Here is a 48,979-nt window from a genome sequence, read left to right as displayed (position 1 = left end):
AGCACCAGACCGATGCCGAATCCGGCGGAAAACAGCATCCCGACCCAGGTGTAGAAGCGAAACTCGGGACGCTCATCCTCCCGGCCCAGGCGGATGTTGCCGTAGCGACTCAGAGCCAGACCGACCAGAAAGATGACAAAGCAGAAAACGGAAATGAGGTAGAGCCAGCCGAAGTGCTCGGTGGTGAAGATGTACAGTCGTCCGGCCACGTGACCAAAACGCTCCGGTATCAGGGCACCGGTCAGTGCCAGGATGGCGATCAGGGTGGCGGAGAGGGTAAAAACAGGGTTCTTGAGCAGATCCAAAAAACGCGGGTTTTCCATGCTTGCTTGGGTTCCAGGCGGCATCCGGGGCTGGATAGTTCATAAAACTATGTATGATCATCATGAACTTGTCGAGTCCGGCCATGGCACCCGGGCCTGAAACCACAGCGCCCGTTCCGTGGTCGACAACACTGTTCACCCATCACGATGGAGCATCATCCCATGGCCTTTGATACCGAGCATGAACCCGGCATGACGGCCGCTCCCGCGCCCCGGACCGAGGGGTTTCGTCTCAACCACTGCATGTTGCGCATCAAGGCGCCGGAACGGTCCCTGGACTTCTACAGCCGGGTATTCGGCATGCGTCTGCTGCGCAAGCTGGACTTCCCCGAACTGGAATTCTCCCTCTATTTCCTGGCCCGCCTGGCCCCGGACGAAGTCGTTCCCGAAGACCGGGACGAACGCACCCGATGGACCTTCAGCCAGCGCGGCATCCTGGAACTGACCCACAACTGGGGTACCGAAGACCAGCCCGATTTCAGCTACCACGACGGCAATGAAGAACCCCGGGGATTCGGCCACATCTGTTTTGCCGTGCCGGACCTGGATGACGCCGTCCGCTGGCTGGACGAAAACCGGGTTCCCTTCGTCAAGCGGCCCGAGGAAGGGGCCCTCAAGGACGTGGCCTTCGTCACCGACCCGGACGGCTACTGGATCGAAATCCTGGAACCGGGCCGTCTGGGCAAGCTGGGCAACGACGCATGAGCGAGACCTGGCCCGCCCGGGGTCCCTTCCTGCGGGACCGACCGCTGATCGTGGAAGCCAGCGGTCGTCCTTCCGCCATGGACAAGCAGGCGACCGATACCCCGACCTGGCTGGACCGGGACGGGTTCAAGGGGGATCGGGTGGTCAATGTACAGCATCACGGCGGCCCCGACCGGACCGTGTGTCACTACCCGGCCCAGCACTATGCCCTGTGGATCCGGCACTACCCTTTTCTGGAGGGTGAACTGGCGCCGGGCGCCTTCGGCGAGAATCTCAGCACCGAAGGCCTGTCGGAAAGGGAGGTCTGCATCGGTGACTGCTTTCGCTGGGGCGAGGCAGTGATCCAGGTGAGCCAACCCCGCTCCCCCTGCAGCACCCTGGAGGCCCGGCATGAAGCACCGAGACTGAGCCGGCGCATGTCCCACAGCGGCGCCATCGGCTGGCTCTACCGCACCCTGGAGCCGGGATGGGTGGCGCCGAATGCACCACTGGAACGCATCGAGCCCCATCCCGCCCGGGTGAGTGTTGCCCGGGTCTGGGTGGTCCACATGGACACCGAGGCCGACAATGCCGGCCTCCAGGCCCTGGCCGAGCTGGCGCCGCTGGCGAAGGTGTACCGGGACCGGTTCCGCCAGCGACTGGATTATCGGCGCCGGCAGGCGGACCAGGGTCGCCTGTTCCCCTGATCCGCCCTCTCGCCGGCGGGGATGCGCATCACCGCCGTATCCCCGCCAGCGAGATCTCCCCCGCCTCCTCCAGGGTCAGGAACCGGCTCAGTCCCCCCGTGTCCATCCGGGCCTTCAGGGTGTAACGGAAGGTATCACGCTGGGTCTGGCCGAGCAGGTCATTGAACAACCGCAGCCCATTGATGAGATCGATCCCCGCCTGCACCTCGATGAGCTGCTCCCCGTAGGCGGGCACCGTCTTCAGGTCACTGGCCACGCCGGTAATCAGCCGCCGCCCCTCCAGCTCCACGTGGTAGCTCATGCCCCGCAGGGGCAGCGGCGTCGGATTGGGATTGACCACCCGCAGCCCGATGAGAAACCGGGGCGAGAGGGAATCGGAAGGCAGGGTCCGGAAGGAGTCCAGCAGCAGGGACGGCGTCTCGTAGCCGGGCCGCATGCCGGCACAGCCGGATACCAGCAAGGCGCCGGCGGAGAGAAGAAAAAGACGACGACGGGGGGAGAACAGGTGTTTGTTCATGAAGTGGGCCTGTGCATCTGCACTTTAAGACATGAGCGGGTAGAATAATCCACCCACTCCCATCGCCCAAATCCCGGAATTGCCATGGCCAACCCCTTTCAAGAACAGCTCCTCAAAGCGGGGCTGGTGGACGAGAAGCGTGTCAAGAAGGTGCGGCACGACGAGGCCCGCAAGCGCAAGGGCAAGGCCGGCCAACAGGCAGCCCCCCCCCGGACCCGGCACTGAAGGCGGCGGAAGAGGCCCGTCGCCTTGAAGCGGAAAGATCCCGGGAACTGAATCGTCGGCAAAAGGAAGCGGCCGAGCGCCGCGCCCTGGAAGCCCAGGTCCGTCAGCTGGTGGACACCCATCGGCAGTCCCGGGAAGGCGCGGAACTGCCCTACCACTTCCAGCACGGCACCACCGTCCGGCGCATCCTGGTGACCCGGGAACAGCGGGACCGACTGGGCAACGGCCGCCTGGGCATCGTCACCCTGGATGATGAACACTACGACATCGTACCCAGGGACGCGGCGGAAAAGATCCGCGAACGGGATGCCTCGCGGCTGGTGCTGCTCAACGAGCCGGCGCAAAAAACGCAGAAGGACGAGGATGACCCCTACGCCGGGTATGAGGTGCCGGACGACCTGATGTGGTAACGGCGCCGGGCACGCCTTACACGCACTGCCCCGCCGCGTGGCCCGATGACCAGGCCCACTGAAAGTTGTAGCCGCCCAGATGCCCCGTCACGTCCATCACCTCGCCGATGAAATACAACCCCGGCCGATCCCGGCAGGCCATGGTCTTCGACGACAGGGCCTCCGTGTCGACCCCGCCCACGGTCACCTCCGCGGTCCGGTAGCCCTCCGTGCCGGAGGGCCACACGGTCCAGCGCTTGCAGGCGGCCTCCACCGCCTCGATATCCCCGGTGGTGAGTTGCTCCAGCGTCTTGTCCTCCACCCAGCACTCGCACCAGCGCTGGGCCACCCGCCGGGTCAGATGCTGCCCCAGCCAGGTCTTGAGGGCCATTTTGGGTCGCTCCCGACGCAGACGTTGAAGATGGGCGGCCAGATCCAGCTCCGGCAACAGATTGATCTCCACCGGCAGACCCGGTTCCCAGTAGGAAGAAGCTTGCAGCACGGCGGGACCACTGAGTCCGCGGTGGGTGAACAGGAGATTTTCCTTGAAGCCGTGGCCCGCCACGGTCACCCGCGCCTCCAGGGCGATGCCGGAGAGATCGCGCACCCGTTCCAGGGTGCGTCCGGACAGGGTCAGGGGCACCAGGGCGGGCCGGGGCGGATGCACCGTCATGCCCAGAGCGCGCGCCAGCGCCATGCCGAAATCGGTGGCCCCAAGGGTGGGGATGGAACATCCGCCGGTGGCGATCACCAGGGACTCGCAGCTCACCGGCCCCTGGGGGCAGAACAATTGATGGGGTTCGCCGATCCGCAGGTCGCTGACCGGACTGCGGGTCTCGATACGCACACCGCCGGCCCGGCATTCATCCAGCAGCATGCGGAGAATATCCTTGGCGGAATGGTCGCAGAACAGCTGGCCGTGGCTGCGCTCGTGATAGGCGATGCCGTGACGCTCCACCAGATCAATGAAGTCGGCCGGGGTATAGCGGCTCAGGGCGGATTTGACGAAATGGGGGTTACGGCACAGATAGTTATCCGGTCCCACATAACGATTGGTGAAGTTGCAGCGCCCGCCGCCGGACATGAGGATCTTCTTGCCCACCTTGTTGGCATGGTCCAGCACCAGCACTCGGCGGCCGCGGGCGCCGGCGACGGCGGCGCACATGAGCCCGGAGGCACCGGCGCCGATAATGACCACATCGAAGTGGCGAGCCATAGGGGAATGATTCATGGGGGGCGATTCTAGATCAGACAGGCGGAAAAATGATAAGCCCCCCTCACCCAGGTGTCATTCCCGCGCAGGCGGGAATCCAGGAGCGAACCCGAAAACCCCTGGGCTCCCGCTTTCGTGGGAGTGACAAAGGGGCATTAGAGCGACCAAAGGAGAACAACGTGGAACTTATAATCTGGAATAAGTCCAATTATCATAAAGCCAAGCCACCCAAAAGGATTGCCCCATGTTCCGCGCCAGCCTGCTCACCCTACTCGTACTTCTGATCACCTGGACCGCCCCCGTCGGGGCACGGGAGGGCCGGGTGGTGGCCACCTTTTCCATACTGGGCGACCTGGTCAGGGAAGTCGCCGGTGAAGACATCACCGTTGACGTGCTGACCCCGGTGGGCGCCGAGGTCCACGACTGGGAACTCACGCCACGCAACTTCATGAGCCTGGAACGGGCGGATATCGTCTTCTACAACGGTTTGGATCTGGAACAGTGGATGCCTCAGGTGAAAGGCACCGTGCGCAACCGGACTCCCGTGATCGCTGTCGCCGAAGCCTCCGGATTCGAGACCCGGCCCATCATCACCGGTGAATTTGCGGGCGTGCCCGATCCCCACCTGTGGATGGACCCGCGGGCGGCAGCCGCCTACGGCCATGCCATCGCCGCCGCCCTGGCCGGAGAGTGGCCGGAGCGGGCCCGGGATTTCCAGCAACGGGCCAACCGGCTGGAACAACGCCTGCTGACCCTGCATGAAGAACTCAAGCAGACCCTGGCCGACATCCCCCCGGATCAGCGCCTGCTGATCACCAGCGAGGCCGCCTTCGTCTACTTTGCCGCCGCCTATGGTTTCGAGCATGACGGGGTCTGGGGGACCAATGCGGAAACCGAGGGCTCCCCCAGACAAATCATGCGCATCGTGGATCGGGTCCGCGAAAGCCGGCCCCGGACCCTGTTCTGGGAAAGCACGATTTCGGACCGGCATGTGCGTAGCGTGGCCGCCGACACCGGCGTGGCCGTGGCCGGACCGCTCTATGTGGACTCCCTGGGAGAACCCGGTAGCGGTGCCGAGGATTATGCCGCCATGATGCGCCATAATGCCGCCTTGCTGCGCCGGCATCTGGGCACACCATGAGGAAACCCGACGTGGTCCTGAGACTGACACCCAAACCCATGGCCGTCGAGGTGAAGCGCCTGAGCGCCGCCTATGACGGCCAGCCCGTGCTGGAGGATGTGGACATCGCCCTGCCCGCGGGCAAGTGGACCGCCATCATCGGCCCCAATGGTGCCGGCAAGTCCACCCTGTTCCGCATCCTGCTGGGGGTGATGAAACCGCTGCGCGGGGAGGTCACGGTGCACGGAGAGGACCCGGCCCGGCAGCGCCGCCTGGGGCATATCGCCTACATGGCCCAGCAGGAAGCGGTGGAATGGGACTTCCCCATTTCAGTACAGGACACGGTGCTGACGGGACGTTTCGGCCACATGCGCACAGATCCCTGGTGGCGCCGGCTGCTGCCGCCCCGCTGGGCCGAATCCCGTCACTGGGACGTGGTGCACCGGTGCCTTGAGGCGGTGAACATGCGGGATTTCGCCAGCCGCCCCATCGGCGCCCTCTCCGGGGGACAGAAAAAGCGCGTGCTGCTGGCCCGGGCCCTGGCTCAGGAAGCCCGGCTGCTGCTGCTGGATGAGCCCCTGGCCGGGGTGGATGCCGCCAGTGAACGGCTGATCCTGGACCTGCTGGCCCGGCAGCGGGCCGCCGGCCGCACGGTGGTGATGGTCACCCATGACATGGACAGTGCCAGACGCTATGCCGATCAGGTACTGCTGATCAATCGCACCATCGTGGGCATGGGTGCGCCCGACAACATGCTGGTGGACGAGATGCTGGCACGCACGGCGGTGGCCGGATGGCGCCCGGTGGCCCGGCGCGACCCACCCCTGGAGGCCTTTCCATGATGGAGATCCTGGAATCCCTGGGCATCGGGCTGATCGACGCCCTGCTGTGGGTACTGATGCTGGGGGTGAGCCTGCTACCCGATGCCCTGGCGGAACCCTTCAGTTACAGCTTCATGCAGCGGGCCCTGCTCACCGCCATCCTGGTGGGCGCCATCTGCGGCCTGCTGTCCTGCTTTGTGGTGCTCAAGCGCTGGTCGCTGCTGGGAGATGCCATCTCCCATGCGGTCCTGCCCGGCGTGGCCATTGCCTATCTGCTGGGCTGGCCCTTTTTCATCGGCGCCTTCATCGCCGGCGCCCTCACCTCGGTGGGCATCGGCGCCCTGGAGAGACACACCCGGCTCAAGGCGGATGCCGCCATGGGGCTCATGTTCACGGCGGCCTTTGCCCTGGGCGTGGTCATCATCGGCAAGATCGCCACCAACACCCACCTCATGCACATCCTGTTCGGCAACGTGTTGGGCGTCCAGTACCCGGCCCTGCTGCTGACTCTGTTCGCGGGACTGCTGGCATTGCTGGCGGTATGGGCCTTCTACCGGCCGCTGCTGCTGTACACCTTCGACCCCATGCAGGCCCAGGCCCTGGGCTTCAACACCGGGCTGATCCATTACGGGTTGATCCTGCTGCTGACCCTGACCATCGTCGCCAGCCTGGAAACGGTGGGAATCATCCTGGTGGTGGCCATGCTCATCACGCCGGGGGCCACCGCCCACCTGCTGACGGAACGGCTGACCACCATGATGATGCTGTCGGTGGCCGTCGGCGTGACCGCATCGGTGGTGGGACTTTACCTGTCCTTCCGGCTGGACGTGGCATCGGGGGGCGCCATCGTGCTGGTGGCGGCGGCACTGTTCCTGATCACCCTGCTGCTGGCACCCCGCCATGGACTGTTGGCGCGGTGGTGGCGTGCCCGACGTCTGCGGGCACCCTCCCCGACCGCCGGCTAGGCCTGCCGCAGCACCAGGGTGACCCGCTCCACGTCCTCCTGGGTGTCCACCCCCGCCGGCGGGGTTTCCAGGGCCACGTCCACATGGATCCTGGCGCCATGATAGAGGGCCCGCAACTGCTCCAGGCTCTCAAGCCGTTCCAGGGCACAGCTCTCCATGCAGGTGAAGCGCTTCAGATACCCCACCCGGTAGGCGTAGAGGCCGATGTGGCGCTTGCAGACCTGCAGGGCCGGTGACACTTCCATATCCAGGGCATCCCGTTCCCAGGGAATCGGGGCACGGCTGAAATAGAGGGCGAAATCCCGGGCATCCCGCACCACCTTGACCGTGTGAGGATCATACAGTTGGGCAGCCCGGGTGATGGGGGTGCACAAGGTGGCGATCATGGCTTCCGGACGGGCGGCCAGATTCTCCGCCACCTGGCGCACGATGCAGGGCGGAGTCAGGGGCTCGTCCCCCTGCAGGTTCACCACGATGGCATCGTCCGGCCAGTCCATTCGCGCCGCCACCTCCGCGATTCGGTCGCTGCCGGAGGCGTGATGCACCGAGGTCAGGCAGACCCGGGCGCCGAAGGCCCGGGCGGCCGCCTCGATCCTGGCATCGTCCGTGGCCAGGACCACGTCCTCGGCTCCGCTGGCCTGGGCCCGCTCCCAGACATGTTGCACCATGGGCTTGCCCGCCAGGTCCACCAGGGGCTTGCCGGGCAGGCGCGTGGAACCGTAACGGGCCGGGATGACCACCTTGAAGGACATTCAGTACCTCTCCGTGACTGCAACCATGGATGATCCCCGACGGATCACTTGTCCTTCCACTTCGATAGTTCCTCTTCCGTCAGCCGGCGGGCCTCGTCTTCCAGCATCACCGGAATGTCGTCACGGATGGGATAGGCCAGCCGGGCGCCGCGGGAGACGAGTTCGCTCCGTTCCTTGTCATGGATCAGGGGACCCTTGGTGACCGGGCAGACCAGAATATCGAGCAAGCGTTTGTCCATCGTTCCATTACCTCAAGCTGTGAAGGCGGTCCAGGGCCTGGACCGCGCGCAGTATTGCCGATGCCAGGGCCGGCTCGGGCACGGCGCTGACGGGTACGAACCAGTGTTCGGGGCCGGCCATGCCCCGGCATTTTACGGCATCCTTCTCGGTCATCAGTACCGGAAGACCGTCGTCAAAGCGTATCTCATCCACCGTGTAGGGATGATGATCCGGAAAAGCATGGGGAATCACTTCCAGACCGGCCGCCGTGAGCATGTCGAAGAAACGGGGTGGGTGCCCGATCCCCGCCAGGGCATGGACCCGCCGGCCGCACAGCGCCTCCAGGGCCATGACCTGTTCCGGCCGTTGCACCGACAGGGCCAGGGTGCCGGTGAGCTGCATGGCCCGCTCCCCGGGTCGGGGCGGACCGTTGACCACCACGAAGTCCACCTCGTCCAGTCGTCCCGGCGGCTCGCGCAACGGACCCGCCGGCAGGCACAGACCGTTGCCGAAGCGTCTTTGGCCATCCACCATGACGATCTCCAGATCCCGCCGCAGGGCATGGTGCTGCAGGCCGTCATCGGCGACGATGATGTCGCAGTCGTGGGCCGCCAGCAGCGCCCGCGCCGCCCGATTGCGATCCGGGTCCACGTAGACCGGACAACCACCGCGGATGGCGATCAGCACCGGCTCGTCCCCCACCTGAGCCGGATCGCTCTCCGGCGTCACCGGCTGGGGCCAGTGCCGGGCCTGCCCCCCGTACCCCCGGCTGACCACGCCGGGCCGGTAGCCGTGGTCCTTGAGCAGGCCACAGAGCCAGACCACCATGGGGGTCTTGCCGGTCCCCCCCACGGTCAGGTTGCCCACCACGATCACCGCCCGCACCGGCAGCCGGGGACGATAGCGGTTGCGGTGACGATGCCGGGCCCGGTTGAGCAGGACCACGGCGGTATACAGCAGCGACAGCGGATAGAGGGCCAGGGCGACCGGGTTACGGTCGTTCCAGTATTGATCCAGGGATTTCACCGGCCGCACGCCCCCTGTATCAAGCCTGGTCCATCCCGTCGTCATTGAACTGCAGGCGATGCAGGTGAGCATACATGCCGTCCCGGGCCAGCAGGTCCCGATGGGTACCGGTCTCCAGGATGCGTCCTTCCTGCATCACCACGATGCGATCGGCCTTTTCCACCGTGGACAGACGGTGGGCGATGACCAGGGTGGTACGATTTTGCAGCAGGTGATCCAACGCCTTCTGAATATGCCGTTCAGCCTCCGTGTCCAGGGCCGAGGTGGCCTCGTCCAGGATCAGGATGGGGGCATCCTTGAGCAGGGCCCGGGCGATGGCCAGGCGCTGACGCTGACCACCGGAGAGCAGGACCCCGTTATCCCCCACCAGGGTGTTGAGTCCTTCGGGCAGACGACGGATGAACTCCATGGCCTGGGCCGCCTCCGCCGCTTCCAGGATCCGGCGTTCATCGGAGGGGTCCACCTGGCTGCCGTAGGCGATGTTGTTGGCGATGGTGTCGTTGAACAGGGTCACGTGCTGCCCCACATAGGCGATCTGGCGACGCAGATCCGCCAGGCGGTACCGGCGAATGTCCACCCCGTCCAGCAGCACCTCGCCCCGCTGGGGTTCATAGAAGCGGGGCAGCAGATTGACCAGGGTGGTCTTGCCGCTGCCGGAACGGCCCACCAGGGCCACGGTTTCTCCCGGGGCCACGTCAAGGTCGATCTGCCGCAGCACATCCCCCTTGGCGGCATCGTAGCTGAAGCTCACGCCCCGCAGCCGGATCTCGCCCCTGGCCCGATCCAGGGACAGGGTGCCCTGGTCCCGCTCCAGGGGCTCATCCAGCAGACCGAAGATGTTCTGTCCGGCGGCGATGCCCTTCTGCAGCATGGCGTTGACGTTCACCAGGCGGCGAATGGGTGTCAGCAGGAGCAGCATGGCGGTGATGAAGGACACGAAGGTCCCCACCGACACATCCTGGAGCAGGGATTCGTGGGTGGCGATCCACACGATCAGGGCCAGGGCGATGGCGACGAAGAACTGGATGATGGGCAGATTGCTGGCCTGGGTGGCCACCATCTTCATGTGCAGGCGACGGTTGCGTTCGTTGATCTCGTCGAAGCGGGACTGTTCGTAGTCCTCACCGCCGAAAATCTTGACCACCCGGTTGCCGTCCATCACCTCGCCCGCCACGTGGGTCACATCCCCCATGGAGGCCTGGATGCGACGGCTGATCTTGCGGAACCGGCGGGTCACCCGGTCCACCGCAAAGGCCACCGCCGGGGCCACGATGAGTACCGCCAGGGTGAGCTTCCAGTTCAGGTACAGCATCCACCCGAGCAGACCCAGGACCGTGACCGTATCCCGGATCAGGATGGTGATGCTGTCGGTGGAGGCCGCCGCCACCTGCTCCACATTGTAGGTCAGACGGGAGATGAGCTGACCGCCGGCATTGCGGTCGAAATAGGACACGGGCATCTGCAACAGATGCCGGAACATGCGCCCGCGCAGTTCCTTCACCACCTGCCGCCCCACCCACTTCATGGTGTAGTTGGACAGGAATTCCGCCACGCCGCGGATGAAGAAGATGCCGATGATGGCCAGAGGAATCCAGCGGATGGCATCCGGGTCCCGGTCCACGAAACTGCCGTCCATCAGGGGCCGCATGAGGGCGGCAAAGCCGGTCTCGGTGGCGGCGGTGATGAGCATGGCCACCAGGGCCATCAGCAGGTAGGGCCAGTATTTCAGGGAATGGGACAGCAGCCGGCGATAGACCTCCACGCCGGGGATCTGATACTGGGTCTGTCCTGGAAGTGATGAAGGGCGTCTCATTCCGGCTCACCGCCCAAGGTGGCGATGGACAGGCGGGACACGCCGAGGCGCCCGGCCACGTCCATGGCGGTGACCACGGACTGGTGCGGGGTGCGGGCATCGGCCCGGATCACCAGGGGAATGTCCTCCCGACCGCCAAGGAACTCCGTCAGTGCCGCCCGCAGGGTCTCGGGGCGGGTATTGATCAGCTCGGCGCCGTCGAGGAAATAGCGTCCCTGGGCATTGATCACCAGATCCAGGGCACGGGGCGGACTCTCCTGCTCCAGGGAGTCGGCCCGGGGCAGTTCCAGCTGCAGCACGGAATGACGGTCAAAGGTGGTGGACACCATGAAGAAAATCAGCAGCAGGAACACCACGTCGATCAAGGGCGTGAGATTGACCCCGATCTCCTCGGTCTGTCGACGACGGAAATTCAAGACGGCTTCACCCCGGGGGCGGCCACCCGTTCACCCTTGAGCACTTCCACCAGCTTGATGGCCTCTTGCTCCATGTCCAGCACCAGCTCGTCCACCCGGCCGCGGAAATAGCGGTGAAAGATCATGGCGGGAATGGCCACGGAGATCCCCGCCGCCGTGGTGATCAGGGCCTGGGAGATACCGGCGGCCAGCTCGCCGGGGCTGCCCACGCCCACTGCCGTGATGACGGAAAACACCTGTATCATGCCGACGACGGTACCCAGCAGTCCCAGCAGGGGGGTGATGGCGGCAATGGTGCCCAGGGTATTGAGAAAGCGTTCCAGCTCATGGGCCACGCGACGGCCGGTTTCCTCGATGGTTTCCTTCATGACCTCCCGGGAACTGCGCCGATTCACCAGCCCGGTGGCCAGGATTCGCCCCAGGGGAGAACTTTCCCGCAAAACACGGATACGGGCATCATCCAGTTCACCGGCCTGAATCCATTGCCAGATCTGCACCACCAGCTGGGGTGGGACGACCCTACGGCGGCGCAAGGTCCAGAAGCGTTCGATCACGATGGCGAGCGTAATCACCGAACATGCGATGATGGGCAGCATCAGCCAGCCACCGGCCTTGACCAGTTCAAACACGTCTTGCGTCACTCCGGGTTGATTCGACTGGAGGGCATGATACTTGAAACAGGGGCTTGAAGGAAAAATGGAAAAACAGCAGAAGACCCTCACCATGAGCGTGCTGATGACCCCGGACATGGCCAACTTTTCCGGGCATGTCCATGGCGGCGCCACGCTCCGGCTATTGGACCAGGTAGCCTATGCCTGCGCCGCCCGTTACTCCAATAACTATGTGGTCACCCTGTCGGTGGACCAGGTCTTTTTCCGCGAACCGCTCAGAGTCGGCGAGCTGGTGACCTGCCTGGCCTCGGTCAATTACACCGGCAAGACCTCCATGGAAGTGGGCATCCGGGTGATCGCCGAAGACATCATCAAGCACCAGAGCCGCCATGCCATGACCTCCTACTTCACCATGGTTGCGGTAGACGAGGACGGGCGCCCGGTCCGGGTGCCTTCACTTGACATCGAAACACCGACCGAGCGACGCCGCTACGAGAATGCCGCCATGCGCCGGGAACTGCGCCAGGAGATCGAACGCCGGCACGAGCAGATTCGCCAGCAGTACCGGCCGACACCGGCATCATGAAGCGGCGCTGATCAGTTCCCAGCCCTCGTGGAGCAGCAGCAGGGCCAGCACCAGCAGCATCCCGCCCAGGGCGCGCATGGTGTGGATGTAGGGTCTGCCGGAGAGCAACCGTCTTGATCGGCCCACCAGCACGGCGATGCCGATCTTGGCCCCCACCAGCAGCAGATAAAAGCTGCCGATGAAGGCCGCCGCGGCAAACCAGGTCTGCTCCAGCGCCCTGACCGTCAGGGGGCCTCCCACGGTCAGCCAGAACAGGTAAGGATGGGGACTCAGGACATTGACCAGCACCGCCTTTTGCAGCGACCGCTCCCGGAGCGCCGCCTCCGCCCCCATGGGGCTGCCGGAAAACGTCAGTCCCTGCCAGGCCAGATAGCACAGGAACACCCCGCCGCCCAGGGAGATCAGGCCCAGCAGGGTATCCAGTCCGGAAAGCCGGCTGAGTACGAAGAGGGTCAGCAGAATGATGGGAAGATCCGTCAGTACCGGCGCCAGGGCCACCTTGATCCCGGCGCGGGCACCATGTTGCAGGGTTTCGGAGATCACCAGGGCCAGCAGAGGACCCGGCGCCATGCCGGCGGAAAATCCCAGGATCATCCCGGTGCTCAGGCTGGTGATCATCGATGTGACCTTTTTGTTCCTGTATTCGATCAATGGATTCCCGCTTGCGCGGGAATGACGTATTCAAAACAACCTCAGCGGTGCCAGTGGCGGCGGGCCGCGTGACGATGCCCCGACTGCACGATGACCCCCTCCCCCGGCACAAAGTCCACCCGCAGGGCGCCTTCATGGGCGGGGTCCAGCAGCGGAATGCCACGGACCCGAAGCCGTTCCAGGGTTTCTTCATGGGGATGCCCCAGGCGGTTTTCAAAACCGGTGCTCACCAGGGCCAGCCGGGGTGAAACCCGGTCCAGCAGGGCCTCCGACGAGGACGTGCGCGAACCATGGTGAGGCAACAGCAGCACGTCCGCGGACAGTCCCTCCCCTTCACCGCGCACCAGTACGGCCTCTCCCAGTCGCTCCACATCCCCGGGCAACAGCACCGACCCCCCGGGGCCGCTCACATGGAGCACACAGGAAGACTCGTTGTCATCCCCCCAGCCCGGCGGTGGATGCAGCATGCGGAACGTCACCCCGTCCCATTGCCAGGTCTCACCCCGCAGACACTCCCGGCTCAGGGCATGGGGCAACCGCTCCGGAGACCGGCTCAGCACCTCGCCCACCCGAAGACTGTCCAGGATGGCCGGGGCGCCGCCGATATGATCGTTGTCGCCGTGGCTGACCACCAACCGATCCACCCGCCCCCGTCCCTCGTGCCGCAGATAGGGCACCACCGCCGCCGATCCGGCATCAAAGCTTGGGCTGAAGCGCGGGCCCGTATCGTAGACCAGGGTATGGTCCTGGGTCTGCACCACCGTGGCCAGCCCCTGCCCCACGTCCAGCACGGTGAGCCGGAACTCCCCCGGCTGCAGTGATGGCCTGGCCGGCCAGAGCATGGGCAGCAGCAACAGCACTCCCAGCCAGCGGGCAGGCAGGGCTCGGGGCGCCAGGATCAGGGCCAGCCCCAGCAGGGCCGGCCACAGGGTCCAGAACGGGGGCGCCGCCCGCCACAGGGACCAGGGCCATGATCCCATGTGCTCCAGCAGCGGCCACAGGAGGCTGACGGCCAGATGGGCCGCCAGCCAGCACCACTGGGCGGCCCAGGGGATCAGCGGGGCCAGCAACACACCGCCCAGGGTGAGGGGAACGACCACCACGCTGACCCAGGGCACGGCCACCAGGTTGGCCAGCGGGGAAACCAGCGAGCCATGCTGGAACATCACCAGGGTCAGGGGCAGTAGCCCGACCCCCGCCACCCACTGGATACGCAGCACCGCCCTGATCCCGCCGGGTCTTTGCAATCGACCCGTCATGGCATACAGGATCACCCCCACGGCGGCAAAGGAGAGCCAGAATCCGGCATCCAGCACCGCACGCGGGTCCAGCCCCAGCACCACCAGCAGCGCCAGCGCCAGGGTCCGGCCCGGCCGGGCCACGCGCCCGAGCCAAAGGGCACCCAGGGCCACCACCAGCATGGCCAGGGCCCGCTGGGTGGGGACGGCAAATCCGGCCAGGGCCGCATAACCGGCGGCGCAGATCAAGGCCCCGATCACCGCCGCCCGCTGGGCGGGCAGCCGCAGTGCCAGCGCCGGCACCCGTCGCCAGCCCCAGAGCATCAAGCCGTATCCCATCCCCGCCATCAAGCCCACATGCAGGCCGGAGATGGCCATCAGGTGATTGGTGCCGGTATCGATCAGGGTGGTCCACTGCTCCGGCGCGATACCGGAACGGTCCCCGACCGCCAGTGCCCGCAGGATCCCGGCGTAGGGGCGCCCGTCCAGCCCCTGCCCCATCCGCTCGACCAGATCGGCCCGCAGGCGATGCAGCCGATGGATCGGGCGGTCATCCATGCCGAGCCGTAGTGCCGAGTCCGGCTCACGCACATAGGCGGTGGCACCGTAACCCTGGCGAAACAGCCAGCCCTCATAATCGAAACCACCGGGATTGCGAAACCCCGTGGGCCGGCGCAGGCGCAGGGTCAGCTGCCAGCGCTCCCCAGGTACCATGTCGGGAGACTGCCCGTACCAGGCCACCCGTACCCGTCGGGGCAGCCGCTCATCCGGGTCGTACATGCCGTCCGCCCGGCCTTCGACCCGAAAACCGAAGCGAACCCCGCGGTCCAGTGCTTCCGGCAGGGAGTCCACCACCCCGATCAGGGTCATGTCCTGTCCGGAGAGTCCCGCTGGCAGCCACGGACCGGCCACCAGATGGGTGTGCAACAAAGCCCATGAAAAGCCTAACAGGGCGATGGCCGGCCATCGCGCTAAAGGCATGAATCTGTAGAATAGGGGCACGGCCAGGCAGACAACGACCCACGCAAGCGTGGGCAGATGGGGAAGGCTGTGGAGGGCCACCACCCCGAGAAGAAACGCCAAGGCCTGGCTTTGCATCTTCCGCTCCCTGGAAAAGCATCCATAATGGGCGGCCCGCCCGAGGTATCCGCCGCGGGACCGTGGCCCCCCGAACCGTGCAAGAATCCATGGCAAAAAAGCTCATCAAGAGCCTGTTTCCAACCTACCACAAAGTACGGGAGCATGAATCCCTGCGCTTCTTCGGCGCGGTACTCAACGATCCCAACCTGTGGCACCTGAACCGACGGTCCGTGGCCGGGGCGTTCGGCGTCGGCCTGTTCGTAGCTTTTCTGCCCATCCCGGCCCAGATGCTCACCGCGGCTGCCCTGGCGATCATCGTGCGGGTGAATCTGCCTATTTCCGTGCTGCTGGTCTGGATCAGCAACCCCCTCACCATGGCCCCCATCTACTACGTCGCCTACACCATCGGGCGTTTCCTGATGGGCGAGCCGCGGCGGGGGTTCTCCTTTGAACTGAACCTGTCCTGGTTCACCGGGGAACTGGTGGTGATCTGGAAACCGCTGCTGCTGGGCAGTCTGGTGATGAGCGTGGTCGCCGGGCTGGCGGGGTACATCGCCATACGGTTGCTATGGCGACTGCACATCGTGCGCCGTCTGGACCTCAAGCGGCGGCGCCTTCCCCGGCTCGGACGCCGCGGAGGACCGGCGAAGGGGCCTTAGCCGCCCTTCTTCCAGCATCATGACCCGGTCCATGCGCTCCGCCAGTTGCATGTCGTGGGTCACCACCACAAAGGCGGTGCGCAACTGGCGATTCAGACGCAGCATCAGCTGGAAGATCTCCTCCGCCCGCCCTCGATCCAGATTGCCGGTGGGTTCATCCGCCAGCACCGCGTGGGGCTCGGTGATCAAGGCGCGAGCAATGGCGGCCCGCTGACGCTCCCCGCCGGAGAGTTCACCCGGCTTGTGGGCCACGCGGTTGGTCAACCCTACCCACTCCAGCAGGCTGCGGGCACGGTCCGCCGCCACCCCCGGATTCTCACCACGGATCAGCAGCGGCATGGCCACGTTTTCCAGCGCCGTGAATTCCGGCAACAGATGATGAAACTGATAAATGAACCCCAGATGCCGATTGCGCAGTTTGCCGCGTCTGGCGTCGGAAAGGCGGGCCACGTCCTGGCCACAGATGCTCACCGTGCCCTGGGTGGGCAGATCCAACCCTCCCAGGAGGTGCAGCAGAGTACTCTTGCCGCTGCCCGAAGCACCGACGATGGCCACTTTCTCCCCCGGCTGCACCTCCAGGTCGATGGCGCTCAGGACATCCACCTTGAGTCCGCCTTCATCGAAGGTCTTGCCAAGACCCCGGCACTGGATCACCGGGCCTCGGGTATCGATCTGCCAATCCACCATGAACGTTCTCCCGCTACTCGTATCGAAGGGCATCGGCCGGCTGGGTGCGGGAGGCCCGCCAGGCCGGATACAGGGTGGCGATCACCGTCAGACCAAAGGCCAGCAGGCCCACCCGCGTGACATCGTGCAGCTTCAGGTCGGACGGCAGGTCGGAGATGTAGTACACATCCGGCGACAGGAACTTCAGGCCCAGCAGGGATTCGATGGCGGGGACGATGGTTTCCACGTTCAGGGCCAGCGTGACTCCGCCGATCACCCCGAGCACCGCGCCGACCACGCCGATCAGCGTCCCCTGGACCATGAAGACCAGCATCACCGAGAACGGCGTCATCCCCAGGGTACGCAGGATGGCGATATCCGACTGCTTGTCGATCACCACCATCACCAGGGTGGAGACGATGTTGAAGGCCGCCACCGCCACGATCAGGGACAGGATGATGAACATGACGGTCTTTTCCGTCTGTACGGCGCGGAAGAAGTTGGCGTGCTGGCGGGTCCAGTCATTGACCCAGAAGCGCCCCTCCAGCTCCGACGCTACCTGCCGTGCGATCAGCGGTGCCCGCATCATGTCATCCAGCTTCAGGCGCAGGCCGGTGACGGCATCATCCATCCGGTAGATCTGTTGGGCATCGTCCAGATGGATGAAGGCACTGCTGCGGTCATATTCGAACATGCCCACCTCGAACACCCCCACCACGTCCAGACGACGCATGCGCGGCAGCACGCCCACGGGGGTCACCGCCGCCTGGGGAGTGATCAGCGTCACCTTGTCGCCCACGCCCACGCCCAGCGCCAGCGCCAACTCCCGTCCCAGCACTACGCCGAAGCGTCCCGGCTGCAATCCATCCATGCTGCCGAGGATGATGTGTTCACCCACCTGGGAGACACGGGCCTCCAGATCGGGCACCACGCCGCGGATCATCGCCCCGCTGACCTGCCGACCGCTGGAAAACATCCCTTCCGCCTCCACGAAAGGCGCCACGCCCACGACACGGTCGGCCCCTTCCACCTGGGCCATCACCTCGGGCCAGTGGCGCAGGCGGCCATCGAATTCGGCAATGGTGGCGTGGGACGCCATGCCCAGGATGCGTTCCCGCAGTTCCGTTTCAAACCCGTTCATCACCGAGAGCACCGTGATCAGCGCGGTGACGCCCAGCGCAATCCCCAACATGGAGATGAGGGAGATGAAGGAAATGAAGTGGTTGCGGCGCTTGGCACGGGTGTAGCGAAGGCCGACGAAGATCTCAAGGGGTCGAAACATGGGCGGATTAAATCACAGGCCAAGGTGAATTCATATGTGGGCCGACAGGTCCACCGGCAGAGGACGCATGAGTTCAATCCCGCAAGGCGAGACCCGGGCACCCAGTGCCAGCACCTCCACCCCGGCCGCATGGGCCCGGCGCAGCCAGATCCCGTATTCCGGATCGATGGCATCCGCCGGACGGACACCGTGGACATCCTCTCGCTGGACGCAGAAGATCAGGGCTGCCCGATGCCCCGCCTCCACCATGGCGATCAGCTCCCGCAGGTGCTTGCTGCCACGACTGGATACGGCATCGGGAAACAGGGCCACGCCCCCCTCCTGTACGGCCGCCGTCACGTTCTTCACTTCCACGTAGCAGTCCACGCCGTCCAGATCCAGCAACAGATCGATGCGGCTGTTGTGCAGACCGTACTTCACCTCCCGTCTCAGGCCGGTGAAGTGTGCCAACTCCGGCACCCTGCCGGCACGGATCGCCTCCTCCACCAGCGTATTGGCGCGACCGGTATGGATGCCCACAATGGCCCCGTCGGCCTCCACCAGTTCCCAGGTATGGGGGTATTTCCGCTTCGGATCCTCGGAACGGCTGAGCCAGACCCGGGACCCCGGCGTCATGCAGCCCAGCATGGAACCGGTATTGGGGCAATGGGCGGTGATCGTCTCGCCGTCGTCCATAAGCACATCGGCCAGAAAACGCTTGTAACGCCGCTGCAGGATGCCGGAAGCCAGGGGCTGGGAAAAGATCATCGGACGAAGGGTCTCCATGGTGGAACGGGCGGGAACGGGCAGTATTTCCTCACCCTGGGTGCGGTGCTATATTCAGACACATCAAGCCAGTCCGGAGACCATGATGCCAAGAATGCCCGCCTTCTGTGCAGTCCTTGCCGGGGCCCTGTTCATGGTATCCACCGCGACCGCCGACATCCTCGTCATGCCCGACGGCACCCCCCGGGTGGTACAGCAACCGGAACAGCCCGTTCGTGGCATGCACAAGAACACGGTACTCCATCGCCATGGCGAACCCGAAGTCCGTCATCCCACGGTGGGCCGGCCTCCCATCACCCGTTGGGACTACCACGACTTTTCCGTGGTTTTCGAAGGCCGTTACGTGATTCACACCGTGGTGCGCGGCAGCCGAGCCCCGCATCCCTGATCCCCGCATAACCCCCGAAGATACGTCCATGTCCCGCACCCTGCTCCCCGAGTGGGCGCCTCAGAGCGCCGTGATGCTCACCTGGCCCCATGAAGACACCGACTGGGCACCGATCATGGAGGAAGCCGAAACGGTCTTCTGCCGGATCGCCCATGAAGTCACCCTGCGCCAGGGCCTGGTGGTCACCTGTCAGGATGAGACCCACGAGGCCCATGTCTGTCGGCGTCTGACCGAGGCGGGCGTGGACATGACCCGGGTGATCACCGGGCTGGCGCCCGCCAACGATACCTGGGCGCGGGATCATGGCCCGATCACCGTGCTGGCCGACGGCGCCCCGTTGATGCTGGACTTCACCTTCAACGGCTGGGGCGGCAAGTACCCGGCGGAGGCGGACAACGCCGTCACCCGTCGACTGCACCAACAGGGAGCCTTCGGCAATCTGCCCCTGACCCCGGTGGACTTCGTGCTGGAAGGCGGTTCCATCGAGTCGGATGGTCTGGGCACCCTGCTCACCACCCGCCAGTGCCTGCTGACGCCCACCCGCAATCCCGATCTGGACGAAGCCGGCATCGAGGCCGTGCTGCGGCGGGAACTGGGCGTGGAGCGGATACTGTGGCTGAGCGAAGGTCATCTGGCGGGGGATGATACCGATAGCCATGTGGACACCCTGGCACGGCTGTGCAGCCCCGACACCATTGCCCATGTGGTCTGCGATGACCCCGAAGATCCCCACCATGCCCCCCTGGCGGCGATGACGACGGAGCTGGAGGCCTTCAGAACCCCGGAGGGCAAGCCCTATCGGCTGATCCCCCTGCCCCTGCCGGCCCCGATTCATGACGAGGAAGGGCGGCGACTGCCGGCGACCCATGCCAATTTCCTGATCATCAACGGGGCGGTGCTGGTGCCGACCTATGGGGATCCAACCGATGCGGTGTCCCTCACCCGCCTGGCGGAAGCCTTCCCGGAGCGGGAGATCGTGGGCATCGACTGCCGCCCCCTGATCCATCAGTTCGGCAGTCTGCATTGCGTGACCATGCAACTGCCGGCCGCCATCGACTGACCAAAAGATGGCTTATTGAGTCCCTGTGGGAGCCTGTCCGCCGGCGAACGGGGCTATGGCATCATCCCGCAGGGGGAATACTCCCGGGGGGCCGAGCCACGGATGAACGGCATCCAGCGCGCGGTCTCGCACTGCTCCAATGCCCGCAGACCGTAGGCCGGGTCCACCAGCAACCACTCGATCTCCTCCGGCGGGGTCTGCGACAGCCCCCGCCGGGCCACCCGGGCCATCACCTCGCCCCAGACCGGCAGGGCGCCGCTGGCACCGGTCAGCCCGGTGGGCTGGTTGTCATCCCGCCCCACCCAGACCACGGACAGGACATCCCCGCTGTAGCCGGCAAACCAGGCATCCCGCAGCTCATCCGTGGTGCCCGTCTTGCCCGCCACCGGCAGATCCGCCGACAGCCGCCGCTGCAGGGCGCGACCGGTACCGCTGCGGGTCACCTCATGCAACGCCGCCGTCACCAGATAGACCGCCTCGGGATCCGCCGCCAGGCGCAGGGACAGGGGGTAACGCTGCAACAGTTGACCCTCCCGATCCACCACTTCCCGGATCGCCCGCAGGGGGACCTGGTAGCCACCGGAGGCCAGCCCCTGATAGAGGGCCGTCACTTCCAGCGGCGTCATCTCCACCGCCCCCAGCACCAGCGAGGGGAACGGCGGCACCCGACGTTCCAGCCCCAGGGCGTTGAGCTGATCCACCACGTTGGCGATGCCCAGATTCAGACCCAGCCGGGTCGTGGAGATGTTGTAGGACTGGACCAGGGACTCCTGGACGGTGACCCAGCCATGGTACTGACGATTGGCGTTGCGCGGGGTCCAGGTATCGCCGTTCTCCAGACGCACGGTCAGGGCCTCGTCATCCAGCAGGGTGGCCAGGGTGAAACGTTCCGGCCGGGACAGGGCGGCCAGGTAGACCATCGGCTTGATCACCGAACCCACCGGCCGACGGGCCTGCAGGGCCCGATTGAAGGCGGCCTGACGCATCTGCCGATCCCCCACCAGGGCCAGAACCTCGCCATTGTCCGCGCTGGTGACCACCACCGCCCCCTGCAGACTCCCCGCCTCCAGACGCCGCTCCCGCTCCAGCCGATCCAGTTCCCGGGTCAGGGCCTGCTCGGCCGCCAGCTGGGCCATCGGATCCAGGGTGGTGAAAATCAGCAGCCCCTCTTCCCGCAGGTCTTCATCCCGATAATCCCGACGCAGCTGCTCCCGCACCAGCTGGATATAGGCCGGGAACGGGCTGACACCGGACGGGGCCTGGGCGCTGACATTCAGCGGCCGGGCCTGGGCCCCGGCCAGTTCATCCGCACTCAGATATCCCGCCTGTCCCATCAGTCCCAGGACCAGGTTACGACGGTTCATGGCCCGCTCCGAACGCCGCCTGGGTTCATAGAAATTCGGCCCGCGGATGATGCCCACCAGCAGGGCCATCTCCGCCACCTCCAGTTCATTGAGACGGCGCTGGAAATAGAACTGACTGGCCAGACCAAAGCCGTGAATGGCGCGCGCGCCGTCCTGCCCCAGATAAACCTCGTTCAGGTAGGCCTCCAGGATCTCGTTCTTGTCATAGCGCCGTTCCAGCAGCAGGGCCATGATGGCCTCGTCGAACTTGCGCGCCAGGGTACGGTCCTGCGTGAGGAAGTAGTTCTTCACCAGCTGCTGGGTCAGGGTGCTGCCCCCCTGCACGGTACGTCCCGCGCGCAGATTGGCCAGGGCGGCGCGGGCAATGCCCATGGGGTCGACCCCGAAGTGCCGGTAGAACTTGCGGTCCTCCACCACCAGCAGGGCCTGGATCAGCGCCGGCGGCACGTCTTCCAGGCGCACCAGCACCCGGTCCTCCCCGTGGGAGGGATAGATATTGGCGATCAGCGCCGGCTCCAGACGCAGCAGCGAGACGGGTCCGCCGGCGTCCAGATCCTCCAGGGCCGAGACCTGACCGCCACCGAAGCTCACCCGGACCCGCCGCGGCGGCTCATGACCATCGGCGAACGGGAACCCCCGGGTACGGATCACCAGGCTGTTCCCCTGACGTCGATACTCGCCTTCCCGATCCCCTTCCCGGTAGTGGAGCAGGCTCAGTTCCCGAACCAGGGCATCGGCATCCAGCGGCAACCCCACGTACAGCTCCAGGGGGCGGGCAAACACCCGTGCCGGTAGCGCCCAGCGCTTACCCTCGAACTGGGCCTGGATCTGTCGATCCAGTTGCACTGCGTGATGCCCCAGCAACACACCCCCCACCACCAGGATCACCAGCAGCAGGGGCCAGAGCCGGAACCGACGGGGTGGACGGGACTTGCCGCCCTTGCGGGATGCGGTACGGGTACGCGCCTTGCCGCGGCCGGGGCGGCTGGAGGTGGAAGGCTTGCGGGTCTTGGTCATGACTCTGATCGACAGGAAGGCTGCGGTTTCGTGCCCTACACTATACCCTTGAATCCAGTTTCCCATCCGGAGCCTGTTCACACCCTCATGCACCCCGATCAGACGACGCAACAGACACTCATCCGGAGCCTGAAGCATCCGGCGGCCTATCCCCATCCCGTGGCGCAGGTGCAGTGCATCGAGACCCACATCTCCACGGTGCTGCTGGCAGGCGAGTTTGCCTACAAGATCAAGAAGCCGGTCAGCCTGGGATTTCTGGACTTTTCCAGCCTTGAACAAAGACGGCATTTCTGTGAAGAGGAACTGCGCCTGAACGGTCGTCTGGCGCCGAAGATATACGATGGCGTCGTCGCCTTTTCCGGCGATCCGACGCACCCCGCCTTCAACGGCACCGGCCCCGTCTTCGAATATGCGGTGCGCATGCGCCGCTTTGATCCCGACGATACCCTGGATCATCTCCATGACCGGGGGCGCTTGACCCCGGACCTGATGGACGCCATTGCCGCCCGGCTGGCTCGCTTCCACGCCGACATCCCGGCCACCCGGGACCATGGCCGCCCGGCGCAGGTACTGGCCCCCATGCTGCAGAACTTCGAACACATCCGGGGCCTGCGGCCGGTCGGGCTGGATCTTGCGCCGCTGGCGCGCCTGGAAGCCTGGACCCGGGCACAACACCGGGCACTCACCCCCCTGCTGGCGCAACGGCATCGGGACGGTTTCATCCGCGAGTGCCACGGCGACCTTCACCTGGGCAACATCGCCCTGGTGGACGGGGAACCCACCCTGTTCGACGGCATTGAATTCAATCCGGCCCTGCGCTGGATCGACATCATCAGCGAAGTGGCCTTTCTCACCATGGATCTCATCGACCGGGGCGCAAAAGCCCATGCCCACCGGTTTCTCAATGCCTGGCTGGCGTCCACCGGAGACTACGAAGGCATGCCCCTGCTGCGTTTCTACCAGATCTATCGGGCCATGGTGCGGGCCAAGGTGGCCGCCATTCGCCTGGACCAGCCGGACTTGTCCGATGCGGAGGTCCGGACGACCACGGCAGCCTGCCGTGACTATCTGCAACTGGCGGAGCGCTTCACCCGGCCGGGCGCGGTTGCCCTGTTCATCAACCACGGCTTTTCCGGCAGCGGCAAGACCACCCTGAGTCAGCCTCTGGTGGAAGCCACCGGCGCCATCCGCATTCGCTCCGATGTGGAGCGCAAGCGCCTGGCGGGCATGGATGCCCACGAGCGCGGCAAGGATGAGTACCAGCAGGGCCTTTACAGCCGGGACCGAACCGCCCAGACCTACGACCGGCTGGCGGCGTTGTCCACCTTGCTGCTCCGGGCCGGATACCCGGTGATCGTGGACGCCACCTTTCTCAAGGCGGACGCCCGCGCCCGGTTTGCCGACCTGGCCCGGGATCTGGGTGTTCCATTTCGGGTGCTGGATTATCAGGCGGACCCGGACTGTCTGCGGGAACGGATCACCCGCCGCATGACCGCGGGCGATGATGCCTCGGACGCCGACCTGGAAGTGCTGGAGATGCAGTTGCAACACCATGACCCGCTGGGACCGGATGAGCCCGTCATCACCCTCCGGGCAGACCACCCCCCACCGGTGAATCAGATACGGGAACTGCTGTATACCCCATCAAACTGACGAGGCAAATCCGATGAGTCCATGGCTTCGCCTTGCCCTGGTTGCCGCGACCCTGCTGCTGGGGGCCTGCGGCACCAGCCCGACACGTCCGCCCGCGGACCCCGAGACCCTGGACCCCCAGCGCTCTCAGGTCGTGTTTCATGCCCTGTCCATGGTGGGCAAGCCCTACCGATACGGCGGCACATCACCGGAGGACGGGTTCGATTGCAGTGGACTGGTGTGGTTCACCCACCATCACGCGGGCATCCCGGTACCTCGCACCACCACCACCCAGAGTGAGGGCGTACGGCGGATCTCGACCCAGGCACTGACACCAGGTGACCTGCTGTTCTTTCGCACCGGCCGTGCCGGTCCCGGCCATGTGAGCATCTATATCGGTGACGGACGTTTCGTGCACGCCCCGTCCAGCGGACGGCCCGTCACCACGGAAGACCTGGATCATCCCTACTGGAGCCGGCGGTTCCTGCATGCCGGCCATTTCTACTCACCCTGAAGGAGCGCCCGACCATGATGCCGACGTCCATCCGTGCCCTGTGCCTCGTCTTGCTGGGCTGTCTGACCCTGGGCCTGCCCGCCCAGGCCATGGAACCAAGAATCGTGAATGAACACCTGAAGGTCTATAGCATCGAGGGCGACTATGCCCTGTACCGGGAAGCCCTGGAGATGGCCATCATCGACCGCGGCATCGTCATCAACAACGTGGCTCACATCGGCGCCATGCTCTCCCGCACCGGGGCGGACATCGGCGGGGAAGCGATTTTCATCCAGGCCGAGGCCCTGGAGTTCTGCAGTGCCGTGCTGTCGAGGCGCATGATGGAGACCGAACCCCATCACATCGTCTTCTGCCCCTACGTCGTCAGCGTGTACGAGCTGGCGGATGCACCGGGCACCATCCACCTGGCCTACCGGCGCCCCACCCTGCTGGGTGACGCGCAATCCCGGGAGGCCCTGGAAGCGGTGGATACCCTGCTGGACGAGATCGTGCGGGAAGCGCTGGCGTTTTTTTAGAAACCGGGGATTGGCGGCTATCTGACGGGGCGCTCCCGCAAGGCCGCGGCGCTGTCATGGGACTGGCGATCGGCCCCGAGCAGCATCGGCAACTCTTCCACCTCTTCGGTCATGAGCTGATCGCCGTCCATCCAGGGCGGCGGGTTGCCGGGCCACATCTCCAGGGTCCGGGCCAGGGTGGGGCTCTCCATGCCGCTGAACAGATCGGCCATGGCGTCCTGTGACACGGGCGTCTGCAGGGTCAGCACCAGCCCGGTCAGCATCACCAGACCACCCAACAGGAAGGGGCGGTCACCGGAAAGGGCTTGGGAACGAATGGGGTCGGACATGATACCAGCCTCAAGCTTGAGTCGTTTGCAGGGTATAGCCGATTTGGACCCGGATTCAAGCCAAAGATTCCCCGCCCGCCGGCTCAACTCCCGATCCGGCGCCGCACAAACCGGAGCAGGCCGCCCAGCAGGGGGATCTGGTCGTACAGGTATTCGGCCGGGTCCCAGTAGTCGATATGGCTGAAGACCTTGCCCTCGTCGTTGAACAACACCCGGCTGATGCCGTCCACGTCCAGATGTAGCCGGCCTTCGGCACCCTCGTCCCGGTCCATGAAACGCCAGTGGAAAAAGGCCGTATTGCCCTGGACGGCCCAGCAATGCACGTAGAACCGCGGGGCCGGACACTGACGAAACATGTGCCGGAACACCGCGGCGATCTGCTCCAGCCCCGTCACGTCGTTAAAGGGGTCCTTGAAGCGGGCATTCGCCGTGAAGAACTCGTCCAGCCGGGCCAGATCCGGCTCCCTGAGTTGGGAAAAGAATTCGGCATACCGCCGCGCCCATGCATCCATTGATTCGCTCATCGGCCGTCCACCATGCGTCGGGTCAGCGCCAGAAAGAGGCGATGGGGCAGTATTCTGAGGCTTTTCATGATCAGGGCAAAGGGACGAGGGAAACTGATTTCAAAACCCTTGCCCTCCAGTCCCTTCATGATGGCATCCACGGCCGCGTCCGACTCCATGAGAAAGGGCATGTGGAAGCGATTCTTGTCGGTCATGGGGGTCTTCACGAACCCGGGATTGATCACCCGCAGCTGCACCCCCCGCATGGCCAGCTCCGGTTGCAGGGACTCAGCCATGTTGATCACCGCCGCCTTGGAGGCCCCATAGGGCGCTGCCCTGGGCAAGCCCCGATAGCCGGCCAGGCTGGCGGTCACCAGGATCCGCCCCTCGCCCCGTGACAGCATGAAGGGCATCACCGCCGCCAGTCCGTTCACCACGCCCAGATAGTTGACCTCGATGATGCGCCGGAACAGGTCGGGATCGAAGTCCTCCAGACCCATGGGCTCATAGTCGCCGGCGTTGAAGACGGCCGTCCCGATGGGACCCATCCGGGACTCGATCTGCGCGGCCACATCGGCCAGTCCCCGGGTGTCGGTGACATCTCCGGGAAAGACCTCGATGGCACCGGCCACCGGTGATTGCTCCGCCAGCGCCTGCAACCGCTCGCGGCTGCGGGAGGTCACCGCCACGCGCCGACCGGTGGCGGCCAGACGCAGGGCCAATGCCTTGCCGATGCCGGTGCTGGCCCCCACCAGCCAGACCAGCGGTGGGGTCGTCACGGTTTGCGCCTGATTCATCACCGTCTTCCTCCTTTCCCGCAAAGGTCTACACAAATATTATACAACGATTGTACAATCCTGCTCATGAATCCTGCTCCGGCTCTTCCCATTCCCGCTTCGGACGAAGACGGGCTCTACCCCATCCGCACCGTGTCTTCCGTCACCGGTGTCAATGCGGTGACACTGCGAGCATGGGAAAGGCGCCATGAACTGATCACGCCTCGCCGCACACCCAAGGGTCACCGGCTTTACAGCATTCAGGACATCGAACGCATCCAGCAGATACTTGCCCTTCTGGAACAGGGCATTTCCATCAGCCGGATTCGCGCTGTACTGGAGCAAGATCCGTCCGTCACGGCCTCACGACCCGCCCCCCCCGACATCCCAACACAGACGGCTGCGTCCAGGATCACAGCGGATGCCTGGCAGGATTACCGTAACCGCATGGAGCACTCGGTACGACGATTCGACACCCGTGGACTGGAAAAGATCTACGGTGATGCCATGTCCCTGTTCCCCCCGCAACAGGTGATATGTCGCCTGATCCACCCGTTGCACCAAGCCCTGGCACAACACACGGCTCAAGGCGCCGAGGCGGAGGCGGAAAGCCGATTTTTCCAGGCCTGGGCCTGCCGCGCACTGCACTCCCGCCTGCGCCATGAACTGCGCCACGGCAACGGACCCAGGGTGGGTATCGCCCCCCTGCCCCATGAAGCCGATCCTCTCGAGTTGATCACCCTGTCCCTACTGCTCGCCGCCAGAGGCCTGGAAGTCCTGAGACTATCGGGTCCGCTCTCCCTGGCGGCCATTGGTTCACTCGCCCGTCAGGCCGCGCCGGCAGGCATGGTCCTGTGCGGACAGCATCCGCGAGCCGCACAGCTTGAACCATGGGCCACTTCCCAAAACATCCCGATCTTCCTGGCCCTGACAGACAACGGACGTCCCCCGTCGGCCTGGCATGGCCGAGGCATTCACCTGCTGCCTCCGGATCCCCAAGCAGCCGCCGAATACATCGGCAGCCGTCTCCAGCCATCGAACTCCCCCGGGGAATCCTCATGAAACCCATCCTGCTGTGGCTGCGCCGAGACCTACGCCTGGCGGACAATCCGGCACTGGCCCACGCCTTGCGGTCAGGGCATCCGGTGATCCCTGTCTATATCCACGCACCAGAGGAAGAAGCCTCCTGGTCTCCCGGGGCCGCCTCCCGCTGGTGGCTACATCACAGTCTGACCGCTTTCTCCAGCGCCCTGGATGCGGCAGGCTCACGACTGATCCTGCGCCGGGGACCCAGCCTGGAGACGCTTCTGCAACTGATTGACGAGACGGGTGCCAGGCAGGTGCTCTGGAACCGGGTGTATGAACCCGCCCTGATCGAACGGGACCGCCGGATCAAGGCGGCCCTGAAGGACCGGGGACTGGCGGTGGAGAGCTTCAACAGCGCCCTGCTGTTCGAACCCTGGACGGTCAGCAACAAGAGCGGCGAACCCTATCGGGTGTTCACCCCGTTCTGGAAAGCCTGCTGCGCCATGGGGCTGCCCGATGACGTGGAAACCACGCCGGAGTCCATTACGGCACCGACACGCTGGCCCGACAACGATCGCCTGGAATTCTTTGATCTGCTGCCCCGCATTCCCTGGGACCAGGGCATGGCTGCCTGCTGGCAGCCGGGCGAGGACGGTGCCCACCGGGCACTGGAACGCTTTCTGGCGGGCGCCGTCCTGACCTACAAGACCGACCGGGACCTGCCGGGACAACCGGGCACCTCTCGCATGTCGCCCCATCTCCATTTCGGCGAAATCGGCCCAAGACAGCTGATCCGGGCCTGCCGGTACCTGCAGGCCCAGGGAGCGGGGGCCACCGCCGGCGCCTCGGTGGAGACCTTCGTGCGGGAGATCGGCTGGCGGGAATTCGCCTTCCACCTGCTGTTTCATTTCCCCCACACACCCGAGCAACCGCTGGATGAACGATTTACAGATTTTCCCTGGCGTGATGCCCGGGACTACGCGGCGGATCTGGAAGCCTGGCGACGGGGTCGCACCGGCATCCCCTTGGTCGACGCCGGGATGCGGGAGCTCTGGCACACGGGCTGGATGCACAACCGGGTACGGATGATCGTCGCCTCGCTACTGGTCAAGAACCTGCGCATTCCCTGGCAGACGGGGGCACGCTGGTTCTGGGACACCCTGGTGGACGCCGACCTGGCATCCAATACCCTGGGCTGGCAATGGACCGCCGGTTGCGGGGCTGACGCGGCCCCCTACTTCCGGGTGTTCAACCCGGTGCTGCAGGGAGAGCGCTTTGATGGCCGGGGTGAGTATGTCCGGCGCTGGGTGCCGGAGCTCAAACCTCTGCCGGATCGGTATCTACAGGCTCCCTGGACCGCCCCCGCGGGCCTGGTGCCAAGGGAGTATCCGCGCCCGCGGGTCGACCTGGGGGAAAGTCGCAAGGCGGCCCTGGCGGCATGGGAGCAGCTCAAGGGCGCCTCGCGGTCCGAAGCATCGGGGACGCCCTGAATTCCCCGTCACGCCTCTCTCCCACGTGAACCCGTCACTCTCAGCCGCGACGGATCAGGTCCATGAACTCCGACCGGGTACGGGCATCCTCCCGGAAGGAACCCAGCATCACTGAGGTCACCATGGTGGAGTTCTGCTTTTCCACCCCCCGCATCATCATGCACATGTGACGGGCCTCCGCCACCACGGCCACGCCCTTGGCACCAGTCACGTCCATGATGGCCTGGGCGATCTCCCGGGTCATGCTTTCCTGAATCTGCAACCGACGGGCGAACATGTCCACGATACGGGCCACCTTGGACAACCCCAGTACCTTGCCGTCGGGCAGATAGGCCACATGGCACTTGCCGATGATGGGCAACAGGTGATGCTCGCACAGGGAATACAGCTCAATGTCCTTCACCAGCACCATCTCGTCGCTGCTGGAAGCGAACAGGGCGCCGTTGACCAGCTCCTCCAGTGACTCATGGTAACCCCGGGTCAGGTACTGCATGGCCTTGGCGGCCCGCAGAGGCGTGCCTTTAAGGCCCTCCCGTTCAGGATCCTCACCCAAGCCCACCAGCATCTTTCGGTAATGGTCTGCCAGGGCCTCGGCCGACATCAGCTTGAGCGGGGCTTTCATGGTGCCGTCTCCGGCAATCTGTGCAACTGGCTTCATGGTCTTGATCTCCTGATGATTCATGAAAGACCACCGTCCCGGGGGAGGTGGCGCGCTGCCTTTTTCAAACCATCTTCACGGGTACTCGGGCTGTCCCGGCCTCGCTGATGCTGGCTTCCTGTGTTCTAGCAGCTATGCTCGCCAATGGGGCGTGCACGACAATCGGTATCGTCGGCGCGGATCAGGAACGTTGACGCGGCATCGGGTGTCGAACCACTCTGTCAGGCCCGGCCGAAGGGGGCACGCAGGCCGTGAGAACGTATCCTGAGTTAGCTTGTACAGCATTTTACAATCCTTGTACAGTTAATGTATAAGAACAATTCCAGATCTGAGGAAATGAGCACATGGCCCGTGAACGTATCGCCGTCGTTGGCGCAGGCATCTCCGGACTGGCCGCCGCCTGGCTGCTGTCCCGTCACTATGACGTCACCCTGTTCGAAAGGAATGATTACATCGGCGGACACACGAACACGGTGGACATCCCGGGGCGCAACGGCCCCCGCGGCGTGGACACGGGCTTCATGGTGTTCAACCACCGCAACTATCCGCACCTCACCGCCCTTTTCCAGCATCTCGGCATCACCAGCCAGCCCACCGACATGTCCTTCTCCGCCTCGGTGGGCAATGGACGCCTGGAATATGCAGGATCGGATCTCAATACCCTGTTTGCCCAGCGCCGCAACCTCACCAGTCCGCGCTTCCTTCGGATGCTGGCGGATATCGTGCGCTTCAACCGGGCCGGCAAGCGCCTGCTGGAAACCGGCACCAGCACGGACATGACCCTGGGGGGCTATCTGCTCAATGAGGGCTACGGACCCGGCTTCCGGGATGACTACCTGCTGCCCATGGCCGCGGCCATCTGGTCCTGTCCCACCCACAAGATGCTGGACTTTCCGCTGCTGTCCTTCCTGAACTTCTTTGCCAATCACGGCCTGCTGGACCTGAGCGACCGCCCCCAGTGGCACACCGTCACCGGCGGCAGTCGGGAATACGTGAGAAAGATGCTTGCCGCCCTGCCGGAGAATGTCCATGTGGCCCGCCGGGTGGTGGCGGTACAGCGTCAGGAAGCCCGGATCCGCCTCATCATCGAGGATGGCTCGGAGGCCTTTTTCGATCAGGTCGTGTTCGGCTGCCATGCCGACGAAACCCTGGACATGCTGGAAGCGCCTTCCGAGGACGAAACCCGGATCCTGAAGGCCTTCCAGTATCAGCCCAACCGGACCATCCTGCACACCGACACCCGCCTGATGCCGAAGCTGCGCAAGGTCTGGTCTTCCTGGAACTACCTGGCCCGTCACCGTCTGACCGATGCCCCGGCCAACGAGGTTTCCGTCACCTACTGGATGAATCGCCTCCAGACCCTGGACGAGCCGGAGGAATACCTGGTCAGCCTCAATCCTCTGGAAGAACCACTGCCGGAGAAGGTGATACAGGAGATCATCTATCACCACCCGGTCTTCGATCAGGGGGCCATGGACGCCCAGCGGATCCTGCCCACGATCCAGGGCCGTGACCGACTGTGGTTCTGTGGTGCCTGGACCGGCTACGGCTTCCACGAAGACGGACTGCGCTCCGCCCTGCAGGTGGCCGCTCAGCTCGGTGTCAATCCACCCTGGACCGTGGCGCCCCAGGCCGAAAATGCCCTGCCGGTTCGCACCCTGCCCCGGGTCGAGGCATCCGAGGCATGACGCAACCTCACCGTCTCTACCGCACCCGGGTCATGCACCGCCGGCTGTTCCCGGTGGAATATCGCTTCATCTACCGGGTCTTCAGCCTGCTGGTGGACGTGGACCGGCTGGATGATCTGGACCGATCCCTGCGCCTGCTTTCGGTCAACCACTTCAACCTGCTGAGCCTGAATGTTCGCGATCACGGCCCCCGTGACGGGTCGCCCTGGCGACCCTGGGTGGATGCCTACCTAGGCCGGGCAGGGATCACCCTGGAAGGGGGGCAGGTGCAGCTACTGTGTTTTCCCAGAGTGCTGGGATACACCTTCAACCCCCTGAGCCTCTGGTACTGCCGGCACCGGGACGGCAGTCTGCGGGCCATCATCTGCGAGGTCAGAAACACCCTCGGAGACTGCCACCACTATCTCCTGCACGCCGACGGCGCTCCCATGACATGGCCGGTGCGCGCCTCACAGGAGAAGCTGTTCTACGTCTCCCCCTTCATCGAGATGGACGCCCGCTATCAGTTCCGACTGTCGGAGCCCGATGAGGCATTGAATGTCCTCATCCACGAGTACCAGGATTCCCGACTGATGCTGTCCGCGGCTCAGACCGGCCACGCCCGTCCCCTCACCGACGGTGAACTGCTCAGGGCGACGGTCGCCGTTCCCTTCATGACCCTCAAGGTCATTGCCGCCATCCACTGGCATGCCCTGAAGATCTGGTGGAAAGGTGGACAGTACTACAGCAAGCCGACGCCGTCCTGAAGAGGAGAAACACTGATGTCCCTGGAACAGACCCCCACCCAAGGCAGCACCAGCACCCTCGCCTCCCGCGCCCCGTCCCTGGCCCTGCGTCTGCTGCTGCGCCATCTTCGGCACCTGCATCAGGGGGATCTCACCATCGAGACGCCGGACGGCCATCGCTGGACCATCGAGGGCCGGCATCCCGGCGGCAGCGGAGAAATCCGCATCCACCGCCCCTTCGCGCTGATACGACGCCTGCTCACCCGGGGACTGGTGGGATTCGGTGAAGGCTACATGGTGGGCGACTGGGATAGTCCCGATCTGCCTGCCCTGCTCAACATGGGGGCGGTGAATCAACCCCACATTCCCCAACTGGTGAACGGCTCAAGACCGGCCCACCTGTGGGACAATCTGCGCCATCGTCTGCGGGGCAACAGCCGTCCCGGCAGTCGCCGCAACATCGCCTTTCACTATGATCTGGGCAACGACTTCTACCAGCTATGGCTGGACCCCACCATGACCTACTCCGCGGCCGTGTTCGAGCCGCCGGAGGAATCCCTGGAGACGGCACAGACACGCAAGTATGCCCGGCTGCTGGAACGCCTGGAGGCCGCGCCCGGTGCGCATATCCTGGAGATCGGTTGCGGCTGGGGCGGTTTTGCCGAACACGCGGCCCGCCAGGGCTACCGGGTGACCGGCATTACCCTGTCCCAGGAACAACTGGACTACGCCCGCCGACGCATCGAGGCCGCCGGACTGTCGGATCGGGTGGAACTGCGACTGCAGGACTACCGCGACCTGAAAGAGCAGTTCGACCACGTGGTCTCCATCGAGATGTTCGAGGCCGTGGGAGAACGGTGGTGGCCCACCTGGTTCCAGACTGTGCGGCAATGCCTGCGTCCCGGCGGCCGTGCCGCCGTTCAGGTCATCACCATCGACGTCAAGGCCTTTGACTACTACCGCACCCATGCGGACTTCATTCAGCTCTACATCTTCCCGGGAGGCATGCTGCCCTCGGTACCGGCCTTCGAACAACACGCCACCGAGGCGGGGTTGAAGATCAGGGAAACCGCCTTCTTCGGCCAGGACTATGCGGACACCCTGCACCACTGGTACCAGCGGGTGTGCGAGCAGGCACCGGCCATCCTGAGTCTGGGCGGTTATGACCAGCGATTCCTGCGCACCTGGCGTTTCTATCTGGCCTATTGCGAAGCAGGATTCCGCTCCCGCAACACGGACCTGATGCACGCCGTGCTGGAGGCCCCATGACATGGCGCCGCAAGGTCTTGCGTCCCGATACGGATGGGCATCCGCCCTTCTTGTTCTCCTTCTGACACTGACGGGGTGCGGCATGAAACCCGAAGACTATGCGAACACCACACCGGCCCTGGATCTGGAGGCCTATTTCACCGGCGACGTGCGGGCCTGGGGACTGTTCCAGGATCGTTTCGGCAAGGTCAGGCGCCAGTTCACGGTGGATATCCGGGGATACGTGGAAGACGGCGAACTGGTGCTGGAAGAGGATTTCGTCTACCTGGACGGTGAAGAGGACCGACGGGTCTGGCGCCTGAGACGCCTCGACGAACACACCTACGAAGGCCGTGCCGCCGATGTGGACGGGGTGGCCGTGGGCAAGCTTTACGGTCAGGCCTTCAACTTCCGTTACGTGCTGAACCTGCCCATCGGTACCCGGGTGGTGAAGGTCAATTTCGATGACTGGATGTTCATGCACGAGGACGGGGTGCTGGTGAACCGGGCCGTGATGAGCAAGTTCGGCATCCGCCTGGGGGAAGTGACGCTGTTCTTCCAAAAGCAGGACAGGGAACCGGAGCCTGCATGAAATGGAAAAACCGTGCCGTCGCTCCCGCTTTCGCGGGAATGACCGATCCGGCACATCCACGTTTTTTTTGACACACACCAAGCTTCCGGACTAGCCCTTGGCATCACAATGTTGGATACTACCGGCCGTCATATTCCGTTATATTTGTAAGCCCATCAGGAATGGCGACACACATTCTTGTCGGGATCTTCAGTGGCGGACCGATTTCCGCCACCTCCTGAGGCACAGACCAGGATCGGGCCATGTACCCGCGGCTGCGCCCCATGATGTAAATATCGCGAGACGTTAGGAGAAGACCATAATGAAGAAGCAAGACCTCAGCCGCAGAAGCTTCCTGAAGTTCGGTGCCGCCGGCCTGGCCGCCATCCCCGTCGTGAGCATGGGCATCAGCACCGCCGTGGCCGCCGAGCGCCTGGATGAGAACTCCCCCGAGGCCCTGGCCCTGAACTACAAGCATGACGGCGCCAGCGTGGACCACCCCTCCCACGCCGCGGGTCAGAAGTGCATCAACTGCCTGCTGTACACCGACCCCAGCGCCACCGAGTGGGGCGGCTGCGCCGTGTTCCCCAACAAGCTGGTAGCCGCCAACGGCTGGTGCACCGCCTACGTGGCTCGCGGCTGATCCCGCCACGACCGCTGACGGTTGCAGGCGGCCCTTTCGGGCCGCCACCCGGAGAAGACCCGCCTCGCGCGGGTCTTCTCGTTTGCGGGGAATCTTCCCCGTCCGGTACAGTCGTAATGGTCATGACCCTTGGGGAGATCCGCCCGTGACATCACCCTGCGCCGGACTGAGCAAGGCCCTGATCCTGACGCTGATCCTGCTCCTGCCCGGGATCGCCGGAGCCGCCGTGCCCACTGCCCAGGTCATCACCCTGGAACATCGCCCCGCCGAAGAGATTCTGCCCCTCATCGAACCCCTGCTGGGTCCCCGCGATGTCATCACCGGCAGCGGCTTCACGCTCATCGTCCGCACCCGTACCCAGACCCTGGCGGAAATCCGGCGAGTCATCGCCGACCTGGACACCCCGCCACGCAATCTGTACATCAGCGTGCGCAGGGGAAACGCAAACCAGGATGCCGCCCCGGCACTGCCGACGATGCCCGAGTCCGCCCCCATCGCCCGCCATACCACCACCGACCGTGGCGTGGAGCATCAAACCCTGAGGGTCCTGGAAGGCCATGCCGCCTTCATTCGCAGCGGCGAATCCATCCCCGTGGGCAGCCGGCGCCTGGTTCCCGTACCGGGCGGCTTTGCCCTGGAGTCTTCCGTGGAGTACCGGGACCTGGGACGCGGCTTCCTGGTGCGTCCCCGCCTGCTGTCCGGCGACCGGGTACACCTGGACATCCGCACGGTGTACGAGCGGGAAAGTCCGGCCGGCGGGGGGCGCCTGGATCTGCAGTCCAACGAAAGCACACTTTCCGGCCCGGTGGGTGAATGGATACCCCTGACCCATGCCGGCACCAGCCGTAGGGAAGACGCCGCCCGCGTCAGCGGTACCCGACGACAGCAGAACTGGCAGGACATGCCGTTATTCGTGCGGGTGGACGTCATCCACGATTGACTCCCCTGCTCCCGGCCCGAGACCGGCGTGATTGACGCCCGTTTCCCCCACGCCTACTATGCCTACGACGCTTGAGCCGGACTCCCTCCCTTCATGACCTATTGCCTTGCCATCACCCTTGACGACGGACTGGTACTCGCTTCCGATTCGCGCACCAACGCGGGTGCGGATCAGGTGGCCATGTACAGCAAGATGCACACCTTCGAACTGGAGAAGGAACGCGTCTTCGTACTGCTGACCGCGGGCAATCTGGCCACCTCCCAGGCCGTCCTCGCCCGAATCAAGCGAGATATCGAGGACGAGGCCGAGGAGAGCCTGCATTCCGTGCGGGGGTTGTCCGACGCGGCCGCCTACCTGGGACGCATCAACCGGGAAGAACGGGAAAAGCATGAGGACACCCTGACCAAGGCCGGCTTCAGCGCCGATGCCTCCTTCATCCTGGGAGGGCAGATCGGCCGGCAGGCGCCGGAAATCTATCTCATCTATCCCCAGGGCAACTTCATCACCACCTCAAGCCATACCCGTTTCCTGCAGATCGGTGAAAGCAAGTACGGCAAGCCCATCCTGGACCGCATCGTCGCGCGGGAAACCTCGCTGGGAGACGCGGCCCGCTGCGCCCTGGTATCCATCGACTCGACCATGCGTTCCAACGTGACCGTGGGCCCGCCGATCGAGGTGATCGTCTACGAAAGGGACACCCTGGCCTTCGAACACTACCTCTGCCTGGATGCGGACGATGATTATCTGATGGATCTCAAACGGGCCTGGGACGACAATATCCGGCGGGCCTTTCAGGATCTGCCCCGTTTCGATTGGGAAAGCACCCGTGGCCAAAAACGTCGCAGCACGCAAATCACCACGTTGCGCAAAGCCGCCAAAAAGACGGTCAAAAAGGGCTGAGTCAGCCTCTCCCCCCTGTCCACGCCACCGGCATCCCTGTTTTCTGCGGACATTGTCTCCAATTTCCGCATTTTTTTTCCATGTTCAGTCGCATGTGGGTAAACTGCGCAACAGACTTTTTGCGGTGCAACAAAAAGTTATTTGATCATAACCAAAACCAACCTGATAGAGGGGAGGTCCATGGACCAAAGTACGATCGATCGTATCAAGGCGGATCCCGATTTCCAGACGCTCGTCAAGAAACGGGCAAGGCTGGCCTGGGGACTGATCGCGCTCATGCTGCTGGTGTACTACGCCTTCATCATGCTGGTGGCCTTCGCACCCTCCGTGCTGTCCATCCGCCCCTTCGGCGACAGCATCATCACCCTGGGTGTTCCCATGGGCGTGGGCATCATCGTGTTTGCCTTCCTGCTGACCGGCATCTACGTCTACAAGGCCAACACCGAGTTCGACAAGCTGAGTGACAAGGTGAGGGAGCTGGCACGATGAAGATTCTCATTGCTCTGACGGCAGCCGCCCTGCTGATGGCGTCGGCCAACGCCTATGCGGGTGAAGGCATCAGCTATGCCTCCACCATCATGTTCCTGGTCTTCGTGGTCGCCACCATGGGCGTCACCTACTGGGCGGCCCGGCGCACCAAGACCGCCTCCGACTTCTACACCGCCGGTGGCGGCATCACCGGTTTCCAGAACGGCCTGGCCATCGCCGGTGACTACATGTCCGCGGCGTCCTTCCTGGGGATCACCGCGCTGGTCTATACCTCCGGCTTCGATGGCCTGATCTACTCCATCGGCTTCTTGGTGGGCTGGCCGGTGATCATGTTCATCATGTCCGAACGCCTGCGCAACCTGGTTCACCTTTTCCGACGTGGTGTCCTTCCGCTTCCAGCGCACCCCGATCCGGGTGTTCTCGGCCTTTGCCGGCATCACCATCGTCCTGCTCTACCTGATCGCCCAGATGGTGGGCGCGGGCGCCCTGATCCAGACCCTGTTCGGCCTGCGCTTTGAAGTGGCCGTGGTCATCGTGGGCATGCTGATCATCGCCTACGTGACCTTCGGCGGCATGCTGGCCACCACCTGGGTGCAGATCATCAAGGCAGTGCTGCTGCTCTCCGGTGCCACCTTCATTGCGGTGATGGCCCTGTATCTGTCCGACTTCAGTCTGGAAACCCTGTTCCGCACCGCGGCCGACACCCATCAGAAGGGTGAAAGCATCTTCAATGTGGGTGGCCTGGTGAATGACCCGATCTCCGCCATCTCCCTGGGGATCGCCCTGATGTTCGGTACCGCCGGTCTGCCGCACATCCTGATGCGCTTCTTCACCGTGCCCAGCGCCAAGGAAGCCCGCAAGTCCGTGTTCTATGCCACCGGCTTCATCGGCTATTTCTATGTGCTGACCTTCATCATCGGCATGGGCGCCATCGCCTTCGTGATGGGCAACCCGGCCTACTTCGATGAAGCCGGCAACATGCTGGGTGGTTCCAACATGCCGGCGGTCCACCTGTCCCATGCCCTGGGCGGCGACCTGTTCCTGGGCTTCATCTCCGCCGTGGCCTTCGCCACCATCCTGGCGGTGGTGGCCGGCCTGACCCTGGCGGGTGCCTCTGCCATCTCCCATGACCTGTACGCCAACGTGATCAACAAGAAGGCCACGAGTCAGCAGGAAATGCGGGTGTCCCGTGTGGCCACCCTGGTGCTGGGGGTGATCGCGGTACTGCTGGGAATCACCTTCCAGAGCCAGAATATCGCCTTCCTGGTGGGCCTGGCCTTCACCATTGCCGCCTCCACCACCTTCCCGGTGCTGATCATGTCCATGTACTGGGGCGGCATGACCACCCTGGGCGCGGTCCTGGGTGGTACCCTGGGCCTGATCTCGGCGGTGGTGATGGTGGTTCTGGGTCCGAACGTGTGGGTGCAGGTGCTGGGCAATGAACAGGCCATCGTGCCCTACAGCAACCCGGCGCTGTTCACCGTGACCATTGCCTTTGTCGGCATCTGGGTCTTCTCCCTGATGGACAAGTCCAAGCGGGCAGCGGTAGACAAGCAGCTGTTCGAAGCTCAGTACATCCGTGCCCAGACGGGTATCGGCATCGACAAGGCCTCGCAGCACTAAGGGCGTCATCGCCAAGCCCTTCTCCTTCGGGAGAAGGGCTTTTTTATGCCCGTCTACCCTTCCCGCGCCACGTCCACCTGGACCTCCAGATCGTGGGAGTCTCCGCCCCCGAACAGCACCCCCTTGACCGGGGTCACATCCGTGTAGTCCCGTCCCCAGGCCAGGGTGATGTGCCGGTCCATGGGAATCAGGTTGTTGGTGGGATCCAGATCCAGCCAGCCCTCGCCCGGTATGTAGACGGAAAACCAGGCATGGGAGGCATCAGCCCCTTCCAGCTTTTCCTGTCCCGGCGGCGGCAGGGTTTCCAGATAGCCGCTGACATAGCGTGCCGCCAGCCCATGGCTGCGCAGACAGCCCAGGGCCAGATGGGCAAAGTCCTGGCAGACACCGCAGCGATGAGCCATCACCACGGGCAGTTCCGTACTCACGGAAGTGAATCCCGGCCGATACTCGAACTCCTGGAAAATCCGTCCCATCAGATCCTCCACCGCTTCCCGCAAGGGTCGTCCCGGCGTCATGGAATGGGCGGCATAGTCTTGCAGGGCCGGCAACAGGGGCACCCGGGGCGAGGGCAGGACGTACTGACGGGCATCGAGAACCTCCGGCCCATCGGCCTGCATCAGTTGGTCGCGCACCGTTTCCCAGGGTTGCAGGCCTTGGGGCTGGGTTCCGAGCGACTGCAGGATCACCCGACTGCAGGCAGTAATTTCCAGTTCCCGGTGGCTCTGCTGGATACTGAAGTGATGGACCCGGTTGCCGAAAAAATCCACCCGCTCCCCCTGGTAGCCCGGCAATGGGCTCACCTGCAGGGTCAGCGATTGCAGGGACTGGGTCGCCGTATCCCTCGGTGCCAGGTGAAGCTCGTTGTGGCACAGACCCACGGGACTGGGATAGCGGTAGCGGGTGACGTGCCGGATGCGGTAATTCATCAAATCCCCGGCTCGGGCAGATTGGAAACCAGCAGATGCTGGCTGCGGGTGAAATCAAAATAGGATCGGCTCAGGGCATCGGAGGCGCTGCCGAGCAAGTGCTGCTGGCGCGCCAGACACTGATCCAGGGCCTGGCGATGACCTTCCGTGTCCGGCAGGGCCAGTTCACGCAGATGCAGGCGACGCAGTTCATTGCGCGCCTCCAGGATCAGACGCTCCGCCGGGGTCAGGCGCTCATCCCGCTCGGTCCGGGGCATGGCGGCGCCATGGCACTCCAGGGCGGCCAGCTGGAACCCCAGGGAACGCGGATTGCGTTCATCGAGCAGCAGACTGTCCAGCAGGGCCTCGGGACGCAGGGCGTGGGGATCGGCGGCGGTGTTCTCGGCATAGTTCAGGACCGCTTCCAGCAAGGCCGGCTCGTCCTCCGGGGCGCAAGGGCGCACCAGGGTGGCCCGCAGCAGGCCGGCCAGCATCAGGCCCCGCTCCAGGCGGCGTCCGGCATCCAGGAAAACCCAGTTCAGGTGCCGGGGCGTGCTCTCCTGGGCCAGGCCGGACATGGCCAGCAGGTGGGTGATGAGTTCATCCAGGTGGCGCACCAGATGTTCCGGGTCCCGGGGTTGCCACTGCCCCAGGGCGTTGCTGCGCTCCCGCAGGGCCGAGATGACCCGCCAGCTATCACCGGAGATGCGATCCCTGAGTTCATGTCCGGCCCGCAGCAAGGACTGCAGGGTGAAGCTCAGGCTCCCGATGCGTTCACGGTCCAGGATCAGTGCCAGCAACTCCGGCGCCGGATCGGTCAGGGCGGTCTCCGCCCCTTCCAGGACAAAGCCGGGATAAGTGGCCGTCAGGTGGGTCAGTGCCCGCAGCAGGGTACGCAGGGTGGCATCCCAGGCACCACTCCCGCCGGATTCCCTCACCAGGCGACGGCGCATCAGCACCACCAGCATGAGTCGCAGGGTACCCTCCGCCCGCTCCGCGTAGCGCCCCATCCAGAACAGGTTTTCCGCCACCCGTCCCGACAACGATACCGGGGTACCCAGTCCACCCACCATGGGCATGGCCCCCATCAGGGCCGGTGACGGCTCGGCCTCGGAGGCCAGCACCCAGGTATCCTTGCTCACCCCGCTCGCCTGATTCGAGACCCAGGCAGCATCCCTGGCGCCGGCCACTCGGGACAGGCCGCCGGGCATCACCACGTAATCACCGTCCCGGGCACACAGATAGGTTCGCAACCAACCCCGACGGGGCTCCAGGTCGCCCTCGGGGCCGAAGGCCGGCAGGGTGGACAGTTCCAGACGCTCCTGGGCTACAAAGCCGCCGGGGTTGGCGCGGATGCGCGCTTCCAGGGATTCCCGTTCCGGTCGGGACAGCGCATCACCGAACACGGCGCTGCTGCGACCCGGTTCCAGATCACGGATCACCAACCGTTCCAGCCGGGACAGGACATGATCCCGTTGCCGGGGATCACCGCACCACCAGGTCTCCACCGTCGACAGGATCAGATCCTGCCCCAACAGGTGGCGGGCAATGGCGGGCAGATAGGCGGACAGGGCGGGACATTCCAGTACGCCACTGCCCAGGGGATTGACGATGGCTACCCTGCCCTGTCGCGCCACTTCCAGCAGGCCCGCCACCCCCAGCCAGGAATCCTGGCGCAGTTCCAGCGGGTCGCAGAAGCCGTCATCCACCCGTCGCAGGATCACGTCCACCGGCTCGGGGCCGTTCAGGGAACGCAACCAGACCCGTCCCTCGGAAACCACCAGATCCTGCCCCTGTACCAGGGTGTATCCCAGGTAGCCGGCCAGGTACACATGCTCGAACCAGGTCTCGTTGAGGGGGCCGGGGGAGAGCAGCACCACCCGCGGTTCATTCTGTCCCATGGCCGGTGCGCGCAGGGTGGCCAGGGTGCGGCGCAGGGTCTGGAAAAACCGGGTGAGCCGATGGGCCTGGGCATCCCGGTACAGGCTGGGGAATACCCGGGACAGAATCACCCGGTTCTCCAGGGCGTACCCTGCCCCGGAAGGGGCCTGGGTGCGATCTCCCAGGACCACGAAATGCCCGTCGGGACGGCGAACCAGATCGGCCGCGTACAGGGCCAGGGGGTTGGGGATGGCGGGCAGGCTGCCGACGCAGGGACGCAGGAATCCCGGATAGCCGTAGATCAGGTCCAGGGGCAGCAACCCCTTGCGGATCAGTTCCCGGGGACCATAGAGATCCTTGAGGATCAGGTTCAGGAGTTCCGCCCGCTGGATCAGGCCGGTCTCGATGACGGCCCATTCCTTGCTCTCCAGCACCATGGGCACCGGGTCCAGGGGCCAGGGCCGCTCCGCCCCCCGGGGATCGGAATAAACGTTGTAAGTGACCCCGCTCTCTCGCAGCAGACGCCCGATATCCGCAGCCCGTTCCGCCAGCCCCTCCGGCCCCAACTGCACCAGCGCCCCCATGATCGGCTCCCATTGCGGACGCAGGACACCCTCGGGGGTGAGCAGTTCGTCAAAACGGTTCCCGGACAGGGCATATTCCGGGGCCAGCAGCGACAGGGGCGTGGGGGTGGACATGAGACGGGCCGGGCGAAGGCCCGGTCAGGCAGCCCTGTCCAGGCTGAACCAGGTGTCGGCGATCATGTCGTGCAATTCGTTCATCTCCTGCTGCAGCTGGTCGATGAAGCGGTGCAGCTCATCCGCCTCCAGGAGCTTGTCCACATTGGCTTCCATCACATGACGCCGGACCTGAATCGCCAGTCGCAACGGCGTCTCGTTGCGAGGCAGGTTGGTCAGGCTGATTTCCACCTCGCCCAGGGCATGGGCCACGGCACGGGGAAACTCACGGTCCTGGAAGATGTATTTAAGCACATCCTCGCCGTTCACACGTCGCCGCACATGCTGGCGATACATCTGGAAGGCGCTGAGGGACTTGAGGATGTTCACCCACAACAGGCTCTCGAACTGGGCCATGGCGGCCTCGTCCTGGGGATCATTGCTCAAAAGCCCCATGGCGCCCACATCCAGCAGGCGGGTGGTCATGTCCGCCCGCTCCAGATTGCGGCCAGCGCGGATGAAGTCATAGGCGGCGTCATGGCTCATGGTGCCCGCCAGCATGCCGGTCAGCTGCTGGCAGTGGCTGATCACCTTGACCAGATATTGATAACGTCCCCGTTTGCTCATCCCCGTGTCCAGGGCGGAGTCGGCGTGATGATACAGCTCGTTCACCGTCTCCCAGACCTCGCTGGGGACCAGATCCCGGGTGGTGCGCACGTTTTCCCGGGCCGCCCGCAGGGCATTGAGAATGGACCCCGGGTTATCGTCGTCCGCCAGCAGGAACTTCACCACGTTGCGCTCGTCGTACTTGCGGTAATTCTTCTCGTAGATCGATTCATTGCCGGTGATGGACACCATGCCCCGCCAGGACAGGCGCACGCTGCGCGGCATGTCCAGGGCCAGATGATTGAAGGCCGTGACCATGCGCGCGGTATTCTCCGCCCGCTCGATGTAACGGGCCATCCAGTAAAGACGTTCGGCAACACGTGAAAGCATGGTGTCAGGCCTGCAAGTTGGTAAGAAGCGGGTTCAATCCGTGTCCGTATCCACGATCCAGGTGTCCTTGCTCCCCCCGCCCTGGGAGGAGTTGACCACCAGGGAGCCCTTGCGCAGGGCCACCCGGGTCAGACCGCCGGCAGTCACATCGGTGCGCACCCCCTGCAGGATGAAGGGACGCAGGTCCAGATGCCGGGGTTCGAGCCGGCCATCGCACAGGGTGGGCGAGGTAGAGAGCTTCAGGGTCGGCTGGGCGATGTAGTTGCGCGGGTCCTTGCGGATCAGCTCGGCGAACTCCTGGCGCTGCTTGCGGGTGGCATGGGGACCGACGATCATGCCGTAGCCACCGGACTCATTGGCGGGCTTGACCACCAGATGCTCCAGGTTGGCCAGCACGTACTCCCGCTCCTTGGGGTCCATGCACAGATGGGTGGGCACGTTGGGAATGATCGGGTCCTGATCCAGATAGTAGCGGATCATCTTGGGCACGAAGGCATAGACCACCTTGTCGTCCGCCACGCCGGCACCGGGGGCGTTCACCAGGGCCACGTTGCCCTTGCGCCAGGCCCGCATCAGCCCCCTCACCCCCAGCATGGAATCGGGATTGAAGGCCTCCGGGTCCAGAAACAGGTCATCGATCCGACGATAGATCACGTCCACCCGCTCCAGGCCCGCCACCGTGCGCATGTAGACACAGTCATCATCCCCCACCATCAGGTCGGATCCCTCCACCAGTTCCGCCCCCATGCGCTGGGCCAGATAGGCATGCTCAAAATAGGCGGAGTTGTAGATGCCCGGCGTCAGCACCACCACCTCCGGATAATCCAGCGGGCGCGGTGAGAGGGCCGCCAGCATGTCGAAGAGCTGGGAGGGGTACTCATCCACCGGGCGGATGCTGTAGTTGTCGAACAACTCGGGAAAGACCCGCTTGGTGACCTGACGGTTTTCCAGCATGTAGGACACCCCCGACGGTACCCGCAGGTTGTCCTCCAGCACGTAGAAGGTGCCGTCGGCATCCCGCACCAGGTCGGAACCGCAGATATGGGCCCAGACACCATGGGTGGGCTGGATGCCGATGCACTGCTCGCGAAAGTTTTTGGACTTGGCCAGGATCGACTTGGGGAAGACCTTGTCCTTGATGATGCGCTGTTCGTTGTAGAGATCGTTGATGAACAGGTTCAGGGCGGTGAGGCGTTGAGCCAGGCCCGCTTCCACCCGGGCCCATTCGTGGCGGGGGATGATGTCGAAGGGCCAGGCCCGGTCGATATTGCCGCCTTCGGTGTAGACCGTGAAGGTAATCCCCATTTCCACAATGGCGTGCTCGGCCGCCGCCTTGCGTTCGTGCAGCTCTTCATCGCTCAGGGAGCGCAGATAATTGGTCAGGGTGAGCGCGGCCTCGCGGGCCTGACCCGGGGCGGCGATGAGTTCATCATAGAATCCGGCCGGGTCGTAGGACTTCCAGTCGATGGTCATGGGGTGTTCCGTGGTTCCAGAATGGGACCCGCTGGTGACGGGCGTGCTTCAGCCGGGTTGGTCGGCGGCGGCCTTGACCGCGACCGTCTCCCCGCCCTGCAACGGCACCGGCGCATCGCTGCTGCGGTAATGGACCAGCTTCCAGTAACCGAACAGGTTGGTCTTGTGGACCGCCACGCGATGTAGATCCGGCCACTCCGGCAGGCTGTCCAGTTCCATGTCGGGACGAAAACCCATGAGGCGGGACAGCGGACGCAACATCTGCTCCAGCCGCCGCAGGAAGGGATGGCGGGAGGCAAAATGGTTGATCACCACCACATCCCCGCCGGGCACACAGACCCGCCGCATCTCCGCCATCAGTTTGTCCGGATTGGGCACCACCGAGGCCACGTACATGGCCACCACCCCGTCAAAGCTGTTGTCCGGAAACGCCAGCGCCTCCGCGTCCATCTCCAACAAGGCCTCCACCTGGGGCAGCGCCCCGTCCCGGGCCCGTTCCCGGGCCAGCTGCAGCATATCGGGACTGATGTCGATGCCGACCACACGGGCATCCTGGCGATATTCCGGCAACGACAGACCGGTGCCGACGCCCACTTCCAGAATGCGTTGACCGGGGCCATTGTTGACCAGATGCACGGCCATGCGCCGGCCCCCGGCGAAAATCGGCCCGAATACCCGGTCGTAGTAGCGAGCATAGCGTCTGTAGGCACTGCGGATCGAGGAGAGGTCCATGGGGTCTGATCACTTTTGGAGTGTTAGCCTGTTTTAACGAGTCAAGGCGGTGGATTCAAGTCAGGATACTATGTATCCGTTCCCCGTTGGTGTTGGGAAGCCCGGAGATGAGAGGAGACGATGCAAAGGAGTAACATGGCGCTGTTGATCCCATGTGACACCTGCCAAGGATTCCGGAACGATGCTGATTGATGGTGACTTTTGCCCCGCCTGGTGGTTGCCGGGCGCCCATCTACAGACCCTGGCCCCCACCCTGATGCGGCGGCGGCCGGCGATCCCGCTGCGACGGCAACGCCTGGAACTGCCCGATGGTGACTTCATCGATCTTGACTGGGCCCCGGAACAGCCCGGCCCCCGGGTGATCCTGTTTCACGGACTGGAAGGTTCGAGTCGTTCCCCCTACGCCGGGGGACTCATGCGACGGCTGCACGACCAGGGATTTCAGGCCCTGACCATGCACTTCAGGGGCTGCAGCGGCGAACCCAATCGTCTGCCCCGCAGCTATTTTGCCGGTGACACGGGAGACATGGCCTGGCTGGTGGATCATCTGCTGCGGCAGGAACCGACACGGCCGGTGGCCGCCATCGGCGTCTCCCTGGGCGGCAATGCCCTGCTCAAGTGGCTGGGGGAAACCGGCCCGGACAACCCGCTGGCCGCCGCCGCCGCCATCTCCGTTCCCTTCGACCTGGATCGCTCGGCGCGACGCATGGAGCAGGGCCTGTCCCGATTTTATCAATGGTATCTGGTGGGGCGACTGAAGCGCTCGGCCCTGAGAAAGTGCCGGCTCATGCCCATGCCCCTGGACTGCGCCGCCCTGCCCCGACTGAGGACTTTCCGGGAGTTCGACGATGCCGTCACCGCCCCCCTGCACGGCTTCGCCGACGTGGATGATTACTACACCCGCTGCAGTTCCCGACCCTATCTGCGCGGCATCCGGTGCCCGACCCTGATCCTGCATGCCCGTGATGATCCGTTCATGACACCGGAGACGGTTCCCACCCCCGATGAACTGTCCCCGAACATCCGCCTGGAACTGAGCCGGGCCGGCGGGCATGTGGGTTTCGTCGAAGGCGTGGGACGTTACTGGCCGGAGCGACGGATTGGAGAGTGGCTTGGAGACATCTTTTCGAGCACGCAGGATCAGAACGGCGTTACAACATTAACACCCCGAGGCCCCACAAGGAGAACAATTGATGCTTCAAACCTTGATCGACTTTAACAATTGGCTCAATGGGATCGTCTGGGGCCCTCCCTTCATGATTCTGCTGGTGGGCACCGGTCTCTATCTCACCTTCCGCCTGGGTTTTTTCCAGTTCACCCATCTGCGTTTTGCCTGGCAACGCACCTTTGCCACCCTGTTCCGTAGAAAATCCGACCAGAACAAGGGCGCCATCACCCCGTTCCAGGCCGTGTCCTCGGCCATGGCGGCCACCATCGGCGTCGGCAACATCGCCGGCGTGGCCACCGCCATCGCCCTCGGGGGGCCGGGGGCCGTCTTCTGGATGTGGATGGTGGCCCTGGTGGGCATGGCCACCAAGCTGGCCGAGGCCACGCTGGGCCTGAAATATCGACGCGTGGACGATGACGGCCGGGTCTCCGGCGGCGTCTTCTATTACATCGAGAACGGCCTGGGCAAACGCTGGAAATGGCTGGCCATGGTCTACGCCATCCTGGCGGGACTGGCCGCCTTCGGCATCGGCAACATGGTACAGGCCAACACGATGGCCCATGCCATGGAAACCGGACTGGGCATCCCCAACTGGGTCACCGGCATCGGCGTCATGCTTCTGGTGGGCGCCGTCACCCTGGGGGGTATCAAGCGCATCGCGGTGACCGCGGAGCGCATCGTGCCCACGATGGCCCTGATCTATGTGATCGGCGCCGTCGGCATCCTGATCAGCTATTACGACCAGATCCCCGGTGCCTTCGCACAGATCATCAGCGGCGCCTTCACCCCAGCCTCGGCCATCGGTGGTTTTGCCGGCGCCACGGTGGCCGGCGCCATCCGCTACGGCATTGCCCGCGGCATCTTTTCCAACGAGGCCGGTCTGGGCTCCGCTTCCATCGTCCACGCCCAGGCCCGCAACAAGCCCTTTGCCCAGGGCCTGTGGGGCATGTGGGAAGTATTCATCGACACCCTGGTGATCTGCACCATGACCGCCCTGGTGATCCTGGTGACCGGGGTGATACAGACCGGCCAGACCGGGGCCGAACTCACCACCAGCGCGTTCTCCCTGGGCCTGCCCGGCCTGGGTGGCTGGGTGGTGCTGTGCGCCATCGTGCTGTTTTCCTACACCACCATGCTGACCTGGAACTTCTACGGGGAAAAGAGCTGGGAATACGCCTTTGGCAAACGGGTCATCCTGCCTTACCGCATCATTTTCATAGGGGTGCTGTATCTAGGTGCCATCGGAGGCCTGACCACGGTCTGGGATATCTCGGACACCCTCAACGGCCTGATGGCGGCGCCCAACCTGATCGCCCTCCTCCTGCTGGCGGGAGTGCTTGCCAAGGAGAAGGTGCAATACCTCAAGGAGCAGAAGGAGGAAATGCGCAAGGAGAAAGAGAACGGGCAGGGCGAGAAGGAAGGCCCCGGCTGAAGCCGCAAGCCCCCTGCCCTTCACCCCTCTCCCCCTTGGGGAGAGGGGTTTTTATCCTTACTGACGCTCGATGGGGGCGTCCTCGCTGCGGCCGTAGGCAAAGATGCCCAAGCCCACGATCATGACCCCCAGGTAGGGAGACAGCTGCCACAGCACCCCGAACATGCCCAGCTCCGGGGGTACCCTGGGCAGGGCGTAGAAGATGCCGGCCAGGCCGGCGAGAAAGACCAGGATTCCAATACCGATACGCACGACATAGACCCTCTTGTTCCGATGGCGCCCGCCACCCTAGCAGATCCGGCCCCGGGCATCCTTGCGCTGACGCAGGGTCCGGTGCGGTCATCGAGGTTTTCCGTCCGGCCCTGATGCATCCGTGCGTGGTTCAGTCCTCGCCATGGGGCGATTGTGCGGCAAAAATTGTCAGCATCAGTTCGGCATCATCAAGGAGCCTGTATACCGGCTTTCTACCCGACAGTTTCTCGCTTTCGGTGATGATGATCGGTACCCCCTCACCGCGCTTATCCATGATGAAGTTCCGCTGACTGCCGATGGCATCCACATTCATCGGACAACGAGCCAGCAAGGAGCTGATCAATTCGTTCCGTGACGATTGCCGCTCTGAAATGCTCTCAATGGTCATGGTATTGGGGATCGCACCGGGCGAGAAGATTTCCAGTCGATCAGAAAACAGGTGCAGACGGATCTTCGAACCGTAAATGGAGTAATCCCGATGAGCAACAGCGTTGACCACCGCTTCGAACACCGCATTCATGGAAAATTGCGGGATTTCAATCCGATTGGGCGCCTTGGTGGCAAAAACCCGCATGTTCCGCTCCACGAACTTGCAGGCATCCCTGATCTGGACATCCAGCGGGCCAGTGATGT

54 protein-coding genes are annotated in these 48,979 nt (G+C 64.4%); 28 read left to right on the top strand and 26 right to left on the bottom strand.

The features are described from left to right. Window positions 1–323, bottom strand: a 323-nt coding sequence (locus tag ECTPHS_RS10525) for a BCCT family transporter (RefSeq protein ID WP_008932732.1), incomplete at its 3' end; no start/stop codon positions are given. 162 nt (window positions 324–485) lie between these two features. Here ECTPHS_RS10525 and gloA point away from each other — a divergent pair. Next, window positions 486–1,028: a lactoylglutathione lyase gene (gloA, locus tag ECTPHS_RS10520; RefSeq protein ID WP_008932731.1), complete on the top strand. Its 543-nt coding sequence runs from the start codon at window positions 486–488 to the stop codon at window positions 1,026–1,028. Then, a complete protein-coding gene (locus ECTPHS_RS10515; RefSeq protein ID WP_008932730.1) occupies window positions 1,025–1,714 on the top strand; it encodes an MOSC domain-containing protein in 690 nt (229 codons plus the stop codon). The genes gloA and ECTPHS_RS10515 overlap by 4 nt, the downstream gene beginning before the upstream one ends. A 28-nt stretch (window positions 1,715–1,742) precedes the next feature. Here the strand turns inward: ECTPHS_RS10515 and ECTPHS_RS10510 are convergent, their stop codons facing one another. Next, window positions 1,743–2,231, bottom strand: a complete 489-nt coding sequence (locus tag ECTPHS_RS10510) for an LEA type 2 family protein (RefSeq protein ID WP_008932729.1) — start codon at window positions 2,229–2,231, stop codon at window positions 1,743–1,745. Between the two features lie 84 nt (window positions 2,232–2,315). Here ECTPHS_RS10510 and ECTPHS_RS15330 point away from each other — a divergent pair, with 84 nt between their 5' ends. Together ECTPHS_RS15330 and ECTPHS_RS10505 are read left to right on the top strand one after the other, a co-directional pair. Beyond that, window positions 2,316–2,456, top strand: coding sequence for a DUF2058 family protein (locus tag ECTPHS_RS15330; protein ID WP_008932728.1), 141 nt, complete (start codon window positions 2,316–2,318; stop codon window positions 2,454–2,456). Continuing rightward, window positions 2,453–2,866, top strand: a complete 414-nt coding sequence (locus ECTPHS_RS10505) for a DUF2058 domain-containing protein (RefSeq protein WP_040405793.1) — start codon at window positions 2,453–2,455, stop codon at window positions 2,864–2,866. The genes ECTPHS_RS15330 and ECTPHS_RS10505 overlap by 4 nt, the downstream gene beginning before the upstream one ends. Before the next feature lie 16 nt (window positions 2,867–2,882). Here the strand turns inward: ECTPHS_RS10505 and ECTPHS_RS10500 are convergent, their stop codons facing one another. Continuing rightward, window positions 2,883–4,076 (bottom strand): NAD(P)/FAD-dependent oxidoreductase, encoded by a 1,194-nt coding sequence (locus ECTPHS_RS10500; protein ID WP_246828355.1) that lies wholly within the window; start codon window positions 4,074–4,076, stop codon window positions 2,883–2,885. A gap of 226 nt (window positions 4,077–4,302) precedes the next feature. Here ECTPHS_RS10500 and ECTPHS_RS10495 point away from each other — a divergent pair, with 226 nt between their 5' ends. From ECTPHS_RS10495 to ECTPHS_RS10485, 3 genes are read left to right on the top strand one after another with little or no spacing between them, the layout of a single operon-like run. Further along, a complete protein-coding gene (locus tag ECTPHS_RS10495) occupies window positions 4,303–5,199 on the top strand; it encodes a metal ABC transporter solute-binding protein, Zn/Mn family (RefSeq protein WP_008932725.1) in 897 nt (298 codons plus the stop codon). Between the two features lie 11 nt (window positions 5,200–5,210). After that, complete coding sequence (locus ECTPHS_RS10490; RefSeq protein ID WP_008932724.1) at window positions 5,211–6,020, top strand: metal ABC transporter ATP-binding protein; 810 nt, start codon at window positions 5,211–5,213, stop codon at window positions 6,018–6,020. Continuing rightward, window positions 6,017–6,964 (top strand): metal ABC transporter permease, encoded by a 948-nt coding sequence (locus tag ECTPHS_RS10485; protein ID WP_008932723.1) that lies wholly within the window; start codon window positions 6,017–6,019, stop codon window positions 6,962–6,964. Before ECTPHS_RS10490 ends, ECTPHS_RS10485 begins: the two co-directional genes overlap by 4 nt. Here ECTPHS_RS10485 and kdsB read toward each other — a convergent pair. From kdsB to ECTPHS_RS10455, 6 genes are read right to left on the bottom strand one after another with little or no spacing between them, the layout of a single operon-like run. Then, window positions 6,961–7,716, bottom strand: a complete 756-nt coding sequence (kdsB, locus tag ECTPHS_RS10480) for a 3-deoxy-manno-octulosonate cytidylyltransferase (protein WP_008932722.1) — start codon at window positions 7,714–7,716, stop codon at window positions 6,961–6,963. The two genes, ECTPHS_RS10485 and kdsB, sit on opposite strands and share 4 nt — an antisense overlap. Before the next feature lie 44 nt (window positions 7,717–7,760). Further along, a complete protein-coding gene (locus tag ECTPHS_RS10475) occupies window positions 7,761–7,955 on the bottom strand; it encodes a Trm112 family protein (protein WP_008932721.1) in 195 nt (64 codons plus the stop codon). 7 nt (window positions 7,956–7,962) lie between these two features. Then, window positions 7,963–8,961 (bottom strand): tetraacyldisaccharide 4'-kinase, encoded by a 999-nt coding sequence (lpxK, locus tag ECTPHS_RS10470; RefSeq protein WP_040405801.1) that lies wholly within the window; start codon window positions 8,959–8,961, stop codon window positions 7,963–7,965. 19 nt (window positions 8,962–8,980) lie between these two features. Next, the gene (gene msbA / locus ECTPHS_RS10465) at window positions 8,981–10,774 is read right to left on the bottom strand and encodes a lipid A export permease/ATP-binding protein MsbA (RefSeq protein ID WP_050814250.1); all 1,794 of its coding nucleotides are present in this window, start codon (window positions 10,772–10,774) and stop codon (window positions 8,981–8,983) included. Beyond that, entirely contained in the window at window positions 10,771–11,190 is a 420-nt protein-coding gene (locus tag ECTPHS_RS10460; RefSeq protein ID WP_008932718.1) for a biopolymer transporter ExbD, read from the bottom strand. The genes msbA and ECTPHS_RS10460 overlap by 4 nt, the downstream gene beginning before the upstream one ends. Then, on the bottom strand, window positions 11,187–11,819 hold the full coding sequence (locus ECTPHS_RS10455) for a MotA/TolQ/ExbB proton channel family protein (protein ID WP_008932717.1): 633 nt from the start codon (window positions 11,817–11,819) through the stop codon (window positions 11,187–11,189). Before ECTPHS_RS10455 ends, ECTPHS_RS10460 begins: the two co-directional genes overlap by 4 nt. A gap of 67 nt (window positions 11,820–11,886) precedes the next feature. Here ECTPHS_RS10455 and ECTPHS_RS10450 point away from each other — a divergent pair, with 67 nt between their 5' ends. Beyond that, window positions 11,887–12,387 carry an acyl-CoA thioesterase gene (locus tag ECTPHS_RS10450; RefSeq protein ID WP_008932716.1) on the top strand — a complete coding sequence of 167 codons (501 nt, stop codon included), beginning with the start codon at window positions 11,887–11,889 and terminating at the stop codon, window positions 12,385–12,387. Here the strand turns inward: ECTPHS_RS10450 and ECTPHS_RS10445 are convergent. Together ECTPHS_RS10445 and ECTPHS_RS10440 are read right to left on the bottom strand one after the other, a co-directional pair. Continuing rightward, on the bottom strand, window positions 12,382–13,005 hold the full coding sequence (locus tag ECTPHS_RS10445; RefSeq protein ID WP_008932715.1) for a LysE family translocator: 624 nt from the start codon (window positions 13,003–13,005) through the stop codon (window positions 12,382–12,384). The genes ECTPHS_RS10450 and ECTPHS_RS10445 overlap by 6 nt on opposite strands. 74 nt (window positions 13,006–13,079) lie before the next feature. Beyond that, complete coding sequence (locus ECTPHS_RS10440; RefSeq protein WP_040405792.1) at window positions 13,080–15,374, bottom strand: DNA internalization-related competence protein ComEC/Rec2; 2,295 nt, start codon at window positions 15,372–15,374, stop codon at window positions 13,080–13,082. Window positions 15,375–15,463: 89 nt separating this feature from the next. Between ECTPHS_RS10440 and ECTPHS_RS10435 the strand changes: the two genes are divergently transcribed. Beyond that, window positions 15,464–16,015, top strand: coding sequence for a DUF2062 domain-containing protein (locus ECTPHS_RS10435; RefSeq protein ID WP_040405791.1), 552 nt, complete (start codon window positions 15,464–15,466; stop codon window positions 16,013–16,015). Here ECTPHS_RS10435 and lolD read toward each other — a convergent pair. The 3 genes from lolD to sfsA are packed head-to-tail and all read right to left on the bottom strand — an operon-like array spanning window position 15,923 to window position 18,710. Beyond that, window positions 15,923–16,702, bottom strand: a complete 780-nt coding sequence (gene lolD / locus ECTPHS_RS10430; RefSeq protein WP_008932712.1) for a lipoprotein-releasing ABC transporter ATP-binding protein LolD — start codon at window positions 16,700–16,702, stop codon at window positions 15,923–15,925. The genes ECTPHS_RS10435 and lolD overlap by 93 nt on opposite strands. 13 nt (window positions 16,703–16,715) lie before the next feature. Further along, entirely contained in the window at window positions 16,716–17,963 is a 1,248-nt protein-coding gene (locus tag ECTPHS_RS10425) for a lipoprotein-releasing ABC transporter permease subunit (protein WP_008932711.1), read from the bottom strand. A 30-nt stretch (window positions 17,964–17,993) separates the two neighbouring features. After that, window positions 17,994–18,710: a DNA/RNA nuclease SfsA gene (sfsA, locus tag ECTPHS_RS10420; RefSeq protein ID WP_008932710.1), complete on the bottom strand. Its 717-nt coding sequence runs from the start codon at window positions 18,708–18,710 to the stop codon at window positions 17,994–17,996. 112 nt (window positions 18,711–18,822) lie between these two features. On the opposite strand from sfsA, the gene ECTPHS_RS10415 reads away from it, so the two are divergent. Both ECTPHS_RS10415 and ECTPHS_RS10410 read left to right on the top strand, forming a co-directional pair. Beyond that, window positions 18,823–19,116 (top strand): hypothetical protein, encoded by a 294-nt coding sequence (locus ECTPHS_RS10415; protein ID WP_008932709.1) that lies wholly within the window; start codon window positions 18,823–18,825, stop codon window positions 19,114–19,116. Between the two features lie 28 nt (window positions 19,117–19,144). Beyond that, window positions 19,145–20,176 (top strand): agmatine/peptidylarginine deiminase, encoded by a 1,032-nt coding sequence (locus ECTPHS_RS10410; RefSeq protein ID WP_008932708.1) that lies wholly within the window; start codon window positions 19,145–19,147, stop codon window positions 20,174–20,176. 53 nt (window positions 20,177–20,229) lie between these two features. Here ECTPHS_RS10410 and mrcB read toward each other — a convergent pair whose 3' ends face one another. Beyond that, window positions 20,230–22,557, bottom strand: coding sequence for a penicillin-binding protein 1B (gene mrcB, locus ECTPHS_RS10405; protein ID WP_008932707.1), 2,328 nt, complete (start codon window positions 22,555–22,557; stop codon window positions 20,230–20,232). A gap of 87 nt (window positions 22,558–22,644) precedes the next feature. On the opposite strand from mrcB, the gene ECTPHS_RS10400 reads away from it, so the two are divergent. The 3 genes from ECTPHS_RS10400 to ECTPHS_RS10390 are packed head-to-tail and all read left to right on the top strand — an operon-like array spanning window position 22,645 to window position 25,218. Further along, the gene (locus ECTPHS_RS10400; protein WP_008932706.1) at window positions 22,645–24,210 is read left to right on the top strand and encodes a bifunctional aminoglycoside phosphotransferase/ATP-binding protein; all 1,566 of its coding nucleotides are present in this window, start codon (window positions 22,645–22,647) and stop codon (window positions 24,208–24,210) included. Between the two features lie 13 nt (window positions 24,211–24,223). After that, on the top strand, window positions 24,224–24,703 hold the full coding sequence (locus ECTPHS_RS10395) for a C40 family peptidase (protein WP_008932705.1): 480 nt from the start codon (window positions 24,224–24,226) through the stop codon (window positions 24,701–24,703). Window positions 24,704–24,717: 14 nt separating this feature from the next. Then, window positions 24,718–25,218 (top strand): DUF302 domain-containing protein, encoded by a 501-nt coding sequence (locus ECTPHS_RS10390; RefSeq protein WP_008932704.1) that lies wholly within the window; start codon window positions 24,718–24,720, stop codon window positions 25,216–25,218. 17 nt (window positions 25,219–25,235) lie between these two features. On the opposite strand, the gene ECTPHS_RS10385 is transcribed toward ECTPHS_RS10390, so the two are convergent. From ECTPHS_RS10385 to ECTPHS_RS10375, 3 genes are all read right to left on the bottom strand, one after another. Continuing rightward, window positions 25,236–25,547, bottom strand: coding sequence for a hypothetical protein (locus ECTPHS_RS10385; protein WP_008932703.1), 312 nt, complete (start codon window positions 25,545–25,547; stop codon window positions 25,236–25,238). A gap of 83 nt (window positions 25,548–25,630) precedes the next feature. Then, window positions 25,631–26,071: a nuclear transport factor 2 family protein gene (locus tag ECTPHS_RS10380; protein ID WP_141565336.1), complete on the bottom strand. Its 441-nt coding sequence runs from the start codon at window positions 26,069–26,071 to the stop codon at window positions 25,631–25,633. After that, window positions 26,068–26,847, bottom strand: a complete 780-nt coding sequence (locus ECTPHS_RS10375; protein WP_008932701.1) for an SDR family oxidoreductase — start codon at window positions 26,845–26,847, stop codon at window positions 26,068–26,070. The genes ECTPHS_RS10380 and ECTPHS_RS10375 overlap by 4 nt, the downstream gene beginning before the upstream one ends. A gap of 66 nt (window positions 26,848–26,913) precedes the next feature. Here ECTPHS_RS10375 and ECTPHS_RS10370 point away from each other — a divergent pair, with 66 nt between their 5' ends. Together ECTPHS_RS10370 and ECTPHS_RS10365 are read left to right on the top strand one after the other, a co-directional pair. Then, complete coding sequence (locus ECTPHS_RS10370) at window positions 26,914–27,888, top strand: MerR family transcriptional regulator (protein WP_008932700.1); 975 nt, start codon at window positions 26,914–26,916, stop codon at window positions 27,886–27,888. Beyond that, window positions 27,885–29,342: a deoxyribodipyrimidine photo-lyase gene (locus tag ECTPHS_RS10365; protein ID WP_008932699.1), complete on the top strand. Its 1,458-nt coding sequence runs from the start codon at window positions 27,885–27,887 to the stop codon at window positions 29,340–29,342. Before ECTPHS_RS10370 ends, ECTPHS_RS10365 begins: the two co-directional genes overlap by 4 nt. Before the next feature lie 40 nt (window positions 29,343–29,382). Here the strand turns inward: ECTPHS_RS10365 and folE are convergent, their stop codons facing one another. Next, on the bottom strand, window positions 29,383–29,964 hold the full coding sequence (gene folE / locus ECTPHS_RS10360) for a GTP cyclohydrolase I FolE (protein ID WP_246828356.1): 582 nt from the start codon (window positions 29,962–29,964) through the stop codon (window positions 29,383–29,385). A 380-nt stretch (window positions 29,965–30,344) separates the two neighbouring features. Between folE and ECTPHS_RS10355 the strand changes: the two genes are divergently transcribed. The 10 genes from ECTPHS_RS10355 (at window position 30,345) to actP (ending at window position 38,827) form a co-directional block, all read left to right on the top strand. After that, a complete protein-coding gene (locus ECTPHS_RS10355; RefSeq protein WP_008932697.1) occupies window positions 30,345–31,688 on the top strand; it encodes an NAD(P)/FAD-dependent oxidoreductase in 1,344 nt (447 codons plus the stop codon). Next, complete coding sequence (locus tag ECTPHS_RS10350; RefSeq protein WP_008932696.1) at window positions 31,685–32,434, top strand: DUF1365 domain-containing protein; 750 nt, start codon at window positions 31,685–31,687, stop codon at window positions 32,432–32,434. Before ECTPHS_RS10355 ends, ECTPHS_RS10350 begins: the two co-directional genes overlap by 4 nt. 15 nt (window positions 32,435–32,449) lie before the next feature. Beyond that, a complete protein-coding gene (locus ECTPHS_RS10345) occupies window positions 32,450–33,682 on the top strand; it encodes a cyclopropane-fatty-acyl-phospholipid synthase family protein (RefSeq protein ID WP_008932695.1) in 1,233 nt (410 codons plus the stop codon). A 1-nt stretch (window position 33,683) separates the two neighbouring features. After that, the gene (locus tag ECTPHS_RS10340; protein ID WP_083838831.1) at window positions 33,684–34,253 is read left to right on the top strand and encodes a DUF3833 domain-containing protein; all 570 of its coding nucleotides are present in this window, start codon (window positions 33,684–33,686) and stop codon (window positions 34,251–34,253) included. A 301-nt stretch (window positions 34,254–34,554) separates the two neighbouring features. Continuing rightward, on the top strand, window positions 34,555–34,875 hold the full coding sequence (locus tag ECTPHS_RS10335; RefSeq protein WP_008932693.1) for a high-potential iron-sulfur protein: 321 nt from the start codon (window positions 34,555–34,557) through the stop codon (window positions 34,873–34,875). A 145-nt stretch (window positions 34,876–35,020) separates the two neighbouring features. Next, the gene (locus ECTPHS_RS10330; protein WP_008932692.1) at window positions 35,021–35,815 is read left to right on the top strand and encodes a hypothetical protein; all 795 of its coding nucleotides are present in this window, start codon (window positions 35,021–35,023) and stop codon (window positions 35,813–35,815) included. Between the two features lie 93 nt (window positions 35,816–35,908). Then, window positions 35,909–36,715: a proteasome-type protease gene (locus ECTPHS_RS10325; protein WP_008932691.1), complete on the top strand. Its 807-nt coding sequence runs from the start codon at window positions 35,909–35,911 to the stop codon at window positions 36,713–36,715. A 180-nt stretch (window positions 36,716–36,895) separates the two neighbouring features. Continuing rightward, complete coding sequence (locus ECTPHS_RS10320) at window positions 36,896–37,204, top strand: DUF485 domain-containing protein (protein WP_008932690.1); 309 nt, start codon at window positions 36,896–36,898, stop codon at window positions 37,202–37,204. Continuing rightward, a complete protein-coding gene (locus tag ECTPHS_RS15415; RefSeq protein WP_008932689.1) occupies window positions 37,201–37,722 on the top strand; it encodes an acetate permease in 522 nt (173 codons plus the stop codon). Before ECTPHS_RS10320 ends, ECTPHS_RS15415 begins: the two co-directional genes overlap by 4 nt. Then, a complete protein-coding gene (gene actP, locus ECTPHS_RS10315) occupies window positions 37,619–38,827 on the top strand; it encodes a cation acetate symporter (protein ID WP_371200100.1) in 1,209 nt (402 codons plus the stop codon). Before ECTPHS_RS15415 ends, actP begins: the two co-directional genes overlap by 104 nt. Window positions 38,828–38,880: 53 nt before the next feature. On the opposite strand, the gene ECTPHS_RS10310 is transcribed toward actP, so the two are convergent. The 5 genes from ECTPHS_RS10310 to ECTPHS_RS10290 are packed head-to-tail and all read right to left on the bottom strand — an operon-like array spanning window position 38,881 to window position 45,494. Next, window positions 38,881–39,756 (bottom strand): transglutaminase family protein, encoded by an 876-nt coding sequence (locus ECTPHS_RS10310; RefSeq protein ID WP_008932687.1) that lies wholly within the window; start codon window positions 39,754–39,756, stop codon window positions 38,881–38,883. Continuing rightward, a complete protein-coding gene (locus ECTPHS_RS10305; RefSeq protein WP_008932686.1) occupies window positions 39,756–42,314 on the bottom strand; it encodes a circularly permuted type 2 ATP-grasp protein in 2,559 nt (852 codons plus the stop codon). Before ECTPHS_RS10305 ends, ECTPHS_RS10310 begins: the two co-directional genes overlap by 1 nt. Before the next feature lie 24 nt (window positions 42,315–42,338). Further along, complete coding sequence (locus tag ECTPHS_RS10300) at window positions 42,339–43,289, bottom strand: alpha-E domain-containing protein (protein ID WP_040405789.1); 951 nt, start codon at window positions 43,287–43,289, stop codon at window positions 42,339–42,341. 33 nt (window positions 43,290–43,322) lie between these two features. After that, on the bottom strand, window positions 43,323–44,762 hold the full coding sequence (locus ECTPHS_RS10295) for a circularly permuted type 2 ATP-grasp protein (protein ID WP_008932684.1): 1,440 nt from the start codon (window positions 44,760–44,762) through the stop codon (window positions 43,323–43,325). 48 nt (window positions 44,763–44,810) lie between these two features. After that, window positions 44,811–45,494, bottom strand: a complete 684-nt coding sequence (locus ECTPHS_RS10290; protein WP_008932683.1) for a class I SAM-dependent methyltransferase — start codon at window positions 45,492–45,494, stop codon at window positions 44,811–44,813. 181 nt (window positions 45,495–45,675) lie between these two features. On the opposite strand from ECTPHS_RS10290, the gene ECTPHS_RS10285 reads away from it, so the two are divergent. Together ECTPHS_RS10285 and ECTPHS_RS10280 are read left to right on the top strand one after the other, a co-directional pair. Continuing rightward, complete coding sequence (locus ECTPHS_RS10285) at window positions 45,676–46,713, top strand: hydrolase (protein WP_008932682.1); 1,038 nt, start codon at window positions 45,676–45,678, stop codon at window positions 46,711–46,713. Then, entirely contained in the window at window positions 46,688–48,094 is a 1,407-nt protein-coding gene (locus ECTPHS_RS10280; RefSeq protein ID WP_008932681.1) for a sodium:alanine symporter family protein, read from the top strand. The genes ECTPHS_RS10285 and ECTPHS_RS10280 overlap by 26 nt, the downstream gene beginning before the upstream one ends. 57 nt (window positions 48,095–48,151) lie before the next feature. Here ECTPHS_RS10280 and ECTPHS_RS10275 read toward each other — a convergent pair whose 3' ends face one another. Both ECTPHS_RS10275 and ECTPHS_RS10270 read right to left on the bottom strand, forming a co-directional pair. Next, a complete protein-coding gene (locus ECTPHS_RS10275) occupies window positions 48,152–48,346 on the bottom strand; it encodes a hypothetical protein (RefSeq protein ID WP_008932680.1) in 195 nt (64 codons plus the stop codon). A gap of 130 nt (window positions 48,347–48,476) precedes the next feature. Next, a partial coding sequence (locus ECTPHS_RS10270) for an ATP-binding protein (RefSeq protein ID WP_008932679.1) occupies window positions 48,477–48,979 on the bottom strand: 503 nt, incomplete at its 5' end.

Origin of the sequence: Ectothiorhodospira sp. PHS-1 (assembly GCF_000225005.1) — a bacterium.
Classification (GTDB): domain Bacteria; phylum Pseudomonadota; class Gammaproteobacteria; order Ectothiorhodospirales; family Ectothiorhodospiraceae; genus Ectothiorhodospira.
The sequence above is the reverse complement of the archived record's forward strand: the minus strand, read 5'-3'. Positions and strand labels throughout refer to the sequence as shown.

Bases quoted from the DNA above. Each gene is read 5' to 3' on its own strand.
- ECTPHS_RS10280 (WP_008932681.1), top strand. From the start codon at position 46,688: ATGCTTCAAACCTTGATCGACTTTAACAATTGGCTCAATGGGATCGTC.
- ECTPHS_RS10415 (WP_008932709.1), top strand. From the start codon at position 18,823: ATGCCCGCCTTCTGTGCAGTCCTTGCCGGGGCCCTGTTCATGGTATCC.
- ECTPHS_RS10365 (WP_008932699.1), top strand. From the start codon at position 27,885: ATGAAACCCATCCTGCTGTGGCTGCGCCGAGACCTACGCCTGGCGGAC.
- ECTPHS_RS10515 (WP_008932730.1), top strand. From the start codon at position 1,025: ATGAGCGAGACCTGGCCCGCCCGGGGTCCCTTCCTGCGGGACCGACCG.
- mrcB (WP_008932707.1), bottom strand. From the start codon at position 22,557: ATGACCAAGACCCGCAAGCCTTCCACCTCCAGCCGCCCCGGCCGCGGC.
- ECTPHS_RS10295 (WP_008932684.1), bottom strand. From the start codon at position 44,762: ATGACCATCGACTGGAAGTCCTACGACCCGGCCGGATTCTATGATGAA.
- kdsB (WP_008932722.1), bottom strand. From the start codon at position 7,716: ATGTCCTTCAAGGTGGTCATCCCGGCCCGTTACGGTTCCACGCGCCTG.
- ECTPHS_RS10395 (WP_008932705.1), top strand. From the start codon at position 24,224: ATGAGTCCATGGCTTCGCCTTGCCCTGGTTGCCGCGACCCTGCTGCTG.
- lolD (WP_008932712.1), bottom strand. From the start codon at position 16,702: ATGGTGGATTGGCAGATCGATACCCGAGGCCCGGTGATCCAGTGCCGG.
- ECTPHS_RS10350 (WP_008932696.1), top strand. From the start codon at position 31,685: ATGACGCAACCTCACCGTCTCTACCGCACCCGGGTCATGCACCGCCGG.
- ECTPHS_RS10305 (WP_008932686.1), bottom strand. From the start codon at position 42,314: ATGTCCACCCCCACGCCCCTGTCGCTGCTGGCCCCGGAATATGCCCTG.
- msbA (WP_050814250.1), bottom strand. From the start codon at position 10,774: ATGAGACGCCCTTCATCACTTCCAGGACAGACCCAGTATCAGATCCCC.
- ECTPHS_RS10450 (WP_008932716.1), top strand. From the start codon at position 11,887: ATGGAAAAACAGCAGAAGACCCTCACCATGAGCGTGCTGATGACCCCG.
- ECTPHS_RS10440 (WP_040405792.1), bottom strand. From the start codon at position 15,374: ATGCAAAGCCAGGCCTTGGCGTTTCTTCTCGGGGTGGTGGCCCTCCAC.
- ECTPHS_RS10335 (WP_008932693.1), top strand. From the start codon at position 34,555: ATGAAGAAGCAAGACCTCAGCCGCAGAAGCTTCCTGAAGTTCGGTGCC.
- ECTPHS_RS10345 (WP_008932695.1), top strand. From the start codon at position 32,450: ATGTCCCTGGAACAGACCCCCACCCAAGGCAGCACCAGCACCCTCGCC.
- ECTPHS_RS10445 (WP_008932715.1), bottom strand. From the start codon at position 13,005: ATGATCACCAGCCTGAGCACCGGGATGATCCTGGGATTTTCCGCCGGC.
- ECTPHS_RS10370 (WP_008932700.1), top strand. From the start codon at position 26,914: ATGAATCCTGCTCCGGCTCTTCCCATTCCCGCTTCGGACGAAGACGGG.
- ECTPHS_RS15415 (WP_008932689.1), top strand. From the start codon at position 37,201: ATGAAGATTCTCATTGCTCTGACGGCAGCCGCCCTGCTGATGGCGTCG.
- ECTPHS_RS10485 (WP_008932723.1), top strand. From the start codon at position 6,017: ATGATGGAGATCCTGGAATCCCTGGGCATCGGGCTGATCGACGCCCTG.
- ECTPHS_RS10500 (WP_246828355.1), bottom strand. From the start codon at position 4,076: ATGAATCATTCCCCTATGGCTCGCCACTTCGATGTGGTCATTATCGGC.
- ECTPHS_RS10475 (WP_008932721.1), bottom strand. From the start codon at position 7,955: ATGGACAAACGCTTGCTCGATATTCTGGTCTGCCCGGTCACCAAGGGT.
- gloA (WP_008932731.1), top strand. From the start codon at position 486: ATGGCCTTTGATACCGAGCATGAACCCGGCATGACGGCCGCTCCCGCG.
- ECTPHS_RS10390 (WP_008932704.1), top strand. From the start codon at position 24,718: ATGATGCCGACGTCCATCCGTGCCCTGTGCCTCGTCTTGCTGGGCTGT.
- ECTPHS_RS10410 (WP_008932708.1), top strand. From the start codon at position 19,145: ATGTCCCGCACCCTGCTCCCCGAGTGGGCGCCTCAGAGCGCCGTGATG.
- ECTPHS_RS10435 (WP_040405791.1), top strand. From the start codon at position 15,464: ATGGCAAAAAAGCTCATCAAGAGCCTGTTTCCAACCTACCACAAAGTA.
- ECTPHS_RS10510 (WP_008932729.1), bottom strand. From the start codon at position 2,231: ATGAACAAACACCTGTTCTCCCCCCGTCGTCGTCTTTTTCTTCTCTCC.
- ECTPHS_RS10310 (WP_008932687.1), bottom strand. From the start codon at position 39,756: ATGAATTACCGCATCCGGCACGTCACCCGCTACCGCTATCCCAGTCCC.
- ECTPHS_RS10400 (WP_008932706.1), top strand. From the start codon at position 22,645: ATGCACCCCGATCAGACGACGCAACAGACACTCATCCGGAGCCTGAAG.
- ECTPHS_RS10380 (WP_141565336.1), bottom strand. From the start codon at position 26,071: ATGAGCGAATCAATGGATGCATGGGCGCGGCGGTATGCCGAATTCTTT.
- ECTPHS_RS10320 (WP_008932690.1), top strand. From the start codon at position 36,896: ATGGACCAAAGTACGATCGATCGTATCAAGGCGGATCCCGATTTCCAG.
- ECTPHS_RS10285 (WP_008932682.1), top strand. From the start codon at position 45,676: ATGCTGATTGATGGTGACTTTTGCCCCGCCTGGTGGTTGCCGGGCGCC.
- ECTPHS_RS10425 (WP_008932711.1), bottom strand. From the start codon at position 17,963: ATGTTTCGACCCCTTGAGATCTTCGTCGGCCTTCGCTACACCCGTGCC.
- folE (WP_246828356.1), bottom strand. From the start codon at position 29,964: ATGAAAGCCCCGCTCAAGCTGATGTCGGCCGAGGCCCTGGCAGACCAT.
- ECTPHS_RS10495 (WP_008932725.1), top strand. From the start codon at position 4,303: ATGTTCCGCGCCAGCCTGCTCACCCTACTCGTACTTCTGATCACCTGG.
- ECTPHS_RS15330 (WP_008932728.1), top strand. From the start codon at position 2,316: ATGGCCAACCCCTTTCAAGAACAGCTCCTCAAAGCGGGGCTGGTGGAC.
- ECTPHS_RS10300 (WP_040405789.1), bottom strand. From the start codon at position 43,289: ATGCTTTCACGTGTTGCCGAACGTCTTTACTGGATGGCCCGTTACATC.
- sfsA (WP_008932710.1), bottom strand. From the start codon at position 18,710: ATGATCTTTTCCCAGCCCCTGGCTTCCGGCATCCTGCAGCGGCGTTAC.
- ECTPHS_RS10375 (WP_008932701.1), bottom strand. From the start codon at position 26,847: ATGAATCAGGCGCAAACCGTGACGACCCCACCGCTGGTCTGGCTGGTG.
- ECTPHS_RS10340 (WP_083838831.1), top strand. From the start codon at position 33,684: ATGGCGCCGCAAGGTCTTGCGTCCCGATACGGATGGGCATCCGCCCTT.
- ECTPHS_RS10325 (WP_008932691.1), top strand. From the start codon at position 35,909: ATGACCTATTGCCTTGCCATCACCCTTGACGACGGACTGGTACTCGCT.
- ECTPHS_RS10355 (WP_008932697.1), top strand. From the start codon at position 30,345: ATGGCCCGTGAACGTATCGCCGTCGTTGGCGCAGGCATCTCCGGACTG.
- ECTPHS_RS10385 (WP_008932703.1), bottom strand. From the start codon at position 25,547: ATGTCCGACCCCATTCGTTCCCAAGCCCTTTCCGGTGACCGCCCCTTC.
- ECTPHS_RS10290 (WP_008932683.1), bottom strand. From the start codon at position 45,494: ATGGACCTCTCCTCGATCCGCAGTGCCTACAGACGCTATGCTCGCTAC.